Here is a 56884-nt window from a genome sequence, read left to right as displayed (position 1 = left end):
CGAGTGAATTCGGCAGACCCTACGAACAAGGGGTTCCGGCCCGCCTGACCGAAAATACTCTTGCATCCTGCCTACGAACACGCGTCGGGCGCTACACGTTTACCACCCGGTAGCATTCACCACCGACGAATCCCCCGCCATCCCCCGTCAATACACATCGCTGAAAAAAGAAAGAGATGACATGAAGCGCGATGTTCGTTCCACCGCCCTGGCTCTCCTGGCCACGGGCCTGCTGGCCATCGGTTCGACCGCATGTTCCAGCGAGGCCATCGGCTCGGTGGCGGAGAACGTATCGGCGGACACCGAAGCCACGGACGCGGGCAACACTTCCGAGGGAGATTCCGCAGAGTCGCGGACTCTGACCGGTGAGCTGGAGTACCTGGCTCCGGGTGAGTACATCATCGACGGCCAGGCGTTCTACGTCGCCGAGAGCACCCGGATCCTCGGCGGCATCCACACCTGCCCGGCCGAGGACGGCGCCGACGAGAACGGCTCCGGCACCGTCGAGTGCAGCTTCGACGAGTTCGACACCGCACTCGAGAACGGCACCGTCGTCCTCGCCGAGGTCGAGATCGTCGACGGCATCGCCGAGAGCATCACCGAGTACGAGGCTTGATGCGCTGACCGGCAGGAGACGTCGAGGGGCCGTCGCCCGAGCACGGGTGGCGGCCCCTACAGCTGTACGGGTTCCCGGTCCGGGTCGGAGACCAGCCGCGGATCGCGGTCACGCAGCACCGCGACGAGCGGCGACGACGTCCCGGCCTCCTGTACCTCCTGGCCCTCACCGGACATCAACCCGACGAGCTGGAAGAACAGCACGATCCCGTTGGGCGTGGTGATGTGCGCGATGTCCACGTCGGGGACGATGACCAGCGAGGTCATGTCGCCGTTGGCGGGTTCACCGCCGAGCGGGGAGGACGTCAGGATCCAGTGTCCGACGTCGAGGTCGGTCCCTGCGAGGAAGTGGTCGGCGACGGCATGCAGCACACGCAGGACCCACGCGGGCACGGCCGTCTCCTCGGGTCCGCGCGGGATCCGGCAGGTGAACTCGAATCCGGCCCCGGAGACCCGGGGCTCCTCACTGGTCTTCTCACCGAGTTCGGTGAGACCGAAGGTCACGAGCAACCAGTGCCCGTCGAGCGGGTAGGCGAGCACCCCGTCGAGGCCGCCCTTCTTCCCGCCGTCCTCGGTGTCCTCACCGTCGCGGGCCGGGAACTGGATGGTGAGGGGCTGCACGTCGGGGTACTTCTCGGCCCACTCCTCGTAGATCCGGGTGAGCCCCGGCATCAGCTCCAGCATCGTGTCTTCGCCCCTCCGCTCGATCTCGTCCGTCCTGTCCGAGGATAGGAGTGACCGGTGAGCACCGCGTCCCTGTTGTTTCGCGCGGGTCCACAGCGGCGAAAGCTCCCCGGGAGATTCCGAACCTGTTGAGGAGGCTGTGTCATGAGAGGTCTGCGTCTGCCGTCGGGCGCCGAGTTGCCGGTGCTGGGCCAGGGCACCTGGGGCATGGGCGAGGACGCGTCGGAACGGGCGTCGGAGGTCGCGGCGCTGCGGCACGGGCTCGACCTGGGCCTGGGCCTGATCGACACCGCGGAGATGTACGCCGACGCCGAGGAGGTCGTGGGCGAGGCGATCCGGGGCCGCCGTGACGAGGTGTTCCTGGTGAGCAAGGTCCTGCCGAGCAACTCCTCGTACGCGGGCACGATCGACGCGTGTGAACGGAGCCTGCGCCGCACGCGCACCGACCATCTCGATCTGTTCCTGCTGCACTGGCGGGGCGGGGTCCCGCTGTCGGAGACGGTGTCGGCGCTGATCGAACTCCGCGAGGCCGGCAAGATCGGCGACTTCGGGGTGAGCAACCTCGACACCGGCGACATGGACGAACTCTGGGGGGTCGAGGGGGCCCGCGACTGCGCCACGGACCAGATCCTGTTCAATCTGACCCGGCGCGGACCGGAGCACGACCTGATCCCGTGGTGCCGCGAGCACGGGCTGCCGGTGATGGCCTACTCCCCGATCGAGCAGGGACGTCTGCTCGGGGATCCGGTGTTGGCCGAGGTCGCCGAGCGCCACGGCGCCACCCCTGCCCGGATCGCCCTCGCGTGGGTGCTCGCGGGTGAGGGTCTGTGCGCCATCCCGAAGGCGAGTCGGCCCGAGCACGTGGAGCAGAACCGTGCAGCGCTCGACATCACACTCAGCGACGCGGATCTGGCGGCACTGGACGAACGTTTCCCCGCACCGGACCGCGCCACACCGCTCGAAGTGCTCTGACGGCCAGTACCCGAGGGTCGGGGGCCGGTTTCGGTGTCGGTACCGGGTCCTGACCTTCGGGTGAGAGCTTTGCTATGGGCGCGAGACCGTCCTTGTCCGCACATGGCAGCACTTGTAGCTTTCCTCCAACTTCGCCCACCCGGGTGAAAGTTCCTGTCCCGAGATCCCCGCTCGGTTTCGTAGGAGAGGCAGTACCCCCATGTCCAGACACACCACCGGCCTGCCACGGCGCCTGGCCTCCGTGCTCGCCGCAGCCGCGCTGGCCGTCACGCTTCCCCAGACCGCACACGCAGCCGAGACGTCCGCCGACGGCCCGAACACCACCCCGACCGCGCCCGCCCCGGCCGACCGCGCCGCCGAGGACCGGCTCGCCGCCGAGGCGGAGCTGGAACACGCGGCCGTCCCACCCGGTCCCCTGACCTTCGGCGCCGAGGCCCTCTCGTCCGTGGAGAGCGCCGCGGCCGACGCCGCGGCCGGGGCCTCCTGCGGCATCTCCGCCAAGGAGGCCACCGCGATGGCGCTGGCCCCGGTCTGGCCCGAGATCGTCACAGGCACCCAGGCCACGCCCTCACCGATGACCCTGTCCCGGTTCGACAACCAGGCGGGCCTGTACGACCCCGCCGGCCGCGACGGCCTGTTCTTCAACCCGGGCGTGGGCCTGTGGCAGATGGACTCGGCCGGCCTCGGCACCGACAACACCGCCGGCGAGGCCATCGACAGTGCTTGGGTGTCGGGCCTGGTCACGCCCTACATCGTCGACAAGTACTGCAGCGCCCTCAACGGCGGTTCCAGCGCGCCGGACGCCCGCGCCACGGCCTGGAACGACTGGAACGCCTGCTCCGGCGGCGAGTGCGACACCGTGTACTGGCGCGCATTCAACGACGGGGTGACCGCCGACGGGAACGTGGACCGTTACGGGGGCGCAGAGCCGCGCACCTGTGAGTACCAGGGCAGCACCTACGGCTGCCTGTTCGTGGACATCGCCGACGCGCAGGGCGCGGACTGGTGGGCCGCCCCGGATGCGGGCCGTTCGCCGCTGCCGCACCCGTTCTACGTGCTGCGCGACGACTCCGGCGGCTCCACGGAGGAGGTCCGGGTGTTCCTGGGCGAGGACTCCGGCCACGGCACGGACGTCACGGCGACCCGTCCGTTCGGCGGGGATGCCCGTGACTCGCTCACGTGGACCGACGGCCGGGGCCTGTGCGACACGACCGAGGGCCGCGGCGCCTGCTGAGGCCCCTCCCCTGTTCCCTGGAGGAACACCCGGCCCCGGGGGCGACGGTGGGCCGCACCCGGCTCGCCGTCGCCCGGTTCTGGTGTGTGAAGCTGCCTGTGATCCCTGTCCCGCGCGCCAGACTCCTCTTGCCCCTACTGGCGTTCTGCACTACTCGGCAGTAACATTGGCTTGTTACTAGTCGGTAGATCCGCGTGTACGACACCGCGGCCAGGGACACAGCGGAGCTGTCCATGACGCATTACAAGAGCAACCTGCGCGACATCGAGTTCAACCTCTTCGAGGTGTTCCGCCGCCAGGACGTGCTGGGCAAGGGCCCCTTCGAAGACCTCGACGAGGAGACCGCCCGCACCATTCTCGACGAGGTCAACCGCCTCGCCACCGGCGTCGTCGCCGAGTCCTTCGAGGACGGCGACCGCAACCCTCCGGTCTTCGACCCCAAGACCAACACGGTGCAGATGCCCGAGAGCATCAAGAAGTCCTACCAGGCCTACATGGACGCCGGCTGGTACAACCTCGACCTCCCCAAGGAACTCGACGGGCTCGGCGCGCCCCGCTCCCTCGTCTGGTCGGCCTCCGAGCTGATCCTGGGCGCCAACCCCGCCGTGCACATGTACTCGGCCGGCCCCGGCTTCTCAGGCATCCTCCACGCCGAGGGCAACGAGAAGCAGAAGGAGTTCGCCAAGCTCGCCATCGAGCGCGGCTGGGGCGCCACCATGGTGCTGACCGAACCGGACGCGGGCTCCGACGTCGGCGCGGGCCGCACCAAGGCCACCGACCAGGGTGACGGCACCTGGCACATCGAGGGTGTCAAGCGCTTCATCACCTCGGCCGAGCACGACATGTCCGAGAACATCTTCCACCTGGTGCTCGCGCGCCCCGAGGGCGCGGGCCCCGGCACCAAGGGCCTGTCGCTGTACCTGGTGCCCAAGTTCCTGGTGAACGACGACGGTTCCCTCGGCGAGCGCAACGGCGCCTACGTCACCAACGTCGAGGACAAGATGGGCCTGAAGGCCTCCACCACGTGTGAGCTGACCTTCGGCGAGAACCACCCCGCCATCGGTTACCTGGTCGGTGACAAGCACGACGGCATCCGCCAGATGTTCCTCATCATCGAGTACGCCCGCATGATGGTCGGGACGAAGGCGATCGCCACCCTGTCGACCGGTTACCTCAACGCCCTGGAGTACGCCAAGGAGCGCAAGCAGGGCAACGACCTGGCCGGTTCCAAGAAGGACCCGAAGGTCACGATCACGCACCACCCCGACGTGCGCCGCAGCCTCATGACGCAGAAGTCCTACGTCGAGGCCATGCGCGCCCTGGTGCTCTACACCGCCACGCAGCAGGACGAGATCCAGATCGCCGAGGCGGCGGGTGAGGACGTCACCGCCCTGGAGGCGATGAACGACCTGCTCCTGCCGATCGTCAAGGGTGTGGGCTCGGAGCGCTCCTACGCTCTGCTGTCCGAGTCCCTGCAGACCCTGGGCGGCTCCGGGTTCCTGCAGGAGTACCCGATCGAGCAGTACATCCGCGACGCCAAGATCGACACCCTGTACGAGGGCACCACGGCGATCCAGGCGCAGGACTTCTTCTTCCGCAAGATCGTCAAGAACGGTGGCGCGGCCATCGGTCAGCTCTCCGCCGAGATCAAGGAGTTCGCGAGCTCCGAGGCCGGCAACGGCCGGCTCAAGGAGGAGCGCAAGCTGCTCCAGGAGGGCGTCGAGCACGTCGAGAAGATCGTCGAGCTCATGGTGGGCCACACCATGGGCGCCGCCGAGGACCAGCGCGAGCTGTACAAGGTCGGCCAGAACGCCACCCGCCTGCTCATGGCCTTCGGTGACGTGGTGCTGTCCTGGCTGCTGCTGCGCCAGGCCGAGGTGGCCCTGAACAGCATCGACGGCGCAGAGGGCGCGGACAAGGACTTCTACACCGGCAAGATCGCCGCCGCGCGGTTCTTCACCGAGCAGTTCCTGCCGCGCATCGCCTCCGAGCGCAAGATCGCAGAGGGTGTCACCAACGACCTCATGGACGTGCCCGAGGCCGCGTTCTAAGGGGTGTGCCGAGCGCCTTCCCGGCGCCCCCTCACCGCACAGGGGCGGGGCGGTCCAGCTGGACCGCCCCGCCCTTTCGTCGTTCGCGGGGGACACGAACGCGGGCCGGCCGGCTCAGAGCTCGAGCTGGCCCAGTTCGAGCACGTCCAGCAGACGCCGGGACAGTTCCCATTCCTGCCCGATGGGGAGAACCGGTTCGACGGTCGGGCCGTTCTCCCCGCGGAAGGTCTCCCAGACCATGCACCAACGCATCCCGGCCCCCTCACCACGAAGGACCACGGCTTGCGTGGCGTGGTTGAGTTTCGCGGTGATCATCAGGCGGGAGACGTCGAGCTCGAAGCGCATCCCGCGGGTCTTGAAACAGACCAGGAGGTCACGGGCGGCTTCCTTACGGGTGAGCGGTCGGGGGTCTCCTCCGTCCTCGGGCCGGGGGTCGGCCTCCTCTGTGAGCCCGTGGCTTCGGGAACAGGTTCCGGGCGTCTTCTTCGGGGGAAACTCCATGCACCGAATATGGAGCCACAGGTATTGGCGTGGCCATAGACACAGCTCAAGTGGAGAACGACGAAAGGAAATCACGGAAGCTGTGGTGGGGCCGACCCTCCCGTGGTTTCCTATGGCCATGGCCAAGAAGGTTCCCGCTGCAGAGAATCAGACGTTGAGGCAGTTCGGCACCGAGCTGGCTCGGTTGCGCAGCCTGTCGGAGACCTCGCAGCGAACCGTGGCCGGGCATACACAGATATCACCCCAGCTCGTCGGCGCCATCGAGCGCGGGGAACGTTATCCGAGCCTGGAGTTCTCCCAGAAGGCGGACGAGCTTCTCAACGGCGGTGACCTGCTCGGATCGCTCTGGCGCAAGATGCAGAACGACGCCTACCCGCACTTCATCGGGGAGCTCGTCGACGTGGAGCCGTTGACGCGGATGTTCCGCGTGTACGAGCCCCAACTGGTTCCCGGCCTCCTCCAGACCGAGGGCTTCGCCCGTGCTGCCCTCACCGGGGGCAACCCGCGTGAATCACGCCATGCTGTGGAACGACTCGTCACCGGACGTATCGAGCGCCAGAGGATCTGGGACGGCCCAGCGCCCCCGCACATGGTGGCCGTCCTCGACGAAGTGGTGCTCACCCGACCGACCGGAGGCGCCTCCGTCATGTCGGCACAGATCTCACGGATGCTCACGATGATGGAGAAACGCCTGCTCAAAGTGTTGGTTGTCCCAACCGAACGCGATGGACACCCCGGCCTCACCGGTCCCTTCACTCTTCTGTCTCTCGAGGACGGCAGGGAAATCTCCTACGTGGAGGAAGCCCTTGCTGGCAGGATGGTCCATGATCGCGAGGGCATCCGCACTCTGTCATTGCAGTTCGGAGACCTGCAGGAGGTCGCGCTGTCCCCGGCCGAGTCTCAGCGGCTCATGATGAAGTTGAAGGAAGGCTTCGATGGAACTCACCTGGCATAAGTCCAGCTACAGCGGCAACCACGGGGGAAACTGCGTGGAGGTGGCGGAGACGCCCGAAGCCGTGCACGTGCGCGACACCCAGCACCCTCATCTCGGCAGACTCGACTTCAGTCCCGAGACGTTCGCGGCCTTCGTCTCCGACCTGAAGGCCGGCCGCGCCTCCCCCTCCTAGAACCTCCGCCCCGCCTCGCCCCTCATCCGGCCCCGGCCTACCGCAGTGCCGTCCACGGACCCACGCGCGGGTCGGCTCCCGTGGACTTCTCCGACACCTTGCTTGCGGCCTCCCCCGGGGCCGCGGGCTTCAGGCGTTCTTGCGGCCGCGCAGGATCAGGTAGAAGAGCACGATCGTGGCGGCGGTGGTGGTCGCGGCCATGGGTGCGAACGCCGGCTGGAAGGCTCCGGGGTCGTCGGGCAGGCTCTCCAACACGGCACCGGCGGCGACGGTACAGAGCACGGCGGTGGTGAAGCCGCTCATGTTGACCAGCCCGGATGCGACACCGGTGCGGCCGGCCGGGATGCCGTCGCGGGCGAAGTCGAAGGAGACCGTGGGGGCGAGGGTCTGTCCGACGGCACTGGCCCCCATGGCGGTCAGACCGAGCCAGGTGGGCACCTCACCGGTGGGCCACAGGACCATGAGGAGCCATCCCAGCGAGAGGGTGCTGCCCAGGGTCAGGGCCACACCGGTACGGATCCTGGTGTTGCGGCCGATCGCCATGCCGGCGATCGGGGCCATCCACAGGGGCGCGGCCGCCACCGCGGTGAGGGTCCCGGCGGCGGTGCTCGCGTCGAGGCCGAGCCCGTCCACGAGGAAGGGGTAGCCCCACAGCACCATCAACATCGTGAAGGGCGCCATGATCGCGGCGTGGTGGGCCATACCGATGCGGGGGCCGCGGGCTGCCAGGGCCTCCTTGAGCGCGGCCCACACCGGGATCGGTTCGACGACCGTGGACCGCCCCGCGGCGCCCTCGGGGCGGTCGCGCACGACGAGGAGCACGAGCAGGGCCATGACGGCGGTCAGCGCGGTCACGCTCATGAAGGCGACGGTCCAGCCGAACCCGTCCAGGGCCCAGGCCAGGGGCGCGGCGCTGGCCACCTGTCCGGTGCCACCGACCACGGCGGTGAGCCCGCTGACGAGGGAGTAGCGGGCGCGCGGGAACCACAGGGCGGCGAGCCTGATGACGTTGAGGAAGACGAGGGCGTCACCGAGGCCGATGAGGAAGCGTCCGGTGACGGCGAGTTCGATGTTGGGCGCCGAGGCGAAGAACCCGGAGCCGATCACCATCGCGCCGACACCGAGGACGAGCGTGTAGCGCGGGCCCATGCGGTCGGCGAGCAGTCCTGCAGGGATCTGGAAGAGGACGTAGATGAGGAGCTGCAGCATCGGCAGCATCGACAACAGGGCCGGGCCCACGTCGAAGCGTGCCTGTGCTTCCAGGGCCGCCACGCCGAGGCCGTTGCGGTGGAGCATGGCGAGGAAGTAGCCGCCGACAGCGACCCCCCAGACGATCCAGGCACGTGCACCGCCAGTGGGTTCGGTGGTCCCCGTTTCCGCCCCTCGGGAAGTCCTGTCGTCGGATCTTTCTGTCTGTGTCACGTGGCCGCTTCTCTCCTCGGGTCGTTCTGGAGGCAGTCTCCTCCACGCGCGCGTGCGCGAGGGACAGCGGGGGTGAGGCAGTGGCCATCGGCCTCGGAAAAGCCCGCACGGAGGCGTGTTCCGGGAAGGGCAATGAGGCGTCCGGAGTCGGTCAAGCGTTCCCCACCAGCACAAAGTCACGGTATGCGACAGAACTGGGACACCGTGTGCGATACCTGGGTGAGACTCGCGACAGAGGGGGCCGGATGAGGGTGTTTTCAACCCGCGCCCACTTTTCGTACACCCGTACCACACGCCGACTTCCAGCTGCCCAAACAAGGTGCAGTACAGATGAGACCCGATCGTTGGGTGTGATATTGGCCACAGAAAGAAGTCTCGACTACCGCCGGTCAGTTACTGCTAGCATCCGGAGCGCAAAGAATAACTGCGAGGTAACGGCACCGTACGTACCTCACCAAGCTTCTTTGTGGAGCGGGCCCGTCGGCCGACGAGTACGGCGGGGGCGCTCGAACCGCGGCGACGTGGCCGCACACAGAACGGAGCCCCGCGGGGCACCGGCCACACAACAGGTCCCCGCCGCGGTACCCGAGAAACCCTGGAGTCCATCTTGAGTCACTGGCGTCTGAACAACCCCCGGTCCACCCGGGCGAAGTCGGCACTCGCCAGCCGGGTCAAGCACAAACCCCGCCACGCCTTCTGCGCAGAGCGGGCCATCACGGCCCTCCTGGGGGAGCTCGCCCCCACCGCCACCCGCCGGCTCAACTGGTCCGGCAGCTCCGAGATGACGGTCATGACCGTGCGCGAGGACATCAACGTCTGGTGCCGCGACGGACAGTTCTTCTGGAACGATCTCGGGCGCACCTTCTGCCATCCCGCCAGCGACCCCTCGGGGGCCGCCGCGCTGCTGGACCCCTTCTCCGGGACACCCCAGCCCTCGACGTACCACTTCCCCCACACGGTCGCCACGCCTCGGCGCCCCATGGTCGCCGCCTGACGCGCACCACACACGCCCGTGCACCCCGCTGGGCGTGTGATCATCACCGCGCCGCCCGGGCCGCCCGCGGCGGCGCCCTCTCCTCTCCTCCTCTGCGAGACTGAGTCCGGGGAACACCCGTGCCCGCAAACCCGTGCACGTACATGCCGTGCACCGCGACCAGTGAGGAGACTGGGGACCATGATCCTGATCGTCGTGAAGTACCGGGTCAAGCCCGAGGCCAAGGACACCTTCCTGGACGCCGTCGCCGGCTTCACCGCCGCCACCCGTGCCGAGCCCGGCAACCTGTGGTTCGAGTGGTCCCGCAGCGTCGAACGCGACGACGAGTTCGTCCTCGTCGAGGCCTTCCAGGACGGGGCCGGCGAGGCCCACGTCAACAGCGACCACTTCCGCGCCGGGCTGGAGTCCATCAAGCCGCTCCTGGCCGAGACCCCGCTCATCGTCAGCCGCCAGGTCGAGGGCGAGGGCTGGGACCGCATGGGCGAGCTCCAGATCGACTAGCGTTCCTGGTGCTTGCCGGGGGCGGTCCCGCTCCCGGACACCGGAGCGAGGAGAGTGCGAGGCGATGGACCCCTACGTGGCCCGGCAGGACCGTTACGAAACCACCGAGTACCGTCGCAGCGGCAGGAGCGGACTGCTCCTGCCCCGCATCTCCCTGGGGCTGTGGCAGAACTTCGGCGGGGACCGTCCCCTGGAGGGCCAGCGCGCGATCCTGCGGCGCGCCTTCGACCTCGGGGTGTTCCACTTCGACCTCGCCAACAACTACGGTCCGCCCCCGGGCAGCGCTGAGGAGAACTTCGGCCGTGTGCTGGCCGAGGACTTCGCGCGCCACCGCGAGGAAATGGTCATCACGACCAAGGCCGGCTACGTCATGGGCCCGGGCCCGCACCTGAACGGCGGGTCCCGCAAGTACCTCCTCTCCTCCCTCGACAACTCCCTGCGGCGCATGGGCCTGGACTACGTCGACGTCTTCTACAGCCACCGTCCGGACCCGGACACCCCGCTGGAGGAGACCATGACCGCGCTGCACCACGCGGTGACCTCCGGCCGGGCCCTGTACGCGGGGATCTCCTCCTACAGCCCGGCCGCCACCCGCGAGGCCGCGCAGATCATGCGGGAACTGGGTACACCCCTGATCGTGCACCAGCCCTCCTACTCGATGCTCAACCGCTGGGTGGAGGAAGGCCTGCTGGCGACCGCCGCCGACGAAGGCATGGGTGTGGTCGCCTTCTCCCCGCTCGCGCAAGGGCTGCTGACCTCCCGGTACCTGGGCGGGGACGTACCGTCCGACTCCCGTGCCGGTGTGGGCCGGCCGAGCTGGCGGCAGAACATGCTCGGCCCCGAGGTGCTGGAGCGGGCCCGCGCGCTCAACGGGATCGCCGAGGAGCGGGGCCAGACCCTGGCGCAGATGGCGATCTCGTGGGTCCTGCGCGAACAGGGCGACCACACCGTCACGACCGCGCTCGTGGGCGCCTCCGGCGTGCAGCAGCTGGAACAGAACCTCGCCGCGCTGGACGCGCCCGGCTTCACCGAGGAGGAGCTGCGCCGCATCGACGAGTACGCCGTCGACTCCGACGTCAACATCTGGGCCTGGGCGACCCGGACCCGGCCCTGACCTTCCGGCTCACCTGTCCCGCTCTGGCCGTGGGCGGCACCGCGTTCGACGAGCCCCCTCGAGTCCCTCCGCGTCCCGGCCGAGAGACGGAGACGGGCGAACAGTAAGCTGCACACGCGACCCCCCGTGCCAGAAACCGAGAACCCCCATGCACTCCCTCGCTGACGACGACCCGACCCGGATCGGCCCCTACCAGATCACCGCCCTCCTGGGCAGTGGCGGTATGGGCCGCGTGTACCTGGGTTTCGACCGCGACGGCCATCCGGCCGCGGTGAAGGTGGTCAGGGCCGAGTACGCCTACGACCCCGACTTCCGTGAACGCTTCGCCCATGAGCTCTCCCTCGCCCAGAGGGTGCACGGCCATGGCGTTCCGCGGGTGTACGCCGCCGACACCTCGGGGGAACGTCCGTGGTTGGCCACCGCCTACGTCAAGGGGCCTTCCCTGCAGCATCTGGTGGAACGCACCGGACCGCTGCCCGAACCCTCCGCCGTCCTCCTGGCTCGCGCCATCGCCCAGGCCCTGGCCGGGGTGCACGCCCGAGGACTCGCCCACCGCGACCTCAAACCCGCCAACGTCATGGTCGCTGCCGAAGGGCCGCAGGTCATCGACTTCGGTATCGCACGCGCCACCGAGGACGGCCGCCGGACCGACGACGACACGATCGCCGGCACGCCCGGGTACATGGCACCGGAGGCTTCCCGCGGCGAACAGGCCGGCCCGCCCGCCGACGTGTTCGCGCTCGGCGGGGTGCTCGTGTGGGCCCTGACCGGCGTGGGCCCCTTCGGCGACGGCCACCCTTCCTCCGTCGTCTACCGGACCGAGAACCTCGACCCCGAACTCGACCGGATCCCCCCGGCCCTGCGCCCGCTCCTGGCCGCGTGCCTGGACAAGGACCCCGCGCGCCGTCCCACCGCCGCTCAGGTCCTGCAGACACTCGGCGGTCCCGTCGCCCCCGCCTCCGACGCCGCCCAGTGGTTGCCCCCGCGGTCCGCGGCCGCCGTGAACGAGGCCACCGCCGAGTACGACCGGGTTCGCGCCCTGTCCGGGAGCGGTTCGAAGGCGCGCGGGCTGCTCGTCGCCGGCGCCGCCGCCATGGCGCTGTGCCTCGTCGGCGGGTTCGGGTTCTGGGCCGCCTCCGATCCCTTCGCGCCACCGGAGGAGAACCAGGCCGCCGGAGAGGGGGAGGGAGAGGTCCCCGAGCGGGAGCGGTGCGACCCGACCCAGCACCTGGCCGAGGAGTTCACCGAGGCCGCCTCGGAGACCCCGACCATCCCCTCCAACACCGACCGCGTCTTCAGCCGGTTCTCCAACGACGGGTCGGTCCTGGCCGTGTCCGGCAACCGCGGGGTGGTGCTGTGGGACTGGCAGGCGGGCACCGAACTCGCGCGCATCGAGGCGAACCTGCCGCACAGCGCCAGTGTCCCCCGCTTCAGCCCGAACGACTGCCTGCTCGCCTGGGGCACCGAGGAGGGTGCCCAGGTCTACTCCCTGGAGAGCGGCGAACTCACCGTGCACGCCGAGGGCCGCGAGATCCGCGAACTCGCGTTCTCCCCCGACGGCGACGTCCTGACCGTGGGTGACGCCGGTTTCGACAGCGCAGGCGGAACCTACGACATCGATCTGGAGAGCGGCGACACCGTTCAGGTGCACCGCGACGGCGAAGCGATGGTGAGCCTGGTGTACGGCCCCGAGGGCGAACACCTCGCCGGCATCGACAACATCGACCAACTGCGCGTGTGGGACGCCGCGACCGGCGAGGTCGTCTACTCACACGACAGCCTCGCGATGCTCGACATCGGCACCGGTCTGACCCTGCTCGGTGACGGGGAGCTCATCATCGCCACCGCCGAGGGTCCCGTCCACTACGACTTCCTGACCGACGATGGTGAGGGCTTCGTCTTCCACCCCGACGAGGACGACGACGAGGACGCCTACAACGCCGATCTCCTCGAGTTCGCTTACGCCCCGCACGCGAACCGCATCTACACCGTGCGCGCCGAGACGGCCGACGAGGACGACAACGGGAACGGCGAACAGGACGTCTACCTGCACATCTGGGACTGGGACCACACGCAGGACGTGGAAGAGGAAGAGATCGAACCGGAGAGCGAGGCCCTCGGCCTGGGCATGTCGGTCCACCCGGAGGGCGAAGTCGTCTCCGGGACCGATCTCGAAGCGGGACAGATCATCATCATGTCCCCCGACACCCTCGCCGAGATCGACCGCCTCGGCTGAACCGGACGACGACTTCCCGACGAAGGCTGACCATGCACCCTCTCCACCCGCACGACCCGCCCCGGGTCGGTCCCTACCGGCTCCGCGCCCGACTCGGCGAGGACACCTGCTCACGCGTGTACCTGGCGACCGCGCCGGAACACCCTCCGGTGGCGCTCAAGGTGGCGCGTTCGGGCCTGGTCCCGGAACCGTCGTTCCGTCCCGCCTTCACCGATCTGGTGGCGGCGACCCGGCCCCTGCGCAGCCCGTACGTGGCGGGTGTGCTCGACGCCGACACGGAGGGCCCGGCCCCTTGGGTCGCTGTCACCCGCCCCTTCGGCCCCACCCTCGCCGAGTGCGTGCACGCCCACGGCCCCCTGCCCGCAGCGGCGCTGGCCCCGCTCGCCCTGGCCATGGCGCAGGGGTTGGCCGACCTGCACGCCGTCGGGCACGCCCACGGGTCCCTGTGGCCCGGCGGTGTGCTGCTCACCGAACACGGCGCTGTCCTGGCCGATCCCGGCTTCGAACGTGTCGTCGCCGATCTGCACGGCCGCGCACCGCACCCAGCCTTCGCCGCGCCCGAGGGCGGTGCTGCCGCGGCCACCGACGTGTTCTCCTGGGCCCGCACACTGTGCTTCGCCGCCTCCGGGGTCGAGGGCCCTGCAGGGTCGGACCGTGTGCCCATGCAACTTCGGGGCGTGGTCGACGCCTGTGTCGAGGAAAACCCCGACCTGCGTCCCACCGCTGCCGACCTCGTCCGGATCCTCGGCGGCCCCACAGCACCCGGTCCCTGGCCCGAGGGTCTGGCCGAGGTGGTGCGGCGTTCGGCCGGAACCGGGCGACAGGTCCTCACCGCGGGCGAGGAGACCGGCAAGAAGCGCGGACGCGGCAAGACCGTCGGGCTGACCGCTGCGGGTCTGGCCGTGGCGGTGCTGGCCGGTACCGGCGCGGTCTGGGTCCTCAACGGCGGCCAGGAGGACGCCGGCGGAGAAGGCAGCGACGGTGGGCGAGCAACCACGGAGGACACCGGACTCATCAGCGACGTCAGTTGCCTGGACGCCGACCTCGAGGCGCCCGAATCACCCGTGGAGGACCTGGACGCCATCGACGTGTCCTTCTCCCCCGACGGCGACGCCCTGCTCATCAGCAGCTTCCGACACGGACTCACCGTCTGGGACTGGCGCGAGGGCACCGAGATCGCCCGTCCCGGGGGCGGGTTCACCGACACCGACAGCGGAGAATTCGCCCCGGTCGGCTGCATGGTCGCCGCCCAGCAGCCCACACCGTTCGACACCGACGACTACGACCGTCCCGTCCTACACACCCACGACCTGCCCTCCGGCGACACCCGCCAACAGCTGGGCCCGCAGTCCCAGCGTGTACTCGACGAGCTCGAACCGCCCAGACGCGCCGAGGATTTCGCCTTCTCCCCGTCCGGCGAGCAGATGGCCCTCGCCGTCGCCCACGACACGACCTTGGGCGACGGTGAACAACTGCCTCCGGTCGGCGTCGTCGACATGGCCGCCGGCGAACTCGAGCACGAGTGGTCCGACGACGACTCCCTCGTCTCCGGTCTGGAGTTCCTCGACGAGGACCGTGTCGTCGTCTCCACCGCCGGGCCCCTGGAACTCCGCGACGCCGAGACCGGGGAGGTACTCGAAACCCTGCGTGACCACACCAGCTACGAGTTCACGACCGTGCCCGGCACCACCCGGGTGCTCTACCGCAGCAACGAGCACCTGGTGCTGTGGGACTTCGAGGAGGACGCCGAGATCGACCGGTTCCCTGTGCCCGACTACCACGAGGTCTACAACGACGAGTTCGGCTACCCGACCGGTATGAGCGTCGACACCGAACTCGGTCTGGCCCACTTCAGTTGGGGCGAGGCCGACTCGGCCTTGATCGAGAGTTCCGGCCGGGAATACGAGCACCACGGGCACCTGTGGGACCTGGAGACCGGAGAGGACCTCGCCGAGGAGGAGAGCGGCCTGATGCCGCGTCCCGTCGACTTCCACCCCGGCCAGGAGGTCATCGCCTCCGTCAACGCCGAGGGCGACGTCGACCTGCTCGACCCGGAGACCTTCGAGATCACCGCCACGCTCTCCTAGGAAGCCGACCATGAAACCCCTGACCCCCTCCGACCCCTCCCACATCGGCCCGCACCGGGTACTCGCACGTCTCGGCGCCGGCGGCATGGGCGCGGTCTACCTCGCGCGCACACCCGACGGGCACATGACAGCGGTCAAGGTCGTCCACGAGGAGCTCGCCCAGGACCAGGGTTTCCTCGCCCGGTTCGCCCGCGAGACCCGCACCGCCCAGCGCGTACGCGGACCTTTCACCCCCGCCGTGCTCTCGGTCTCTCCCGGGGGCGAGCCCCCGTGGATGGCCACCGAGTACGTTCCCGGCCCCACCCTGAGCGAGGCCGTGAAGGGGCGCGGTCCTCTCCCCGAGGGCTCCCTGCGGGTGCTCGCGCTCGGCCTGGCCCGTGCTCTGCAAGCGGTACACGCCTCCGGGATCATGCACCGCGACCTCAAGCCCGGAAACGTCCTGCTCTCCCCACGCGGCCCTCAGGTCATCGACTTCGGTATCGCACGCGCCGTCGAAGGCACCGTGCTGACCAAGACCGGCGAGGCCTTCGGCACCCCCACCTACACCTGCCCCGAGACGGTGCTCGGCCGGGAACAGTCCCCGGCCGGCGACGTGTTCGCGCTCGCCGGCATCGTCGTGTTCGCCGCGTCCGGCCGGCCGCCCTTCGGGAGCAAGCCCGCCGCGCAGGTGCTACGGCGCATCGTCGATACCGAACCCGACCTCGAGGGGGTCCCCGAGGGCGCCCTGCGCGACCTCGTGGCCCGCTGTCTGGCCAAGGACCCCGCCGCACGCCCTTCCGCCGACGAGATCGTCCACGTGCTCTCGTCCGAGCCCCTGCCGGACGCCGAGCACGGGTGGCTGCCCGCACCCGTCAACGCCGAGATCAGTGAACGCGAACGCGAGCTCCACCGGGTCGTGCACGAGGCACCCACCGCTCCGGGTGTCGCCGATGCGGGCCGTGAGCGCCGCGGGTGGCTGGTGGTCGGCGCCGCCGTCACCGCTGTGGTCCTCATGGCCGCCGTCGGGGCCGTGGTGCTGCGTCCGTGGGAGAGCACGGACGAGGGCAGCACGGACGGCTCCGTTGCCGAGGAAGGCAGCGCTCCGGAGGACAGCGCTCCGGTCGAGTCGGCCTTCCCCGGATCCGTTTACGACCTGTCGTTCACCCCCGACGGGGACCGGCTGTACGTGCACACAGAGGACGAAGTCAGCCTCTGGGACTGGAGGGATGGCGAACTCCTCGCCACGCCCTTCGAGAGCACGGACGAGTCCGTCCTCTACAACTTCGCCCTCGCCGACACCGGTCACATGGCGACCGTCGGGGAGGAAGGCGTACGTGTGTGGGACGAGGACCACAACGAGCTCGCCTCGTTCATCGCGGACGACCACGACGAGGTGGACTTCTACGACGGGTTGTCCTTCTCGGCTGACGGCTCCCTGATCGCCTTTCGGTCGGTGCGCCCCGAGGGCGACATGACAGCGATGATCTGGGACTGGGAGGAGGACGCCCTCGTCTGGGAGGAGGACGGGTCGACGCTCAGCACCGAGATCAGTCCCGACGGGAACTACATCTTCATGGAGGATCCCAGGGACGTACCGCGGATGTGGGTGGTGGAGGTCGGGTCCGGGGAGCGGATCGCCGAGTTCCCCGAGGACGAGTCCGTGCACGACGGCGAGGGGATACCTCCCGGGCACGAGGGGTTGTTCTCCCCCGTGGAGCCCTACCTGGCCGTCTCCGACGGCTATGCGGAGACGACCTTCGTCTACGACCTCGAGGAGAAGGAGACCGTCCAGGAGATGGAGTCTCCGGGTGTGAGCGGCGGAATGGACTTCACCCCCGACGGTTCCACGCTCATCGCGGGGAGATCGGACGGCATCGATGTATCAGGGGGGTTCATGTGGGACGTGAACAGTGGAGAAAACCTGGCACCAGGGGACACCCTTCTCTACACCAGGCCGGAGGTCCACCCGCAGGAGGAGACCATCGCGGTCGTGGAGTCCGGTCAGGGGATCGACGACAGCATCATCCTCTTCATCGACCCTGAGACACTCCGGGACAACCACGAAATCTCCTGACGGGTCGCGGAGCGGTCTGTCAGTGCGCTGAGTCCGACGAAGCGGTGCGGGAAAAAGACGGCTTCCCTGGGGGTCGATGATGGAAGCACGAATGACCAGGTGGAATCTTTCACGGCGCCCCGGCGGAGCACAGACAAACCGTGTTTCACATGAGGATCCCCGTCTCTACCCCCGAATAATGGGCATCCTCGCTCGCTTTTTGTCCACCGAACCCACTGCCTCCACTCCAACCCAGGGTGGTGGCCGCACCCGACGGAGAAGCCTTGTGAACGTCGGTTGCTGCTGGGCTCGGTGCACCACACCCGGGCCGTCCGGGGGTGGAAGATCGCCGAACGCATCAAAGCCGTGGAGCTGCTCGGCCTGGGCCCAAGGGGTAAGCAGGGCTCTCGGGGGTGGCGTGAGGAGGATGAGGACGACACCTCGGGTTCCGGGGCGGGAGAATCCGGTTCCAGCGGTTCCGATGGCGAGGGTCTGACAGCGGAGCTCCTGCTTCCTCCTCCAGTAGCGGCGACTGACCGGTAACGGACACACCGGACGAAGCGCCGACTCAGGGCCGGGTTGCGGCTATAGCGTGACACCGGTTCACCGTGCTCCGGAAAGGAACGCCCATGTCCGACCAGACCACGCCCGCGTTGTCCGTACTCGGCCGCCTCATCGACGGTCTTCGCGAGAACACGCGAGCCACGACGGTCTTCGGCCCACCTGTGACCTCCGGAGGGACCACGGTCGTCCCCGTGGCCCGGGTGGGGTTCTTCGGCGCCATGGGCGGCGGGGTGAGTCGCGCGACCATGCTCGGCGGCGAGGGCTCGGGCGGGATCGGCCTCACCAGGGCCCGGCCGTCGGGGTTCATCGTGCTCGACGGTGAGGGCGCGGGCTTCCGTCCGATCCGTCAGCCGGCGACGAAGCTGGCCCTGCCGCTGGCGGCGATCACCGCGGTGGCCGTCACGCGCGTCGTGACGGTGTCGGTGCGCGAGGCCCGACGGCGCAAGAAGCTCGAGGCCCGGCGGTGCGAGGAGGACGCCGAGGCCTGAGCGTTCCGTCCCCCCGGGTACAGGCCGGTGCCGCACGGCACCGGCTTTTCTGTTGCCCGCCCCAGGACGTACTGGTGTGACCCGGACCGTCTCGGCTCAGGGCCGGTCGGATAGCGTGCTCCACGCTGTTGGGCACGTGCGGACGACGGGGGCTTTTCTTGTCCGGGGTCATTACAGGGTTCGGGGTCATCGCGAGCATCGTGGTGGTGGGTTACCTGCTCGGCCGGTGGCCGGTCCTGGGTCCCAGCGGGCGCGAGGTGCTGCACAAGCTCTCGTTCTACGTGGCGAGCCCGGCGCTGCTGTTCACGTTGCTGGCCGAGACGGACCTGACGCTGTTGGTCTCGGGTCCGGTCCTGGTGAGCCTGCTGAGTGTGTTCACGGTCGCGTCGGTGTTCATCGTCGCGGGTCTGGTGCGGCGCTGGGGTGTGGGCCCTACGACGGTGGGGACGTTGTCGTCGAGTTACGTCAACGCCGGGAACCTGGGACTGCCGGTGGCGGCGTACGTGTTGGGTGACGCGACTCTCGTGGCGCCGATCCTGTTGTTGCAATTGCTGTTCATGGCACCGGTGGGGCTGACGTTGCTGGACCTGAACCGGGGCCAAGTGCGTGGTCTGGGCCCGATGGTACGGCGGTCGTTGGGGACGCCCGTACGCAACCCGATCCTCATCGGTTCGTTGGCGGGTGTGGCGGTGTCGGCCTCGGGGTGGACCCCGCCGGGGCCACTGATGGAACCGTTCGATCTGGTCGGGGCGATGGCGGTCCCGGCGATGCTGTTGGCGTTCGGGATGTCGCTCAACGGGAGCCGGATGCCGGGGCGCGGCCCGGAGAAGGGACCGATGTTCCTGGCGGTGGTGCTGAAGTCGGTGGTGCAGCCTGTGGTGGCCTGCGTTCTGGGTGCGTGGGTGTTCGGCCTGGGCTCGGCGGACCTGTTCTCTGTGGTGGTGTTGGCGGCATTGCCGACGGCACAGAACGTGTTCAATTACGCCTCGCTGTACCGCACGTCCGAGATGATGGTGCGGGAAGTGGTGTTGGTGACGACGATCCTGACGGTGCCGGTGCTGCTCGTGGTGACGCTGCTCCTGGGTTGAGCGCCGCGGACCCGCACACGCCGCGGGCCCGCCCCGAGGGGACGGGCCCGCGCTTCGCTGCACTCTCTGATCACCACCGCGTCAGCTAGTTGCTGAAGGGCACGTTCTCGATCTCGCCGAACGGACCGGCCCGCAGGGTCATCTCGTCGGCCTCGGCGGGCGGTGCGGAGAACACGGCGATGAGCTGGTAGCTGTTTCCGGGCTGCATCTCGTGCACCTCGTCGGCGAACGGCCCCGTGTTGTCCTCGCCGAACTGGAAGCAGGTGATGTAGCGGGCCAGGTCGGAGTCGGGTTCCAGGAGCTGGAAGCCGCCCAGGGTTCCGTCGGTGAAGTCGGCGGGTGCGCCGGGGAGCACACCGTCGTCGCCGGTCAGGTCGGGGGTGAGTGGGTCGTCACTGGTGTTGGTCAGCGACACGGTGCTGATGACGTAGGCGCCGTCGCGCACCAGGGGGTGCACGTCGAGCTGGACGTCCTCGTAGGTCTCGGTGGCCACGACCTCGGCGTCGGCCTCCTCGACGAAGTCGGCGGGCGGGAAGACGTTGCGGTCGCTGGAACCCAGCACGTCCTCGTCGCGTTCGGCGGACTGGCCGTCGGTGTCGGCGGGATCGACGGGGTACTCGAACTCGACGCGGCGGTTGCGGGCACGGGCCTCCTCGTCGTCGGAACCGCCCTCCTCGGCGACGGGCTCCTCGGCACCGCGGCCTTCCAGCCCGAAGGTGTGCTCGTCACCGAGCTCCTCCTCCAGGACGTCGCGCACGGTCTCGGCGCGCTCCTCGGAGAGGCTCTCGTTGTAGTCGTCGGTGCCCTTGCCGTCGGTGTGTCCGATGACGGTGATCTCACGCCGGTCGGGGTCGATGTTGTTGCTGACGGAGGCGGCGGCCTCCCGCACGACCCCCTCGGCCTCCTCGGTGAGCTCGGCCTCGTCGAACTCGAACATCACGTCGGCCTTGAGGGCGACGGTCTCGGTGTCGCCGTCACGGGTGGTGGAGGTGGTCTCGGAGTCGACGAAGCTCTCCAGGCCGCCGATGAACTCCACCTGGTCGCCGTCGGGGCGGCGGTTCTCGAACTCGACGATGTCGCCGGCCTGCGGGGAGGGGTCCCCCGCCTCGTCGCCCATGTCGGCGCCGTTGGGGTTCTCGGGGTCGGGGCGTTCCTCGTCGACGTCCTGGATCGGGAGGCCGGTCATGGCACCCAGGCCGCTGCCGACGTAGGTCAGTTCGGTGACGTCGTCGGGGAAGCGGGGGAAGTAGAGGCGGTGCACGTTGGTGGCGTCGGTCTCGACGGGGAAGAGGTCGTCGCTGCGCGGGGGCACCGAACCGTAAGGGACGTCGTCACCGTCCTGCAGGGGGCCGGCGGTCACACCGCTGACGGGGTCGATGAGGATCGGCGGCAGGCCGAGGATGGTGTTGTTGCCCCTCAGAGACGCTCGGATCGTCGACTCGTAGTGCAGCACCATGTAATCGTCGGTGCGTTCCAGGCCGGTGATGGAGAAGGTGGTCTCCACGTCCTGGCCGGTGTCGAGGAAGATCGGGCCCTCGCGGGTGTAGGGGAAGTCTGCGTCGACCTCCTCGTCGCGGGGTTCGTCGACGGTCTCGGTGACGTTCTCGGTCTCGGGGGCCTCACGCTCCCCCCGGAGATCACGGACCACGCCGCAACTGGTCAGGGCCGTGGTGGCCGCGAGGACGGCGGCGGTCACCGCCAGACCGCGTACGGCTCGGGGGTTGGTGGTGGGGGACATGCGGGGCCTTCCTCACGATCGTCCTGATGGCCGTCCGGGGTCGGCCTCCGGTTGCTGGGCTCCAACATCCCCTACGACGCGAGCAACACCTTGTTGGTTCTGTCCGCCTCTGCGCCCCTCGCCCGCACCACTGTCCGGGGCCGCCGCACGGCCAGGCGCCGGAGCGCCGGGGGCCGCGCGGGCGGGTCGCTCCAGGTGTCGTCGACCCGTCGGAGGGCATATCTGTCACGAGGGCCTGTCCCTCTCCCCCTTTGAGGGACAGGCCCGTCACACGGGAAGGGCTCGGACGCGACCGCGTGGTCGTGTCCGAGCCCTCACTCGTGCCGGGTCTCCCCGCCGATCAGCCCCAGGCCAGAGCGGTCAGCTCCGGGTCCTCCAGGGCGGTGCCGATGTCGCGCAGCACCTTCGACCCGAGCTCGCCGTCGACGAGCCGGTGGTCGAAGGAGAGCGCCAGGGTGGTCACCTTGCGCACGGCCAGTTCGCCCTCGTGCACCCACGGCATGTCGCGGATCTGCCCGAACGCGAGGATGGCCGCCTCACCGGGGTTGATGATCGGGGTACCGGCGTCGACACCGAACACACCGACGTTGGTGATGGTGATGGTGCCGCCGGACATGTCGGCCGGGCTGGTCCTTCCTTCCCGCGCGGTGTCGGTGAGCCCCTTGAGGGAGGCCGCCAGCTCGGGTAGGGCCTGGGCGTGTGCGTCCTTGATGTTGGGCACCACCAGGCCGCGGTCGGTGGCGGCCGCGATCCCCAGGTTCACGTAGTCCTTGAGCACGATCTCCTGGTTCTCCTCGTCCCAGGAGGAGTTGACCTCGGGGTGGCGGCGCACCGCCATGAGCAGTGCCTTCGCGACCAGCAGCAGCGGCGAGACCTTGACGTCGGCGAAGTCGGGGCGCTCACGCAGCCGCTTGACCGCGTTCATGGTCCCGGTGATGTCGATCTGCAGGAACTCGGTGACGTGCGGCGCGGTGAAGGCGCTGTTGACCATGGCGGCGGCGGTGTGCTTGCGCACGCCCTTGACCGGGACACGGCGTTCCCGGGCGCTCTGGTCCCCTACCGCCGGCGCCGGCTGGGCGGCTGCGGCGGTCTCGGGCGCTGCGGTGGCGGGTTCGGCCGCCGACCGCACGTCGGAGCGGGTGATGATGCCGTCGGCCCCCGTGGGGGTGACCGATGCCAGCTCCACACCGAGGTCCTTGGCGAGCTTACGCACGGGGGGTTTGGCCAACGGCCGTCCCTGCGCGGCCGCTCCGTTCGGCGAGGCCGGTTCGGCCGGCGCCGGTCGGGCGGGTTCGGGTGCCGGGGTCGGCTGAGCCGCACCCGAGGGGGTGGGCCGTCGACGGGCGCGGCGCTGGGTCGGTGCCGCCTTCTCCCCGTAGCCGACCAGGGGCTTCTCCTTCTCCTCACCGTCGTCGGCAGGGGTCTCGGGCTCGGCGGCCGTGGCCGTTCCGCCGTCCGACGCGCCACCTCCGGAGCCGGTGCCGTCGTCGATGGTGATGATGACCGTGCCGACCTCGACGGTCTCGCCCTCCTGGGCCTTGAGCTCCTTGACGGTGCCCGCGTGGGGGCTGGGCAGCTCCACGGCCGCCTTGGCCGTCTCGATCTCGCAGATCATCTGGTTGACGGTGACTTCGTCGCCCGGTGCCACGTACCAGGTGAGCAGTTCCGCCTCGACCAGGCCCTCGCCGACATCGGGCAGTTTGAACGCGTGCACGCCGTCGACCGCGGGGTCGCTCTTCTGAATCGCCATGTCCTCTGTCTTCCCCTGTCTGCCTCGCCGTCTAGTACGCGAACGCGCGGTCCACACCGTCCAGAACGCGGTCAAGATCCGGAAGGTAGTGCTCCTCCAGACGCGACTGCGGGTACGGGGTGTCGAACGCGGTGACGCGGATGACGGGCGACTCCAGGTGGTAGAAGCACTCTTCGGTGACACGTGCGGCGATCTCCGCTCCGGGGCCGCCGGTGAGGGTGGCCTCGTGGGTGACGACCAAGCGGCCGGTGCGCTTCACCGACTCCACGATGGTGGGGTAGTCGACCGGTGCGAGCGAGCGCAGGTCGATCACCTCCAACGAGTGGTCGGTGTCGGCCTCGGCGGCCTGCAGTGCGGTCTTGACCATGGGCCCGTAAGCGAGCAGGGTCGCGTCGGTGCCCGGGCGTGCGATGCGGGCCGAACCCATGGAAAGGGCGTCGTCGAAGGCGGCTTCGGTGTCGAACTCGGCCTTCTCGTAGTAGCGGCGCTTGGGTTCGAGGAAGATGACCGGGTCCTCGCTGCGGATCGCCTGTTGGATGCCCCAGTAGGCGTCCTCGGGGTTGGCGATCGTCATGACGCGCAGGCCCGGGGTGTGGGTGAAGTAGGCCTCCGGGGACTCGCTGTGGTGCTCCACGGCACCGATGCCGCCGCCGTAGGGGATGCGCATGACCAGTGGCACGCTGAGTTTGCCGGCGGAGCGGCGGCGCATCTTCGCGAGCTGGGTGAAGGTCTGGTTGGTCGCCGGGAAGAAGAACCCGTCGAACTGGATCTCCACGACCGGCCGGTAGCCGCGCAGGGCCATGCCGATCGCGGTACCGACGATGCCGGACTCGGCCAGGGGGGTGTCGATGACCCGGTCGGCGCCGAAGTCCTTGTGCAGGCCGTCGGTGACGCGGAAGACCCCGCCGAGGCGTCCGACGTCCTCACCCATGACCAGGACCTTGGGGTCGTGTTCCATGGCGGCGCGCAGGCCGGCGTTGATCGCCTTGCCGATGGTGAGTTTGCTCGTCATGGCCTATCGGCCCCCTTCCGCCCCGGCGCCTTCGAAGGAGGCCAGGTACTCCGCGAACTCGGACCGCTGCTTGTCGATGTGGACGTTGGGCTCGGCGTAGACCTCGTCGAAGATCTCGAGCGGTTCGGGGTCGGGCAGGGCGCGGCACTCGGTGCGCACCTGCTCGCCGATCCGGTCGGCTTCCTCGTCCACGGAGGTGAAGAACGTGTCGTCGGCCAGGCCGTGGTTCTCCAAGTAGCGCCGGAGCCGCAGGATGGGGTCCTTGGCCTTCCAGTCGTCGAGCTCGGCGGAGGCGCGGTAGCGGCTGGGGTCGTCGTTGGTGGTGTGGGCTCCCATGCGGTAGGTGTAGGCCTCCACCAGGGTGGGACCGTTTCCCTCGCGGGCGTTGGCGAGCGCGGCGCGGGTCACGGCCAGGCAGGCCAGGACGTCGTTGCCGTCCACGCGCATGCCGGGGAATCCGTAGCCGGCGGCGCGGCGGTAGATGGGGGCGCGGGACTGCCGGTCCAGGGGCTCGGAGATCGCCCACTGGTTGTTCTGGCAGAAGAAGACGACGGGGGCATTGTTGACGGCGGCGAAGTTGAACGCCTCGTTGGTGTCGCCCTGGCTGGTGGCGCCGTCACCGAAGTAGGTGATCACGGCGCTGCCGTCCTCGCCGACGGCGCCGTCGCGTTGGACACCCATCGCGTAGCCGGTCGCGTGCAGGGCCTGGCTGCCGATGACGATGGTGTACAGGTGGAGCCCGTGTTCGTAGGGGTCCCAGCCTCCGTTGGTGACACCGCGGAACATGCCGAGCAGTTCCTTGGGTTCGATACCGCGGCACCAGGCGACGCCGTGCTCGCGGTAGGAGGGGAAGGCCATGTCGCGGTCGGTGAGGGCACGTGCGGAGCCGATCTGAGCGGCTTCCTGGCCGAGCAGGGAGGCCCAGAGCCCCAGCTCGCCCTGGCGTTGCAGGGAGACCGCCTCGCTGTCGACGCGGCGGACCAGGACCAGGTCCCGGTACAGGGCGCGGACTTCGTCCGCGCTGATCTCCAGGGGGTAATCAGGGTGGCCTGTGAGCTCACCTTCAGGTGTCAGGAGCTGGATGAGCTCCGGTTCCTCGTGCGCGGTGGTGTCCGACACGTTGCTCCTCGGGTTCTCGGGGCCGAATTCGCGCGGGTGGCGCCGGTCGGCCGGATCAAGGTCCGCATCGCACCCGGGGTGTGGGCACAGCGGACAGCCCTCCCCATATCGTGACAGAACTCACCGTGGAGAGCGCAAGACCCGGACGCCACCTTTTCCGTCCGGTCACCATGATCCAAGAAGCATCGAGGGCCTCGATTAGCAGGGCTTCCTAGCAAGTACAAGGTCTTCCGACAACTTTGTGGCCGCTTCTCGGGGACACGGCGGCAACGGCGCCGGAACCGTCGCGGACACCGCGGCACAGAGCGGCCCGGCCGTCGGGCAAGGCCGGGCTGATCGTACTGGGGGCGCAGGAAAGCAGCGACGGGAGCCCGGAGCGCTCCCATCCCGCTCGGGGGAACCTCAGCCGGGGACGCGCATCCCGCGTTCGCGTCCGTAGTCGGCGAGCATCTCGCGCAGTTGGCGGCGGGCGCGGTGCAGTCGCGACATCACGGTGCCCAGCGGCGTGTCCATGCGCTCGGCGACCTCCTTGTAGGCATAACCCTCGATGTCGACGAGGTAGATGACCAGCTGGAAGTCCTCCGGCAGCCGGGCCAGAGCCTGTTTGATGTCGCTGTCGGGCAGGTGGTCCAGCACCTCGGTCTCGGCGGAGCGCATCCCCGACGATGTGTGGCCCGCGGCGGCGGCGAGCTGCCAGTCCTTGATCTCGTCGGTGGTCTCCTGACGCGGCTCGCGCTGCTTCTTGCGGTAGCCGTTGATGAAGGTGTTGGTCAGGATCCGGTACAGCCAGGCACGCAGGTTCGTGCCGGCGCGGAACTGGTGGAAATTGGCGAAGGCCTTGGTGAACGTCTCCTGAACGAGGTCTTCTGCGTCGGCCGGGTTACGGGTCATCCGCAGGGCCGTGGGATAGAGCTGGTCGGCGAACGGCGTGACCGCGCTGGCGAAGTCGAGAGTCTGTTCCGTCCGGTGCTCGGCGCGCTCCTCGCGTGCCTCACCGGTCGTGGGAGTCCGGTCCATTTCGATAGTCGTCAAGATTCCCCCTCAGGACGACCGCGGACGATCTCTTCCACTCTGTTAGACGCCGTTTGATGCTTCCAATGATGACACCAATGGCGGTGAGACGGGTCACTGACCTCAGAAGGACGGTTCCAGCACCTCTGAAACCCCGGCATGTGGGCTGGTCAACCGCTGCTCAGCACCCCTCACGAGTACTCGGGGCCGAGGCCCCGTGCCGTACTCTGGCGTCGCCCCCTTTCGAGAGGGGTCTTGGAGGCCCCATTCCCGGTGGTCCTCCAGGCCATGCCCTGGCCACGCCCGTCGACTTCTTATTTGGAGGACCCAATGGCCCGCGTCGTTGTGGACGTCATGCTCAAGCCGGAGATCCTGGACCCCCAGGGCCAGGCGATCGCCGCGGCCGGTTCCCGGCTGGGGTTCGAGGGCGTTGAGCAGGTCCGCCAGGGCAAACGCTTCGAGGTCGAGATCGAGGGTGAACTCGACGAGGCCGCCTACGCCGAGGTGCGCCGGATGGCCGAGACCCTGCTCGCCAACACCGTCATCGAGGAGTTCGAGGTCCGCCCCGCTTCCTGAACCACGCCCGGCACGGTGTGCAACGGCTCTGCGGCCCCTCCCCCGGCCACCGGCCCGAAACACGCACGAACAGGGGACGAAGCGTCACAAGTGCCGGATGTGTCCCATCACCGGACGGCTGTGCCCTGCGGGGCACGGCTTTCCGTTTTACTCACCAGGGGTCGGGAACGTCTCCATACGTGTCGAGCACCTGACCGACCAGGAGCACGAGAGGTGGACACATGGACGCCGGTTTCTCGATCACGCTCCCCCGACAGGCGTACACGGTGGCTGTGGTACGCGACATCCTCGACACCCATCTCCACCGCGGGGGCCTGTGCCGCGAGTGCGTCGACGACATCCTGCTGGCGGCCTCCGAAGCCGGCTCCAACGCCGTCGAACACGGAGCACCCGACCCCGATTACACCGTGGAGACCGAGCTGGGCCCCCGGTGGTGCGAGGTCCGGGTCTCCCACACCGGACGAGCACCGGACGACGCCCATCTGGCCGAGCTCTTCGCCCAGGAAACCGTGCCCCTACCGGCCCCGGAAACGGAATCGGGCAGGGGCATCGTTCTGATGCGCTACCTCATGGACGAGGTCGCCTTCCAGGACGAACCGCGCACGATGGTGGTACTGCGCAAGCGCCGCACCGCTTGCGACCGTCCGTTGGAGTCGCCCCCGAGCGAGCGCAGCACCCGTTACGCCCTCCTCTGACCCGACCGGAACGGAGAAGTGGCGCACACCATAGAGAGCGTCGCGCACCTGTCGGGAACCACACCACTGCGCCCCTTCCACCCCGCACGAGCGGGAGGATCACACAGAACGGAGCATCCCCGGAGCGGACTTCGTCGTACCCGAGCACAGGCGAACGGGTACGCTTCGGTCGAAGGCACCGTCCGCCGTGTGACGGGGGCGGGGAGGCCCCACCGGGAGCCTCCCGAGCCGGACCGACTCCTCGCCGAACGACTTTTCCGGAGTGTGCACATGACAGCCCGCGTGGGCGTCGTCACCTTCCCAGGCTCCCTCGACGACAAGGACGCGGCGCGTGCCGTCGCGTTGGCGGGGGCCGACCCCGTCCCGCTGTGGCACGACGACGCCGACCTCAAGGGCGTGGACGCGGTCGTCCTGCCCGGCGGCTTCTCCTACGGCGACTACCTGCGCTGCGGCGCGATCGCCCGCTTCGCGCCGCTCATGGGTGAGATCGTGCCCGCCGCACGCTCCGGTGCGCTGCCGGTACTGGGAATCTGCAACGGGTTCCAGATCCTGGCCGAGAGCCACCTGCTGCCCGGAGCGCTGACCCGTAACGCCTCGCTGCGCTTCGTCAACCGTGACCAGGTCCTGCGGGTGGAGAACGCCCGTACCGCCTGGACCGGCGGTTACTCCGAGAGGCAGGAGATCCTCGTGGTCCTCAAGAGCGGCGAGGGGTGCTACGTCGCCGACGAGCAGACCCTCGACCACCTGGAGGCCGAGGAACGGGTCCTGGCCCGCTACGTGGGCGAGAACCCGAACGGTTCCTACCGCGGTATCGCCGGGGTGACCAACGAGCACGGCAACATCGTCGGACTCATGCCCCACCCCGAGCACGCCGTCGAGGCACTGACCGGTCCCTCCACCGACGGTCTGGGGTTCTTCGCCTCGATCCTGACCCACCTGGGCGCCCGCACGCCCGAACCGGCCTAGAGCCGCACACGAACGACCTGGGGGACGATCCTGTCGATGATGGCGCTGCTGCGCTCCAGAAGAACGATGTTCATCCTGGCCGGGGTGGTCATTGTCGGGCTCGTGGTCTCCGGGGGGGTCGGGCTCGTGCGGTCGCTGTCCACCGTCGCGCAGACCGGCCCGGTCCCCGGGCAGGAAGAGCCGGGCGGCGGCCGGCAGGGCGAGGGGGCCGACCCCCTGGAGGCGCCGGAGGCCGGCGCGCTCGGCCAACCCCCGAACGGGCTGGAGTACTCCTCCCAGGAGGACGACATCGAATGCAACCCGGCCGAGTGTGTCCGGCTCGTGTCGGTCATGAGCACCGACGAGGACACTGACGTCTCCTCCGACGAGGCCGTCGAGTCGGTCTACGCGCAGCTGCTGGAGCAGGACTGGGGCCAGCTCCTGCCCGAGGGTGCCGAGGAACCGTCCGACGTTCCTCGGAGCGAGACCATCATGACCGACGGCGATGTCATGGTCGCCGACGCCACCGAACACGACTCCGACGGTGCCGTCGCCGTCCTCATGCTCGGCAACGCCAACCCGCCCGCCAACTGACCCGCTTCCCCTCACCGGCCGGGAACACCCTCCGCCCGGGCCGGACGAGGGGCACGGCCCGGTTCACAACCGCACACTCCGAACGGAACGACGTATGTCTGAAGTACCCGGTCTCGACACCGTCTCCGCGGCGCTCGGCCACCCGGACACGCCGCAGCCCTACGCCGAGCTCGGCATGGCCGACGACGAGTACGCGCGGGTCCGCGAGATCCTGGGCCGACGCCCCACCGCAGCCGAACTGGCCATCTACTCGGTGATGTGGAGCGAGCACTGCTCCTACAAGTCCTCCAAGGTGCATCTGCGCCAGTTCGGGGAGAAGGCACCCGAGAGCGATGCCCTGCTCGTGGGCATGGGGCAGAACGCGGGTGTGGTCGACGTCGGGGACGGTCGTGCCGTGACGTTCAAGATCGAGTCGCACAACCACCCCTCCTACGTGGAGCCGCACCAGGGCGCGGCCACGGGCGTGGGCGGCATCGTCCGCGACATCCTGACGATGGGCGCACGCCCGGTCGCGGTCATGGACGCGCTGCGCTTCGGTCCGGCCGATGCCGACGACACCGCACGGGTCCTGCCCGGGGTCGTCTCGGGCATCTCCTTCTACGGCAATTGCCTCGGACTGCCCAACATCGGCGGTGAGCTCGGATTCGACGCCGGCTACCTCGACAATCCACTGGTCAACGCCCTCTGCGTGGGGGTCATGCGGCACGAGGACATCAAGCTGGCCGAGGCCCCCGGGCCCGGAAACAAGGTCGTGCTGTTCGGTGCCACGACCGGGCCGGACGGGATCGGCGGCGCTTCGGTACTGGCCAGCGCCAACTTCGACGAGGAGTCGCACACCAAGCGACCCAGCGTGCAGGTCGGCGACCCGTTCATGGAGAAGCTGCTCATCGAGTGCAGCCTGGAACTGTACGGCAAGGACCTCGTCGTCGGGATCCAGGACCTCGGTGCGGCCGGGGTCTCGTGCGCGACCACCGAGCTGGCCGCGGGCGGTACCGGCGGTATGGAGATCCAGTTGGAGCGCGTGCCGCTGCGCGACCACCGGCTCACCCCCGAGGAGATCCTCATGAGTGAGTCGCAGGAGCGCATGATGGCGATCGTGGATCCGGGGAAGATGGAGTCCTTCCTCGCGGTCTGCGAGAAGTGGGGGATCCTCGCCGCGGAGATCGGCGAGGTCACCGATGTGTCCGAGGAGGAGGCCGAGCGCGGCGGCCGCCTGGTGATGACCTGGCACGGGCAGACGATCGTGGACATGCCTCCGCGTACCGCCTCCGACGAGGCTCCGGTCCACCAGCGTCCGTACGCGCGCCCCGAGTCGCAGGACACCCTGCAGGCCGACGACGCCGCGAAGCTCCCGCGCCCGGAGAACGACGGCGAGCTGCGCGAGCAGGTGCTGCGGGTGCTGGGTGCCCCGGGTGTGGGCGATCCGTCCTGGGTGACGCAACAGTACGACAGTTACGTGGGCGGTGACACGGTCGTGTCCGCTCCGCACGACTCCGGCATGATCCGGATCTCGGACGATTCCTACCGGGGTGTGGCACTGTCTACCGACGGCAACGGACGCCACACACGCCTGGACCCGTACACGGGCACGCAGCTCGCTTACGCGGAGGCCTTCCGGAACGTGGCCGCCACGGGCGCACGCCCGCTGGCGGTGACCAACTGCCTCAATTTCGGTTCCCCCGAGGACCCGGGCGTGATGTGGCAGTTCGCGGAGACCACCCGCGGGTTGGCCGACGCCTGCCGGACCCTGGGAACCCCGGTGACCGGTGGAAACGTCAGTTTCTACAACCAGACCGGCGAGAGCCCGATCAACCCGACCCCGGTCGTGGGGGTGCTCGGTGTGGTCGATGACGTACGCAAGCGCCTGCGGTCCGGGTTCGAGAGCGACAACGCCACGGTGATGCTGCTGGGGACGACCCGTCCGGAGTTCTCCGGTTCGGCGTGGGCCGACACCGTGCACGGCCATCTGGGCGGGCTGCCGCCGCAGGTGGACCTGGCCGCGGAGGCCGCGCTGGGTGAGGTCCTGGCCGAGGCCGCCGAGCAGGGACTGGCAGCCTCCGCGCACGACCTGTCCGACGGCGGGCTGGCGGTGGCGTTGGCCGAATCGGCGCTGCGCGGCGGCAAGGGCGTGCGTGTGAACCTGGACGGGGACGCGTTCACCGCGCTGTTCAGCGAGTCCGGTGCGCGTGCGCTGGTGGAGGTGGCCCCCGAGAACGCCGCGTCGGTGCGGCTCCTGGCCGAGCGGCACGGCGTCCCGGTCACGGATCTGGGCACGGTCGGCGGCGATGTCCTGGCGGTCGGGCACCCGGACGGGGCGGTCGAGGTCGCCCTCTCCGACCTGCGGGCCTCCTACGAGGCCGCGCTGCCCGCGCTCATGGGCGGCATGTAGCTGCCCGTCGCTTCACTTCACGCAGGGGCGTCCCGTGCCGGGCGTCCCTTCATCGTGTGGTGGGGGTGCTTCCGGTTGGGTATGGGGCGGACGAGGGCCCGTGGAAGGTGGGGCCGCGGACAGCAGCGGCGAGGGCAGCGGTAGAACAAGAGACGGCTGTCGTCGAGGAAGGAGCCGGCTCATGCGTGCAGGCAGACTCAGGGGCACTCTCGGAAGCGCTGACCGACCCGCCAGTGCTCTGGGGTTTCGCAGGGTACTCGCCGTCTTCGGTGCGCTCGTCCTGCTGGTCGGGGCGATCGCGGCGTTCGCGCTGACCGACCAGGTGTGGCTGGGGGTCCTGCTGGGCGCGGCGTTCGTGGCCGCGTGTGTGAACGTGTACTGGGTGAGTCGGCGGCTGCAGCACGAACGGCCGAACCGCTGATCCGTCCCCGGTCAGACCGTGATCAGAGGGACCCGGTAGTTCAAGGCGTTCCCGATGGCGGAGATGTCGCCGGGGTCGGACGTGACAACCGCGTAGCGCGTTCGCATAGACGCGTGGACCACGGTGGCATCAACAACGTCGCATGTCCCCGAGACCCCCAGCATGGCTCCAACTCTCTTCGCGTCGTCCTCCCCGAAGTCCAGGACCTCAGTCACCTTGACGACCCGTGCAAGTCCGGCTTGCCGGGAACCGCCCCGCCAGACCTGCGCCAGGACCGCAGCAGGTAGAAGCGGGCGGCGCCCGGCCTCGACCTCCTGGAGACAGTAGGTCCATACCTCACCGTTGGGCTTGTCCTCAGCTTGCAGGAGAGCCCCGGCATCCAGGATCAACCCTCGTGGACGCAACACCGTCATTCTTCATCCACCTCACTGATCCTGTCCAAATACGCCAGTGCCTCCTCAGCAGCCTCGGCGTCTTCCAACGGAACGGGCCGGCCGACACCCGTGGCTTCAAGAGCGGCCCTCGCCTCAGCTCTCGCCTCGCTTGACGGCTCGCCGTACTCCGCGAAGTGTTCTTCGAGAGCCGCGTGTGCCTCAGCGAGATCCACCGCTCTGCTCGCAGCATTGTTCAACCATCTGGACAACGGCATCCCGTCCCGCTCTGCGGCACGACGGACGCGCTCAAGGACTTCGGCCTCAAGGGATACGGAGAGCTTCTCAGCAGCCATGTTTCCAAGATAGCTACTGAATCGCACCGCAGGTAGCACTTTTGAGCTATCGGTGGCCGAGCACGCAAAAAAGGCGGGGGCCGACACGGCCCCCGCCCGATTCGCACAGCCGTCACTGGAGACGCTGTTCGTACCCTTCCGGGAGCCACTCCCGCCACACGTCGGGGTTCTCGTTCACCCAGACCTCAGCTGCCTCCGTGGGGTCCATCCCCTCGTCGGCGATCATGCCGGCGACCTCGTTCTGGTGGGAGTTGGTCCACTCCCAGTTGTCCAGGAACTGGTAGGCGTAGTCGTCCTCCTCGACGAAGCCCTTCCGGAAGATCTTGTTCAGGTCGTAGACGGGGTAGTCGCAGTCGACGTACTCCAGGTCCGCGTCGCACCCGTCGTAGTAGTCGGGGAAGTCGACCTTCACCAGATCCAACTGCTCATGGATCCAGTGCGGCTCGTTGGAGTAGAAGAGCACCGGCTCCTCGTTGGCGTACCGGCTCTGGACCTCGGTCATCTGGGCGGCCTCCGTGCCGGCGTAGACGATCTCCAGGTCCATGTCGAAGGCGTTGATCATGCCTTGGTCCTGGGAGACGAAGCCGGGAGCACCGGCCAGGAACTCGCCGCTGTCGCCGGTCTCGGCCGTCCGGAACAGGTCGGTGTTCTCCCGCAGGCCCTCGGGCTCCAGGAGCTCCGGGTTCTCCTCGGCCAGGTAGGCGGGCATGTACCACCCGATCACACCCTCGTTGCCGGTGGAACCGCCGTCCACGACGGTGTCGTTGCCCTCGGGACCGTACAGCTCGTACAGGTCCTCGTGGCCCCAGTTCTCCAGGATCACGTCGAGTGCGCCCTGGTCCAGGGCCTGCCACGAGGGCTGCTCGTCGACCCTCATCAGCTGGGTGTCGTAGCCCATCTCCTCCTCGAGGATGTAGGACAGCACCTCAGCGCTGGCCTCGTAGCCGACCCAACCGTTGACGGCGATCCTGACGAGGTCGGGGTCGCGGACCATCTGGTCGGTGCGCACCGCACAGGAGCTGACCATCAGCAGGGCCGCCCCTACGGCCAACAGCCGCAACAGCCCGTTCTTTCTCGGGAACCTAGGCATGGGATGCCCTCCTTCCTTGCGTGACCCGGTCCAGGAACAGTCCCAGGCCCACGATCGCCAGACCGGAGGCCAACCCCAGACCCAGCTGGTTCTGAGCCAGACCGAAGACCACGTCGAAGCCGAGCGAGCCGGCCCCGACCAGCGCGCCCATGACGACCATGGACAGGATGAGGATGATCCCCTGGTTCACGGCCAGCAGCAGCGAGCCGCGCGCCAGCGGCAGTTCGACCTTGGTGAGCATCTGCCACGGGGTGGAGCCCTGCGAGGCGGCGGCCTCCACCGTTCCCGCGGGTACCCCGCGGATGCCGTCGTTAACCAGGCGGATCACCGGCGGCAGAGCGAAGATGACGGCCGCCGCCAGCGCCGGAACACGTCCGATGCCGAACAGGGCCACCGCCGGGATCAGGTACACGAACGGCGGCAGGGTCTGCATGGCGTCCAGGATCGGCCGCAGGATCGTGGCGAACACGTCGTTGCGCGACATGAGCACGCCCAGGACCACACCGAGCACAAGGGTGAGCACGGTGGCCACGAGCACCTGCGACAGGGTGTCCATCGCGTTGTTCCACACACCCAGCAGGCCCACGGCCACGAACGACAGGGCGGAGATCACGGCCACGCGCACGCCGCCGAAGATCCACCCCAGGGCCGCGGCCACCAGGACCACCAGCCACCAAGGCGCACCGGTCAGTACTTCACTGAGCGGGCTGAGCACCCAGGTCAGCATCCACGTGCCCACCGCCGAGGTCGCCCCGCCGATGACGCCCTCGATGGCGTCGTTGACGGCGTTGACGGGAGCGGCGATGTCAACGGCCCAGTTCCGGGGCCACCCGCCCAGACCGAACAGGCGGCCGAACACGACGGTGGCGACGACGACGGCCAGGCCGCCGCCGAGGACCGGCATGCGCAGCCGCTCGGGGACGTCGGGGGTGTGGGCGCCGTTGCCGACCGCGCCGGTGACACGGTCCATCGCGATGGCCAGCATGACGATGGCCAGACCCGCCTGGAAGGCCTGGCCCACGTTGACCTTGGACAGGGCCTGGAAGATCGCGTCACCCAGACCGCCGGCACCGATGACCGAAGCGATCACGACCATGGAGACCGCGAGCATGATGGTCTGGTTCACGCCGAGCAGGATGGTGCGCTTGGCCAGCGGCAACTGCACCTTGGTCAGGATCTGCCAGGGGGTCGACCCCAGCGAGGTGGCCGCCTCGATCGACCCCTCAGGCACCTCACGGAGGGCCAGCGCCGTGATACGCACCACCGGAGGCAGGGCATAGACGGCCGTGACCACCGACGCGGCCGGGTTGCCGATACCGAACAGCAGCACGAACGGCAGCAGATAGGCGAAGGCCGGCATGATCTGCATGAAGTCCAGCACCGGCCGCAACCAGCGGTAGAAGCGCTCGCTGCGCCCGGCCAGGACCCCCAGCGGCAGGCCGAACAGCAAGGCGATGAAGACCGAGGTGATGATCAGCGCCAGGGTCGTCATCGAGGCGTTCCACAGCCCGCTCAGGGCGAAGACCCCGAAGGTGACCAGGACCAGCAGCGCCACGCGCCACCCGGCCGCACGCCAGGCGGCGAGCACGCCCAGGACGGTCACGCCGACCCAGGTGAGCGCGTCCAGGGCCTGGTTGATCAGTACGACCGCTGATCCCAGTCCCACTGAGACGTAGTTGAAGAAGTAGAGGAAGAGCGGGCTGTCGTTACGGTTCTCCACGATCCAGGCGTAGATCCCGTCGAGCCAGGACATGAAGCCGTCGCCGAGCCCGGTGGGGAACCCCCCGGCCCAGGACGGATGGCCGAGCGTGCGGCTCACCCAGTACCCGGCGACCAGCACGGCCAACACGATCAGGGCCTGGAACCAGCTACGGCGCCATACACCCCCGCCGTCGCCCGTCGCGGCCCCGCTCGAGGTCGTCACGGGCTGTGTCATCGCGGTCATCTCACCCACCGTTCCCGCTCGGAGTGGTGCCGCCGTGGCCGTCCTCGGCCGCGGTGGCGGGGAGATCCTCGGCGTTGTCCTCGACGATCGCTTCGAAGGCCCCCTCGTCCTCGAGTTGGTCCTCGGCGATGGCGCGCAACACGTCATCGCGCCCCACGAAGCCCAGGAGCTCACCGTTCTCCTCGACCCGCACCGGAGCGACACTGGCCGACAACAACGGCAGCACCTGCGAGAGCACGGTGCCCGGCTCCACGCTGGGGCCGTCGGTGTCCTCCTCCGGGAAGGCTTCACGCATGAGCCACCGCGCGGTCAGCACGCTCGTACGGGCCACATCAGAGGTGAAGTCGGCCACGTAGGCGTTGGCCGGTCGCCCCACCACTTCCTCCGGGGTGCCGACCTGGACCAGCTCACCGTCGCGCATGATCGCGATCCGGTCACCCAGCTTCAACGCCTCCTGCAGGTCGTGGGTGATGAAGACCGCGGTCTTGTCCAACTCCTTCTGCAGACGCACGACCTCGTTCTGCATGTCACGGCGGATCAACGGGTCCAGAGCGCTGAAGGGCTCGTCGAACAGCAGCACCTGCGGATCCACCGCCAGGGCCCGGGCAAGGCCCACACGCTGCTGCATACCACCGGACAACTGCCCCGGACGGGAGTTCTCGTGCCCGCTCAGACCCACCATCCCGATCATCTCGCGGGCGCGCTCGTAGCGCTCGGCGCGCGGCACCCCGCGGATCTCCAGCCCGTAGGCGACGTTGTCGATGATCCTGCGGTTGGGCAGGAGCCCGAAGTGCTGGAAGACCATCGCGACCTTGCGGCGGCGCAGCTCACGCAGGCGCTGTTCACTGGCCTGTTCGACGTCCTCGCCGTCGAGCAGGATCTGACCCGAGGTGGGCTCGATCAGCCGGGTCAGGCAGCGGATCAGCGTGGACTTACCGGACCCGGACAGGCCCATGACCACGAAGATCTCCCCGGGGCGCACGTCGAAGGACACATCACGCACCGCCACCGTGGCGCCGGTCTGTGCCTTGATGGCCCCGCTGTCGGCCTTCTCCAGGTCCGTGCCCACGACCTTGTCGGCGTTCTTGCCGAAGATCTTCCACAGGTTGCGGACGGAGAAGGTCACGTCGGAGAGGTTGCCCTCCGGTTCTGTTCTCTGGGTGCTCATCGGGCCTCCTCGTTCTCGGCCAGGCGGTCCTCGCGGATCAGGTCCGCGGCGCGCTCGCCCAGGGTCAGGACCATGACCATCGGGTTGGGTGTGGGAAGGGTGGGAAAGACCGACGCGTCGGCCACACGCAACCCCTCGAGTCCGCGCACACGCAGGCGCGGGTCGACGACGGCGCCGTCGTCGTCCGCGGCGCCCATGCGGCAGGTGCCGGCCGGGTGGTAGACGGTGTGGGCGGCACGGCGGCCGTACTCGGACAGTTCCTCGTCGGTCTGCACCTTCGGACCGGGTGCGACCTCACGCTTGAGCCAGGACTTGAACGGCTCGGTGGCGGCGACCTCGCGGGCGACCTTGAGCCCGTCGACGACGGTCTGCTCGTCGTAGCCGTCGGGGTCGGTGAAGTAGCGGAAGTCCAGCGCCGGGTGGACCTTCGGGTCGGAGCTGGTCAGGGACAGCTTCCCGCGCGAACGGGACCGCGGGATGTTGGGGGTCATGCAGACCGCGTAGCCCTCCTCCGGCGACTCATAGCCGAGACGCGCCGTATTGTCGTCGAAGGGGATCTGGTAGATGTGGAACATCAGGTCCGGGCGCGGGTCACTCTCGTCGCGGCGCACGAAAAGGGCCGCGTCGGAGTCCATGACGGTCTCCTCGGGCACCCGGCGCCCGGTCTCCCACATGATGATCGACTCGGGGTGGTCCTGCAGGTTCTCCCCCACACCCTTGAGGTCGTGGCGGGGCTCGATGCCCACGGCCGACAGCTCCTCGGCGTTGCCGATGCCGTTGAGCATCAGCAGGCGGGGGCTGTCGACGGCGCCCGCGGCCAGAACGACCTCGTGGCGGGCGTGGACGGTGACGCGCTCGCCGTCCTTGGTGGTGGCGCTGACTCCCGTGGCCCGGTCACCGTCGAACTCGAGCCGGTCGGCCCAGGTTTCCAGCATCACGGTGAGGTTGTCGCGCACACCCATGATCGGGTGCAGGTAAGCGACCGACGAGGAGGACCGGTACCCGGTGTAGGGGTCGTAGGCGATCGACAGGAAACCGGCGCCGTCCGCGAAGCCGCCGCCGTGGGAGGTCTTGGCGTTGAAGTCCTCCACGACTGGCACGCCCGCCGCCTCCGAGGCCGAGGACACCCAGTCCTTGACCATGTCGTTGCGGTCCTTCTCGGCGATCGGAACGATGTTGTTCTTGAGCCGGTCGGCGTAGGACTGCACGGTCGCGTTGTCCCAGCCCTCGGCGCCCGCGGCGACCCACTCGTCGAGGTCCTCGGCGAAGGGCCGGAAGCTGATGAGGGTGTTGTGGGAGGAGCAACCTCCCAGGACACGGGCGCGCGAGTGCAGGATGTGGGAGTTGCCCCGCGGCTGCTCCGTGGTGGTGTACTTCATGTCGAGGTCGCTGTCGAGAACGCTGAGCCACTCCTTGAGGCGCAGCACGTTCTCGTGGTCGCGGTCGTCAGGACCGGCCTCGATGACACACACGGTGGTGTTCGGGTCCTCGGTCAGGCGGTTGGCGATGACCGGGCCCGCCGTTCCACCGCCGACGATGACGTAGTCGTACGTGTTCTCTTGTATCGACACGGTCTGATTCCTCTCGTTTTCCATGCCTGGGGGGTATGCGGGGAAACCGACCTCTGGTGTCGTCAGGTTCGACGTGTTCTTCTCTTGTGGCCGGTTCTTCCGTTACGGCCCCGGGTCCCCGCGGGACCGGAGGGATGCCCGGCGACGTGTCGGACGGTCATGTCGCCGGGCAGTCGTCCGCCCCGGCGCGGCGGCGCCGCACCGGGGCGGGGGGTCGGTCCGGGACGCCCAGGCGTCCCGCTCACGTCTGCTTCAGCCGAACCAGCGCTGCGGTTCGGGGGCGAGGTTGCGGTAGATGTGCTTGGCCTCGCGGTACTCGTCCAGGCCGGCGAGGCCGAGCTCGCGGCCGACGCCGCTCCGCCCGAATCCGCCCCACTCGGCTCCCGGGAAGTAGGGACCGTAGTCGTTGATCCACACGGTGCCGTGGCGCAGGCCGGCGGCCACGCGCTCACCGCGGCCGGCGTCGTCGGTCCACACACCGCCGGAGAGGCCGTAGTCGGTGTCGTTGCCGAGCTCGATCGCCTCTTCCTCGGTGCGGAAACGCTCGACGGTCACGACCGGGCCGAAGACCTCGGCCTGGACGATGTCCATGGAGCGGTCGCAGTCGACGAAAACGGTCGGACGGTAGAAGTAACCGTCCTGGAGCTCGGTCTCGTCGGGGCGCTTTCCGCCGACGAGGACACGGGCGCCCTCCTCGACGCCGCGCGCCACGGCCTTCTCGACCTTGCCCCGGTGCTCGGCCGAGACCAGCGGACCGCAGCGCACACCCTCGACCTGACCGCGGCCGATACGGATGGCGTCCGCACGGCGGGCCAGTTCGGCGGTGAACTCGTCGTGGATGTCCTCGTGCACGATCAGGCGCGCGCCGGCCGAGCAGACCTGGCCCGAGTGGAAGAACGCGGCGTTGAGCGCGTAGTCCACGGCGGTGTCCAGGTCGACGTCCGGGAAGATGATGTTCGGGTTCTTGCCGCCGAGCTCGAGCGCGATCTTCTTGACCGTGTCGGAGGCGGCCGCCATGATCCGACGTCCGGTGACCAGGCCGCCGGTGAAGGAGACCAGGTCGACGTCGGGGTGCTCGGACAGGGGCGCGCCTGCCTCGGGACCGGTGCCCAGGACCATGTTGACCACACCGGCCGGAGCGCCGGCCTCGGTGGTCAGCTCCACGAGCTTGGCGGTGGTGACCGGGGTGATCTCGCTGGGCTTGATCACCATGGTGTTGCCCGCTGCGAGGGCCGGGGCCATCTTCCAGACGAGCTGGAGCAGCGGGTAGTTCCACGGCGTGATCATGCCGCAGACACCCACGGGTTCGTACACGACCTTGCTCTGGATGCCCTCGGGCGTGGCAACGATGCGTCCGGCGTCCTTGTCGGCCAGACCGGCGTAGTAGCGGAAGACGTCGGTGACGTCGTCGACGTCGATCCCGCCTTCCTCGATGGTCTTGCCGGTGTCGAAGGACTCCATGACGGCGATCTCGTGCCGGTCGCGCTGGAGCAGGTCGGCGATGCGGTCCAGGATGCGCCCGCGCTCGGCGGCAGGGGTTCGGCGCCAGTCACCGGCGTCGAATGCGCGCCGGGCGGCGGCGATGGCGTCTTCTGCGTCGGCGCGTGTGCCCTCGCTGACAACGGTCAGCACGGATGCGTCGGCGGGGTCGAGGATCCCTCGTACTCCGCCGTCGCGTGCTGCCCGCCACTGGCCGTCGATGTAGAGGCTGGTGGCGGTGGTCGAACCAGGCTGGGACAGATACGTCGCCGACGGAAGGGTTATGTCGGGTTCGTTCACGGGGGCGGTGTGCCCGGGGTCGGTGGTCACAAACAGCCTCGTCTCATAGAACTCTTACGCCCCAATATTCACATAACCCCACATGAGCTGCAAAAATGACCAAATAAACACAGGCGCCCGTGGCGGGAATCACGCCGCGTGTGGTCGGCGCACGGCCGGAGGAGGACCGGCGTGAGACTCGCGCCCGGGAAAGCCGTACATGGATGGCGGCCTCTGGACGCGGCTACGAGGGGTGCTCTAGGGTGAACTATAGTTAGGCTGCCCTAATAAGGTTCTGCTCGGCGCCGGCCGGACAGCACCCACCGGGCCGGCCCGAGGGTGGAGGAACCACTCGCCCGTCCGCGACCTTGCCGAGGAACGCATGCTGCTCGAACCAGAACGCCGCGACGTCTGCTTGACCGCGCGCTCGGTCGCCGCGAGCGCCGGCGCCGCACCCGGCGAGACGGGCACCGTGAGCGTCCGACGGGGCGACCTCGTCGTCCTCACCCCCTCCGGCGTCGCCCTCGACCAACTCCAGCCCGCGGACTGCCCCGTGATGTCACTGGACGACCGGGTGCTCGAGGGCCGCCGCGAACCCGCGGCCGAAGCCACCCTGCACATGGCCGTGCACCGCCAGGCCGCCGACCACGACCGCGACGCCACCGCCGTCATCGGTGCCGCCACCGTCGACACGGTCGCCGTGTCCAGCGTCCTGGACGAGCTCCCGCCGGTGCACCATCGCGCCGCGTCCCTGGGCGGTGCCATCGCGGTGACCCCCTACACGACCTACGGCACCGGGGACATCGCCGACCACGCGGTCAAGGCGCTCAAGGGCCGCGATGCCGCGCTGCTGGCCGACCACGGCGGTGTGGCGCTGGGCCGCGACCTCGCGCACGCGCTGGAGAACCTGCGCCTGCTCGACTGGCTGTGCGCCACCTACCTGCGCGCGGCCCAGATCGGCAGGCCCCGTGTCCTGACCGAGGACGAGCTCGCCGAGATCCGGCACCGCGACACCTACGGTTGGGCCGGCCCCGACCTGTTCTGACCGGGAAAGTCGTCCCCGCCCTCGTCCTCCTCGTCGGCGGGCTCGTCAGGCTGGGTCCAGGCCAGGTAACAGGCGGGCAGGGAGATGTGGACCATGGCCAGGACCCACAACAGGGGCAACGCCAGTGCCGACGGGAACTCCACGTCCAGCGGTTCATTGATCGTGAGCACCGCGACCGCGACGAGGACCGTGAGCAACAGGACGCCCATGGTCTGTTGGGAGAACCGGTGGGCGGCATCGCGCTCGGCCCGCTGGCGCTCGTCGAGCAGCCGGTGGGGCAGCGACATCCGGGTGGCCCGGTTGAGCTGGGTCACCAGCAGCCCCAATACGACAAAGCCCGCGACGAAGCCCGCGAGCACGGGGACCGCCACCGCCCGGACCAGGTCCGACCAGATGAGCATCACGGCGCCGACCAGGACCAGCGCCAGGTACAGGAGTGTGTACAGGCGGCGCCGGGTACGCGTACCCCACGCACGGCGGAGCCGGGGTGATTCGGTGTTCCTCAGTTTGGCACGGTCCGAGGGGGACTGCGGTTCCATCTCTTCTCTCCTTCGCGAGTCGCGGGATCACTGTCCGATACGGGGGAAGGGCTCGGTGGAGAAGACGACCTCCACCGGCACCTCGAAGAACCCGGCGATACGCAGCGCCAGATGAAGACTGGGGCTGTACTCCCCGCGTTCCAGGTAGCCGACGGTCTGGTAATGGACCCCCAGCGCCCCGGCCAACTGCCGTCGCGACACACCGCGCTCGGCGCGCAGCATCGCGATGCGGTTGTGCACGGTCTCGCCCTTGCCTTCAGTAGGCACGTTGCATCGCCCTCTCCCTGGCCTCACTGACCCGTGATCCGGATTCGCGCCGGGCCATCCTGCGCAACACCCAGGGGGCGACTAGGAAGCCGACCACGATCCACACCATGAGTACACCCGCGGCCTGGGGCAACTCCCACGAACCCGTGGCCTCCAAGGCCACCTGTGCCTCCGGCAGCAGGGCTGCACGCAGGCCCACTCCGATCCAGTACAGCGGGAAGACCGTCCCGACCACGCCCGCCCAGGCAGGGAGGATGTCCACGGGAAAGAAGACGCCGGAAACGAGGGAGAGGCTCAGGAGGGCGATCATGGCCACCGCGACCGCCATGCGCGGGTTGGTGGTGAGCGAGCCCAGGATCGCACCGTAGGGAGCCAGCGCCAGGATGCCCAGGGCACAGAAGCCCGACAGGAGGAGCGCCCCCGACCAGCCCTGGACGCTGAACCCGCCGACCAGCACCAGCGCACCCACGAGGGTCAGGACCAACGAGACCGCGCTGGTGAACATCAGTTGGAGGCTCTTGCCGACGGTGTAGCCGAGCATGCCGTGCGGGAGGGCCTTGGCCCGCAACAATGTGCCGTCCTCGCGCTCGGTACCGATGGTCTGGGCGACGAGCAGGAGGGTGTTGGCCAGGAGGAAGGCCACACCTCCGGTCATGAGGTAGGCCGAGCCGTCGGTGCCGGTCCCGTCGTGTTCGATGGTCGTACTGGCTGCGATCCCGAGGAACACAGCGGGGTAGAAGACGTAGCCGAAGAGCTCGCCGGGGGTCGTGGACAGGCGGAGGAAGTCGATCCATCCCCGGGCCAGGCCCAGGCGCACGGCGTTCGTGGCGGGTTTCATCGGACCGTCCTCTCGAACTCGGCAGCGGCGTTCTCGATATCGCCGGACTCGTGTCGGCGGACCAGGTCCATGTAGACGTCCTCGAGGGTGGGCCGGGTGACCCGCAGGTCCGTCACGGAGTCACCGTGGTCTGCGTACAGTCCGGCGACGAACTCCACGGGCGCACGTGTGCTGTGCACGCTGCGCCGGCCGTCGACGGTCCAGGCGACCTCGCTGTCCCCTCCGAGGCCGGTGGCCAGTTGTTCCGCGCTGCCGTCCGCCACGATCCGGCCGCCGGTGAGGACGAGGATGCGGTCGGCGAGCCGCTCGGCCTCGTCGAGGTCGTGCGTGGTGAGCAGGACGGCGGTGTCGTTCTCGTCGACGACGTCGTGCACCAGATCGTGGAAGTTCCGACGGGCCTGCGGATCGAAACCCGCCGTGGGTTCGTCGAGGAAGAGCAGCCGGGGCCGTCCGACGAGCCCGATCGCGACGTCGAGGCGGCGCCGCTGCCCGCCTGAGAGCGACTTGACCTGTCGGCGGGCGTGGCCGGCCAGACCCACGCGGTCCAGGAGCACATCGGTGTCGAAGGGCCGCACGCGCTCGGGCGTCGAATAGGCGGCGTAGTAGCGGCCGAAATGGTGCAGGAGTTCGCGCACCCGCCACACGCCGTGGTCGCGCCAGGACTGCAGCACCACCCCGAGGTCGGCGCGCCAGGCCTCCCCTGCGCGGGCGGGATCCTGCCCGAGGACCTCCACGCGGCCGGCCGACCGGCGTCGGAAACCCTCCAGGATCTCGATCGTGGTGGTCTTGCCTGCACCGTTGGGCCCGAGCAGGGCCACGACCTCGCCGGCGCGCACGGTGAGGCCGAGACCGTCCAGAACCCGGGTGGACCCGTAGTCCATGCGCAGCCCCTCGACCCCGACGACCGTCTCGATGGGTGCTCCGGTGGCGGGGTCGGCGGCCCGGCCCGGTGGATACTCAGCCATGGTGGCCATATCCCTCCCTCTTCTCATCCTACTCCTTAGCTCGTATGTAGTATTCCTACTACATATCAGCCGAAGAGCGCTACGGCGTGTCGGACAAAAAAGTCACCCCGGAACACAAAAACCGCAGGTCAAAACCGCACGAACCTGACCGCATCCGGCCAAGGGAAGACAGGGGGCCACGACGGGACGGGCCAACAACGGCCCGAAGGGGGACAATGGGCGCGACGGTCGTCGTCCCGCCCTGTAGGAGGCCCGCTATGCGATGCAGCTACATCCGACTCCTGGTCAACGACTACGAAGCCTGCTTCCACTTCTACGCCGACCTGCTCAAGCTTCCGGTCCTGTGGGGCGACGAGAGCAGCCGCTACGCCGAGTTCGACGTGGGGTCACCGACCAGGCTGGCGATCAGCCAGCGCGAGGTCATGGCCGAGGCCCTGGAGACCGACACCGCCGACCCCGAGCTGCCCCACCAGGACCGCCTTGCCGTGGTCTTCGAGGTCGAGGACGTCGACGCGACCACGGAACAACTGATCGCCACCGGCGCACGCCAGGCCATGGAGCCGCGGGACTGGACGGCGTGGGGGGTGCGCGCGGCACATTTCCGCGACCCCGACGGATACCTGCTCGAGATCAACCATCCGCTGATCCCCGCCCAGGACTGAGCGGGGCCCGGCCACCTGCCGCACCCGGGGCTCAGGAAGCGATGTGCTCCAGCAGGAGCTCGTTGACCCGGTCGGGCCGTTCCACCCCGAGCAGGTGCGCGGCGCCGGGGACGATCTCGAACCGCACGTCGGCGATGCCGTCGGCCAGACGCCGCCCGTGCCCCGGGGGCAGCAGCGGGTCGTGGGCGGCGGAAACCACCAGCGTGGGGGCCTTGACCTCCGGGAACAGGTCGCGCTGGTCCATGTCGACGAGCGCCTCGCACACGGACGCGAACCCCTCGGGGGCGAGGCCGGCGACGTCGTCGGCCAGAGCGGTGGCCACCTCGGCGCTCTGTTCGTACATGTCCGGGGTGAACCACGGCAGGACGATGTCGGCAGTGACGGCCTCCATGCCGGCTGTGCGCACCCGCTCGGCGATCCGGTCCCACCCGTGGATCCGGGGGGTCCGCGGCGCGGGAGCCAACAACACGAGCCGGTCGATGGTGCGGGGCGAGTTCACGGCGATCCACACCAAGAGGGACGAGCTCAGACCCGCGCCGACGGCCGAGACGCGGGTGATGCCTTCGGCGTCCAGGACGGAGAGCAGATCCAGGGCAAGGTCCTCGATCCGGTAGGGCCCGGGCGGGGAGGCCGACCCGCCGTGGCCCCGGTGGTCGATCCGCAGGACCCTGTGCCCCCGGGTGAGCTCGGGCATCTGCGGTTCCCACACCGACATGCGTGCCCCGAACGGCGGGACGAGGAGCACGACGGGTGCGTGGTTGGGCCCGTCGAGCCGGTACTGGAGCGGGTTCACGGACATCGCACCTCCGGGTCGACTCGACCGCCAGGCTATCCGGTGCATTCCAGGCATCCGAGGACGGCGCACCATCGTTCGTACACGCATCCCCACTCAACACGAAGGGTTGTGCACGCAGCACTCTGCGCATGCGCGAACATGGGTGTCGTGGTGATCCGCCCTGGCACCGAGGAGGAGAACGTGACCCCGACCTGGGACGACATCGACACCGACGCCCTGCGCGAGACCATGAGGTTCTCGGGGGCCCTGTCGGAGGTGGAGGCCGTCAACCTGGCACTGCGCGTGTACGCGGCGCGGCACCGCAGCAGGGCGGAGGCCGAGCGGGAACGCGAACGCCGCAGCGCGCAGCGCCATGCGTGTTGAGCCCGGGCAGGGCCCGCACGAAAAGCAGCGAGGGTCGCTTCCGCATCCCCCCTCAAAGTACGGAAGCGACCCTCGCCTCGGGAAGCGGCCGACGACTCCTCCCCCCTGGAGTCGCGGCCTTGAAGGCCTCTCCGCGGAAGCGACCCTGTCGTTCCGCGTTGATAGAAACACTACCCACCCCAACCACGAATAACAACCCTCAGTCACGTAGAACTACTTAAAGTAATCGTCATTGCCCCACAGAGAATCGCCAAGCCTGTGTGGCCATCGTCAACCGGGGGTCACGGTCACCCACTCACGGCGCACCCCTAGCCTGGAACGGTGAGATCACCGCTCCTGACCCCGCGCTGGCTGGGCATCCATCTGGCGGCCCTGATCGTCCTGGCCGTGTGTGTCGCAGGAACCGCCTGGCAAGTCGTCCGCTCGTTCGAACCCGACCGGGAAACCATCACCAACCCGATCGAGGACCTGGCCGAGGCACGCCCGCTCGGGAGGGACTTCGAACCGGGCGAGTACATGCACCCGGACCGGATCGCCAACAACGCGGTACAGACCCAGGGACAGTACGAGGCCCAGGACCAGCTCCTCGTGCCGCGGGTCATGGACGGGACCGAGGGCTACGACGTCGTACTGCCCCTGATCGCCGACGACGGTGCGGCCATCGCGATCAACCGCGGATGGACCGAGGATCCCGGCACCGTCCCCGAGCCGCCCGGCGGCCGGATCTCCGTGACCGGATGGCTACTGCCGGCCCAAACCGCCGAGGACGGCATCCGCCCCATGGAGATGCCCGAGGGCCAGGTGGAACGCATCGCCCCGGCCGTGCTCCTGCAGGAGTGGGAGTACGAGGCGATGTACGAGGGCTACATCGTCGTTCCCGGGAGCGACCCGGCCAACGAAGGCCTCGAACCGGTGCCGCCGCCCGAGCCGCCGACGGGCGTGACGGTCAACTGGCGCAGCCTCAGCTATTCGGTGCAGTGGGGGATGTTCGGCGTCTCCGCGCTAGTCTTCTGGATCATCCTCATGCGCCGCGAACTGACGGAGGCCCGCACCCCGGAGGAGGAACGGGCCTCGGAGGAGGACGGCAGCGACGGTCAGCCGGTGCGTGCTGGTTCCTGAGAGCCGCCCTCCGCGGCGGCTTCCTCCTTCGCCTGCTCCTGCTTCACGATGCGGCGCTCGATGACGAACCCCAGGACCGGGATGGTGCCCGAGAGCGCGACGCCCAAAGTGCGGCCGGCACCCCAGCGGCGGTCGAGGGCCACCCAGATGACCACGAGCACGTAGGCCATGTACACGTAGCCGTGCGGCAGTGTGATGTACATGACCAGGGGTGTGTCCGGGCCGAACCAGTGCTCCCATCCCTGGGGAGCGCCGAAGAGAGCGAACATCGAGCTCTCCCCCACCAGGTACCTGGCGGGCATGGCCACGAACACCAGCCCGATCAGGAACACACCCGTGACGTAGGCGAGCACTCTGTACAGAGCGAACGACACGCGCCTCTTGTCCACCGTTACCTCACCCGTTTCGCGACGTTCCCCGGCCCCGCGGGGTCGCCGCAAGGCCTCTCCCCACGAGGCTAAACGCCGCCCGTGACCGCCCCGATCCGGGTCCGAGTCAGGAACTCCACATCACGGGGCCGCGCGGGTCACGTCCGCTCGACGCGCACGGGGCTGGCCCAGCGGCCGTCGGAGCGGGCCGTCCATGCCTTGGGGATCGTGCGTAGGGCGAGGAATGCGTCGATGATGCGGATCGGGAAGAAGAAGAGTCCGTAGACCAGGTAGGACGGGCGCCGCCGCACCATCGCCATCAGGCAGGTGAGCATGTAGTCGGGCACGAAGAGACCGACGAGTACCGCCGTGAGCGGCAGGAACGCGGTGACGGCGGTGAACCCCTCCTCGAAGAAGGACAGCGCCAGGACGGCCTCGCCCCCGAACGTCCCCAGGGCCACGAACGCCCCCACCAGCACGGTCGCCAACAGCACGAGTGAGACGAGCACGACCTCGAGGACGTAGAGGAGCAGTGCGGCGCAGAAGCTGCTGGGCCAGAGCTTGTGGCGCCGGATGGTCTGCCAGAGTCCGAGGGTCCAGCGGCTGACCTGACGGTAGTAGTCACGCAGGGTGAAGGGGTCCTGGCTGTAGGCCTTGGTGCCGGGTTCCATCGAGATCCGGCCGAGGCGCTTGTGGTGCACCTCGAAGGTCATGTTGAAGTCCTCGATGACCAGGCCCTCGGGGTTGATGTCGATCTCGCGCAGGGCGCTGGTGCGGTAGACGCTGGCGAACCCCGGGACGATGAAGGACACGTTCGCGTGGCGCCAGGTCTGCCCGAACCGCATGAGGTACTGGAGCATGAAGTACAGGCGGTCGCGGTAGGCGGAGATGAGGCGTCCCACGAAGCTGCGCTCGTCGGGTTTCCACTCCGAGACCACAAAACCGGCGACGGCGGCCACGTCGGGGTCGGCGAGTTGGCGCCTGGCCCCCTCGACGTAGCTCGGGTGCAGTTCGGTGTCGGCGTCGAGGATGAGCACACCGTCGTGGTTGTCGGTGAGGGCGAACTCCTCGATGACGGCCTCGATGGCCCCGGCCTTGCCGCGGTTGTTCAGCAGTTCCAGGACGTTGACACCGGTGCGTGCGGCGACCTCGGCGGTGGCGTCGGAGGAGGCGTCGGAGACCACGTAGACGTCCCACCGGTCGAAGAGGCGCAGAGCCGAACCGATCGCCGCCTCGATGACCGGTTCCTCGTTGTGCGCCGGGATGACCACCGCGATGGACAGGTCGGCGGGACCGGGGGCACCCTCGTCCGCGCCGGCGTTTCCGGCGGTGTCCTGGGGCTGTTCCGGACGGTCCTCTCCGGTGTCCGGAAGCGGCCCCGAACCGCCGGCCCCGACGAGCACCCGATCCGGTTCACGCTCGACCGCTGTCCGTTCGGGTGCACCGATACGCCGCCGGGCGGTCAGGGAGCGCACCGAGTCCTCCCCCAGGCGCAGCAGCCCCACGACCGTCCAGAGCAGCAGGTTCGCGCCGAAGGCCAGCCACAGGAAGACGTAACCGAGAGCGCCCAGGCCGGACGCCTCCGCGACACCCGTCGCGTAGTCGAACCAGTAGACGAACAGAGCTGTTGCCAGAGCCAGGGCGACCAACCCGACCAGCACACCAGCGGTGAAACGCACGCTTCGCACAGTCCTGGAACCTCTCGAGAGTTCTGGGTTTCGGACCGACATTAACCCGAAAAGTCGGCGTTGGGTTGACGCCTCGCGGAACTGTTGGGTTCACACGTCTTCGTGGCCTATGGAGGCCACGCGAATCTTCTACAGGGGCTTGCATCTGCTGGCACCCATTAGAAGATATGTGCGGTGGGCTTCCAACGGTTACCGCTGTCTCCGGTTTATCCTGGTCGCCCGGAAGCGGCGGTACCGCCGACTTGTCCAGTACGACGGAGGAGAATCATCGGCGTGGCAGGTCCATTTTTGCCCGAATCGCCCTGTACTTCCCTTACGTCACGCGATCAACACACCGTGACGGACGAGATGATCGCCGAACCACCAGGCCAGCGCATCGCATGTGTCCACCAGCCGCACTATTTGCCCTGGTTGGGGCTCATCGACAAGATCGACCGTTCTGACGTCTATGTCGCACTCGACACGGTCCAGTTCGAACGCCGGGGCTGGCAGAACCGAAACTACATCGCCGGGGAGAGCGGCAGACAACTGCTCACGGTCCCGGTCATCCAGACCGCCCGGGACGAACGGATCCTGGACAAGCAGATCGACAACACACAGAAATGGAGGACCAAACACCTCCGGGCGCTCCTGAATCACAGCTACCGAAGCGCACCGCACCTGGACGAATACCGGGAAGAGATATCCCGTCTCTACGAGCAGAGATGGGAGCACATGGTAGAACTGTCCATCTCCACGACACTCCTGATCCTCGGAGCCTTCGGGATCGACACACCAGTCGTGCGCGCCAGCCGGCTCGGCGAGTTCACCGGACGCAAGAGCGAACTCATCGCCCAGGTCTGCAACGCCGCCGACGCCGACACACTGTTGTCGGGGGACGGAGCGCGCGACTACCTCGACGTCGACCTGCTGAAGCAGCACGGGATCGAGGTCGAGTGGCAGGGCTTCGAGCACCCCGTCTACCCGCAACGGAACGGCGGATCCGACGGGTTCACCTCACACCTGGCCGCGATCGACCTGCTGTTCAACGCGGGCCCGGCCTCACTCGAGCTGCTCCGGAGCGCCCGGCGACCGCTCTGAGGCACCCGCCGACCCGTACGGCAACACGATCCGACACGGCCCGGACCGCATCGGGACCGACCCGCTGCGTGAAATCCCCCCCAGTCGCCTCCTCCAGAGATCAAAGGACGGAAACTGGAAATGACGACGGACTGGTCCCGAGAGCGCATCCTCATCTTCGCGCCCCATCCCGACGACGAGACACTCGGCTGCGGCGGCCTCATGAGCAAGGCCAAGGACGCGGGTGCCGAGGTGTTCGTACAGTTCTTCACGGTGGGTGACACCGCCGATCAGTCACCCAAGGGGTTCTCGACCGCTCAGGAACGACACACCGAGATCAAGAAGGTCGCGGACCACTTCCGCTGGGACGACTGGCACATGGCCCTCCCCGGCGACCAGTACCACCTGCGGCTGGACACCGTGGCCCGAGTCGACATCAACAAGCTCGTCGAGCAGGACAGCCCCCTGTCGATCACACGTCTTCGGCCCACAGTCGTGATCGCGCCGCACCGTACGAGCTACAACCAGGACCATCAGGTCGTGGCCGAAGCGGTGCACACGTCGCTGCGGCCCTCCGACCACCGGCTGCGCCACCACCCGAAGCTGGTCCTGGCCTACGAGGAGGCCGCCGACCAGTGGCGCACCGACGCGGTCGTACCACCCAACCTGATCGTCGGCCTCCGGGAGCGGGACGTCGAGGCCAAGCTCGTCGGCATGCAGATGTACGGGTCCCAGAGCCACGATCACCCGCACACCCGATCGGAGCTGACCCTGCGCAGCCTCGCCGCTCTGCGCGGCATGCAGGCCGGGGTCGCCCACGGCGAGGGGTACCACGTCCTCCGCCACCTGTTGTGAACCGGCCGACCGGTCGTCGACCGCATTCCCCGCGAGGGACCAGACCTTCCGAGCGAAATGACAGAACACCACACCACCTGCAGTGGAGGGGACCAATGAAGGCCGTAGTCACCGGTGGAGCCGGTTTCATCGGTTCGCACTTGTGCGACCACCTCATCGCCCAGGGGCACCAGGTCACCGTCATCGACGATCTTTCGACCGGGTCCATGGCCAATCTGGCCCAACTCGGCGAGGAGCCCGGATTCTCCTTCGTCCAGGGCGACATCCTGGACCACGAGCTCATCGACCGACTCGTGTCGGAGGCGGACACGGTTTACCACCTGGCCGCCGCCGTGGGTGTCTACAACATCGTGGACAACCCGCTGCGTTCACTGCGCATCAACCTGCACGGAACCGAGAACATCGTCGAAGCAGCCGTCCGCCACCGTGTGCCCTACATGGTGGCCTCCACCAGCGAGGTCTACGGCAAGAACGACGCCGACGGCCTCAAGGAGGACGACGACCGCATCTACGGTTCGCCCACCAAGAGCCGCTGGTCCTACGCCGCCGCCAAGGGCCTGGACGAACTGGTCGCCTACGTGCACGGTGCCGAGTCCGGGGTGCCGTGTGTCATCACACGGTTCTTCAACGTCGTGGGCCCGCGCCAGACCGGCCGCTACGGCATGGTGGTGCCGCGCTTCGTCGACCAGGCCCTGGCCGGCGAACCCATCACCGTGTACGGCACGGGCGCACAGCGGCGCTGCTTCGGCTCGGTCTTCGACGTGGTCCCGGCGATGACACGACTGATGGACACCCCGCAGGCCTTCAACCGGGCCGTCAATCTCGGCGGGCGCGAGGAGATCTCGATCAAGGGGCTGGCCGACCGGGTCGTGGAACTCATCGGCTCCGACAGCCCGATCACCTACACGGACTACGAGCAGGCCTACGGAACGGGGTACGAGGACATGCAGCGCCGCTACCCCGACACCTCGCTGGCCGGGCGGCTCATCGGTTACGAGCCCACCCGCGGCCTCGACGCCATCATCGGCTCGATCGTCGACCACCGGCGTACGGGGTTCGAGGTGACGGCCGGGCCGGTGAAGACCACGGCGACCACGGCCCCTGTGTAGACGGTGTGAACGGCTGCGGGGTCCGGCCACTCGGAGAGGCCGCGACCCCCTCGGTCCCGTCGGGGCACCCGCGACTGCCCCGACGGGACCGCCCCGCTCCCCACCAGATCCGGTTCAGCGCAGGAGCGTGGTGACGAACAGGAGCACGCTCAGGGACAGCGTCACCGCACACAGCAGGAGTACGGCCCAGGGGCGGCCGACGTTTCTCGGCATCCCGCCCGTCGCGGGATCGTGGGAGCCCATAGCGGTCCGGCGCCAACGCAGCCACACGTGGGTCGCGACGGCAGCGAAGACGATCAGCAGGGCCACCATGACGGCCACCCGCACCTGGGGCGGCAACTCGGGGACGGCCGCCTGCCCCGGTACCAGTGAGCCCCGCATGTACAGCAGTCCGACCACCAGGACGAGGGCAAGGGTGCGTTGCCACGACATCAGGGTGCGTTCGGGCTGCAGGCCGGGGTCGGAGCGCGGACCGGGGGTACTCACAGCAGGTTCCCCAGGAACACCAGCAGCGACACCAGAGCCACCACGAACGTGGTGATGAGCGGCAACATGCTCAGTTTGAGCGGCGCGCCCCGGCCCATGGCCCGCTGTACCCGCAGCCACCGCAGGGGGGCGTAGACGGTGATGACCCCGGCCAGCAGCGTCAGCAACAGCCCGACGGCGGTGCGGGTCGCCTCGCTCCATTCCAGGGGCAACAGGTGCAGGACCGCCACGGCGCCCGCGAGCAGGGCCAGAGCGGTACGGACCCAGGCCAGGAACGTGCGTTCGTTGGCGAGGGTGAACCGGTAGTCGACGGTTTCGGTACCGTCCTCCCCGGCCGCTCCTCCCTGTTCCGGCCTCCCGGTCTCCATCAGGGTCCTCCCCCGGTCTCGGCGTTGGTCTCGTCCTCGCCCCAGTCAACCCTCTCCTTCCCGTCCGAACTGGTAGGAACGGTGCAATCGGCCGGCGGGCCGTGGTGGAAACGTTCCGGACTTCCGTTGGAATGCGTCCTGCGGGTGGCCGTGTTGTCGCAAGAACCTGACCAACCACGACCGGTCGCGTGCCACCGGAGCTGATGCCCACGGGGGCTCACGCCTGGTAGTAAGACCGGGTAGGCGACGCCCAACACTCAAGGAGACCACGTGGCCACCGTCGAGCTCACGAAGGACAATTTCGCGGACACGTTGCAGGAAAACGACTTCGTCCTCATCGACTTCTGGGCGGACTGGTGCGGTCCCTGCCGCCAGTTCGCGCCCGTCTTCGAACAGTCCTCGGAGACGCACACCGACATCGTGCACGCCAAGGTCGACACCGAGGCCCAGCGCGAGTTGGCCTTCGAGTTCAAGATCCAGTCCATCCCGACGCTGATGATCGTGCGTGACCGCACCGTCATCTACAACGAGCCGGGCGCCCTGCCCTCCGAGGCTCTGGAGAGCCTGATCACCCAGGCCAAGGAGCTGGACATGGACGAGGTCCGGCAGAAGATCGCCGAGCAGGACGGCCAGGAAGGCGAGCAGCAGAGCGATCAGCAGGGCTGAACCGCCGCCGACCGACGCCACGGGACCGGCCCCGCCAGACTCGCGGGTCCGGTCCTTTCGTCGTTCGGAGCGCGGGGAACGGCACGACGTACACACGGAGCGATGACGTCCGGCCACACCTCCGGTGACCTGGTACCTCCAGTCCACCTCCCGCGTTCACCTCTGCCACGTAGCTCGTTCACCGGGGCTTCACGCCGAGCCGTTTGCATGGGTACGACAGCGCAGTTTCCCGCTGCGCCCCGAATGCAGCCCGACCCCGGAAGTGGCTCCATGTCTGCCAGCAACACCACCGTGAACCCTCGTGGCGCCGAGCCGGGCGCCGCCCCCGAGACCGCCGCACACGAACGCAGGAGGCCCGAGTCGGGAGACCCCGTCTTCGAGGTCTCCGACCTGTCCATCGTCTACGGGACCAACAGAGCCGTACGCGACGTGGACCTCAAGGTCGACCCTCAGCGGATCACCGCGATGATCGGCCCGTCCGGCTGCGGCAAGAGCACGGTCCTGCGCACCCTCAACCGGATGAACGACCTCATCCCCGGTGCCCGGGTCGAGGGTCGGGTGACCTACCACGGTGAGGACCTCTACGCTCCCGAGGTCGACCCCATCGAGGTGCGCCGCCGCATCGGAATGGTCTTCCAGAAGCCCAACCCGTTCCCCAAGTCGATCTACGACAACGTCGCCTACGGTCCCCGCATCAACGGCATGCGCGGCAACATGGACGAGATCGTCGAGGAGAGCCTGACCAAGGCCGCCCTGTGGGACGAGGTCAAGGACAAGCTCAAGGACAACGCGTTCGCGCTGTCCGGCGGCCAGCAGCAGCGCCTGTGCATCGCCCGGACGATCGCGGTCAACCCCGAGGTCATCCTCATGGACGAGCCGTGTTCGGCTCTGGACCCGATCGCCACACTCAAGATCGAGGACCTCATGTACGAGCTCGCGAGCGAGTACACGATCGTCATCGTCACCCACAACATGCAGCAGGCGGCGCGGGTCTCGGACCGCACCGCCTTCTTCACCGCCTCCGTCGACGAGGCCGGGGACCGCTTCGGCAACCTCGTGGAGTACGACGAGACCGCCACGATCTTCAGCAAGCCCGCCGACCAGCGCACCGAGGACTACATCGCCGGGCGCTTCGGCTGATCCGCCTCCCGTTCCGGGACCCGCACGCCCCCTCGACGAAGTGGACCCCCATGCCCGCTGTCACGCCATCGATCCCCGGACCCGCGGAGGCACTGGAGGTGTCGGGAGCGGCCGGGACCCCACTCCGGATACTGCTGGTGGAGCCTGAGTCGGAGCAGTCGCACCAGCTCGTGCTGTCGCTGAGCGGACACGACGTGGACATCACCGTGTGTGTGGACGGCGCGGAGGCCCTGCTCCGGGTGGGGATGGCCCGTCCCGACACCGTGCTCACCAGCGCGGACCCCTCGGAGGTGGAGCTGGAGACCTTGGTGCGGGTGATGCGTCGCGTCACCGACATCCCGATCCTCATCGGGGTGGGGACCGGCGACTCGCAGCGGGCTGTGCGGGCCCTGGCTGCGGGGGCGACGGCCTGTGTGAGCCGCCCGTACAGGATCCCGGAGCTGGCCGCGCTGCTGCGCGGTGCCCTGCCTCCCGGCGAGCACGGGGAGGGGGGCGGCGCGGGCACGGCGATGGTGCGTGCAGGGGCGTTGGAGTTGGACACCCTCGGACACCGGCTGTTCGTGGACGGCGTCCCGGTGGACCTGGCCCTGCGCGAGTTCGGGATCATGGATTTCCTGCTGCGCAACGACGGCCGGGTGGTGGGCCGCGAGGAGCTGTGGACCGAGGTCTGGCACAAACCCCTGCCTCCGGTGAACAACACGATCGCGGTGCACATCCGCCGGCTACGGCACAAGCTGGGTGATTCCGAGGCACGGCCCCGGTTCATACACACGGTGCGCGGGATCGGTTACCGGCTCGACTCGAACCCAGGGGGATGACCCTCGCCGAAAAACCTCGACCCGTGCCCGGTAACGTGTTTTACCACTACCGCGGTCATCCCGTTCATTTCCCCGGCACCCTCCGCGATGAAATGAACGCACACGTGAACTGAATCGATCGCGGAAAACATACGAGAACGACACCGACGCCGGTGAACAACGCCGGTGCTCCAGTCGTTTCCGCAGGTAGGCAGAGCACCTCTACCGCGAACCAGGGCTGCCGAGAAAAACGGCCACACATGGCCCGTTATCTAATGGTTACCGCGATTAACCACCCATTCACCGGTTTTCCACCATCCCGTCTCGATCACGATGTCCAGTCGTCTTTATCCGCTCCTAATGTCGTTCCTGTCAGCCCCGACAGTGGTGATTCGACGAGGAGAAACAGGACATGCGCAACGGGCGTTCCAAGCTCGCCGCTCTGGCGGCCATCCCCTTGCTCGCGGCCGCGTGCAGCAGCGGGGGCGAGGACACCGAAAACGCCGGCACCGACGGAGAGGCCCTCACCGGCTCTCTGACCGGTGCGGGTGCCAGCTTCCCGGACCCGCTCTTCCAGGACTGGATCTACACGTACACCAACGACGTCCAGCCCGGGACCAGCATCAACTACCAGAGCGTGGGTTCCGGGGCCGGGATCGAGCAGTTCATGGAGGAGACCGTCGACTTCGGTTCCTCCGAGGAGTACCTCGACGACGAGGCCCTCCAGGAAGCCGCCGACAACCGCGGCTGTGAGCCCCTCCAGTTCCCCGTCACCTTCGGTTCCGTGGTCATCGCCATGAACAACCCCGAGCTGGACGGACTGGTCCTGGACCCGGAGACCATCGCCGGCATCTACTCCCGCGACATCACCACCTTCGACGACCCGGCGATCGCCGAGCTCAACCCGGAGATGGACCTGCCCGGCGACGAGATCGTCCCGGTCCACCGCTCCGACAGCTCCGGTACCACCGCCGTGTTCAGCCACTACCTCGCCCACGAGGTCGAGTCCTGGGACGAGGAGTACGGCGAGGGCAAGGAGATCGACTGGCCCTCCGGCCTGGTCGGCGGGCAGCAGAACGACGGTGTCGCGCAGGGCATCACCCAGAACCCGGGCGGCCTGGGCTACGTGAACCAGTCCTTCGCCCAGGAGTCGGAGATGTCGGTCGCCCACGTCGTCAACGCCGACGGTGAGCCCATCGAGCCGACCACCGAGTCGACGATCGCCGCCTCCGAGGAGGCCGATGTTCCCGAGAACTTCCAGTTCAGCATCGACGACATCGGGGGTTCGGGTTACCCGATCGCCGGCACCAACTGGATCTTCACCTACACCTGCGGCTACGACCAGGAGACCGCCGACACGCTCGTCGACTTCTGGACCTGGGCCCTGACCGACGAGTCCGCTCAGGAGGTCTCCGGCGAGCTGGGCTACGCGCCCCTCGGCGACGAGCTCACCGAGCGGGTCATCGCCGAGCTGGAGCGCACCAACTCCGAGAACGGTGACGGCTCCGAGGGCGGCGAGGACGAGTCCGGGGAGG

Annotated in this window: 55 protein-coding genes; 31 read left to right on the top strand and 24 right to left on the bottom strand. The window is 68.6% G+C overall.

Translation table 11 applies throughout. The features are described 5' to 3' along the window. The first annotated feature begins 181 nt into the window (after nucleotides 1-181). Nucleotides 182-616, top strand: a complete 435-nt coding sequence (locus D456_RS0117845) for a hypothetical protein (protein ID WP_017577547.1) — start codon at nucleotides 182-184, stop codon at nucleotides 614-616. A gap of 56 nt (nucleotides 617-672) precedes the next feature. On the opposite strand, the gene D456_RS0117840 is transcribed toward D456_RS0117845, so the two are convergent. Continuing rightward, on the bottom strand, nucleotides 673-1299 hold the full coding sequence (locus D456_RS0117840) for a suppressor of fused domain protein (protein ID WP_017577546.1): 627 nt from the start codon (nucleotides 1297-1299) through the stop codon (nucleotides 673-675). Between the two features lie 144 nt (nucleotides 1300-1443). On the opposite strand from D456_RS0117840, the gene D456_RS0117835 reads away from it, so the two are divergent. The 3 genes from D456_RS0117835 (at nucleotide 1444) to D456_RS0117825 (ending at nucleotide 5556) form a co-directional block, all read left to right on the top strand. After that, the gene (locus tag D456_RS0117835; protein WP_017577545.1) at nucleotides 1444-2271 is read left to right on the top strand and encodes an aldo/keto reductase; all 828 of its coding nucleotides are present in this window, start codon (nucleotides 1444-1446) and stop codon (nucleotides 2269-2271) included. A gap of 199 nt (nucleotides 2272-2470) precedes the next feature. Further along, on the top strand, nucleotides 2471-3505 hold the full coding sequence (locus tag D456_RS0117830; RefSeq protein ID WP_017577544.1) for a hypothetical protein: 1035 nt from the start codon (nucleotides 2471-2473) through the stop codon (nucleotides 3503-3505). 233 nt (nucleotides 3506-3738) lie between these two features. Next, the gene (locus D456_RS0117825; protein ID WP_026115981.1) at nucleotides 3739-5556 is read left to right on the top strand and encodes an acyl-CoA dehydrogenase; all 1818 of its coding nucleotides are present in this window, start codon (nucleotides 3739-3741) and stop codon (nucleotides 5554-5556) included. A gap of 114 nt (nucleotides 5557-5670) precedes the next feature. Here the strand turns inward: D456_RS0117825 and D456_RS0117820 are convergent, their stop codons facing one another. Then, a complete protein-coding gene (locus D456_RS0117820; protein ID WP_017577542.1) occupies nucleotides 5671-6057 on the bottom strand; it encodes a hypothetical protein in 387 nt (128 codons plus the stop codon). 154 nt (nucleotides 6058-6211) lie between these two features. On the opposite strand from D456_RS0117820, the gene D456_RS0117815 reads away from it, so the two are divergent. Next, nucleotides 6212-7012, top strand: a complete 801-nt coding sequence (locus D456_RS0117815; protein WP_230479994.1) for a helix-turn-helix domain-containing protein — start codon at nucleotides 6212-6214, stop codon at nucleotides 7010-7012. Next, on the top strand, nucleotides 6993-7184 hold the full coding sequence (locus D456_RS0117810) for a DUF397 domain-containing protein (RefSeq protein WP_017577540.1): 192 nt from the start codon (nucleotides 6993-6995) through the stop codon (nucleotides 7182-7184). Before D456_RS0117815 ends, D456_RS0117810 begins: the two co-directional genes overlap by 20 nt. A 129-nt stretch (nucleotides 7185-7313) precedes the next feature. On the opposite strand, the gene D456_RS0117805 is transcribed toward D456_RS0117810, so the two are convergent. Then, nucleotides 7314-8606: an MFS transporter gene (locus tag D456_RS0117805; protein WP_017577539.1), complete on the bottom strand. Its 1293-nt coding sequence runs from the start codon at nucleotides 8604-8606 to the stop codon at nucleotides 7314-7316. A gap of 607 nt (nucleotides 8607-9213) precedes the next feature. Here D456_RS0117805 and D456_RS0117800 point away from each other — a divergent pair. The 8 genes from D456_RS0117800 to D456_RS0117765 all read left to right on the top strand — a co-directional run bounded on the left by D456_RS0117800 (nucleotide 9214) and on the right by D456_RS0117765 (nucleotide 19710). Continuing rightward, nucleotides 9214-9600 (top strand): hypothetical protein, encoded by a 387-nt coding sequence (locus tag D456_RS0117800; protein ID WP_017577538.1) that lies wholly within the window; start codon nucleotides 9214-9216, stop codon nucleotides 9598-9600. A 180-nt stretch (nucleotides 9601-9780) separates the two neighbouring features. Next, nucleotides 9781-10101, top strand: a complete 321-nt coding sequence (locus tag D456_RS0117795) for a putative quinol monooxygenase (protein WP_017577537.1) — start codon at nucleotides 9781-9783, stop codon at nucleotides 10099-10101. Between the two features lie 64 nt (nucleotides 10102-10165). After that, on the top strand, nucleotides 10166-11215 hold the full coding sequence (locus tag D456_RS0117790; RefSeq protein WP_017577536.1) for an aldo/keto reductase: 1050 nt from the start codon (nucleotides 10166-10168) through the stop codon (nucleotides 11213-11215). Nucleotides 11216-11363: 148 nt separating this feature from the next. Further along, nucleotides 11364-13451 (top strand): WD40 repeat domain-containing serine/threonine protein kinase, encoded by a 2088-nt coding sequence (locus D456_RS24440; RefSeq protein ID WP_051049489.1) that lies wholly within the window; start codon nucleotides 11364-11366, stop codon nucleotides 13449-13451. A 32-nt stretch (nucleotides 13452-13483) separates the two neighbouring features. After that, nucleotides 13484-15538, top strand: coding sequence for a protein kinase family protein (locus D456_RS0117780; protein WP_026115980.1), 2055 nt, complete (start codon nucleotides 13484-13486; stop codon nucleotides 15536-15538). Between the two features lie 10 nt (nucleotides 15539-15548). Continuing rightward, the gene (locus D456_RS0117775) at nucleotides 15549-17591 is read left to right on the top strand and encodes a WD40 repeat domain-containing serine/threonine protein kinase (protein WP_026115979.1); all 2043 of its coding nucleotides are present in this window, start codon (nucleotides 15549-15551) and stop codon (nucleotides 17589-17591) included. Between the two features lie 608 nt (nucleotides 17592-18199). Next, entirely contained in the window at nucleotides 18200-18622 is a 423-nt protein-coding gene (locus D456_RS0117770) for a GerW family sporulation protein (RefSeq protein ID WP_017577535.1), read from the top strand. 158 nt (nucleotides 18623-18780) lie between these two features. Next, nucleotides 18781-19710, top strand: a complete 930-nt coding sequence (locus D456_RS0117765) for an AEC family transporter (RefSeq protein WP_017577534.1) — start codon at nucleotides 18781-18783, stop codon at nucleotides 19708-19710. Between the two features lie 85 nt (nucleotides 19711-19795). On the opposite strand, the gene D456_RS0117760 is transcribed toward D456_RS0117765, so the two are convergent. From D456_RS0117760 to D456_RS0117740, 5 genes are all read right to left on the bottom strand, one after another. Beyond that, nucleotides 19796-21448, bottom strand: coding sequence for an OmpA family protein (locus D456_RS0117760; protein WP_017577533.1), 1653 nt, complete (start codon nucleotides 21446-21448; stop codon nucleotides 19796-19798). A gap of 340 nt (nucleotides 21449-21788) precedes the next feature. Then, on the bottom strand, nucleotides 21789-23198 hold the full coding sequence (locus D456_RS0117755) for a dihydrolipoamide acetyltransferase family protein (RefSeq protein WP_017577532.1): 1410 nt from the start codon (nucleotides 23196-23198) through the stop codon (nucleotides 21789-21791). Nucleotides 23199-23229: 31 nt separating this feature from the next. After that, nucleotides 23230-24210 carry an alpha-ketoacid dehydrogenase subunit beta gene (locus D456_RS0117750; protein WP_017577531.1) on the bottom strand — a complete coding sequence of 327 codons (981 nt, stop codon included), beginning with the start codon at nucleotides 24208-24210 and terminating at the stop codon, nucleotides 23230-23232. A gap of 3 nt (nucleotides 24211-24213) precedes the next feature. Further along, entirely contained in the window at nucleotides 24214-25329 is a 1116-nt protein-coding gene (pdhA, locus tag D456_RS0117745; RefSeq protein ID WP_017577530.1) for a pyruvate dehydrogenase (acetyl-transferring) E1 component subunit alpha, read from the bottom strand. Between the two features lie 402 nt (nucleotides 25330-25731). After that, a complete protein-coding gene (locus D456_RS0117740) occupies nucleotides 25732-26346 on the bottom strand; it encodes a sigma-70 family RNA polymerase sigma factor (protein WP_017577529.1) in 615 nt (204 codons plus the stop codon). Between the two features lie 324 nt (nucleotides 26347-26670). Between D456_RS0117740 and purS the strand changes: the two genes are divergently transcribed. From purS to D456_RS0117710, 6 genes are all read left to right on the top strand, one after another. Beyond that, nucleotides 26671-26916 (top strand): phosphoribosylformylglycinamidine synthase subunit PurS, encoded by a 246-nt coding sequence (purS, locus tag D456_RS0117735; protein ID WP_017577528.1) that lies wholly within the window; start codon nucleotides 26671-26673, stop codon nucleotides 26914-26916. A 221-nt stretch (nucleotides 26917-27137) separates the two neighbouring features. Next, nucleotides 27138-27611: an ATP-binding protein gene (locus D456_RS0117730; RefSeq protein ID WP_017577527.1), complete on the top strand. Its 474-nt coding sequence runs from the start codon at nucleotides 27138-27140 to the stop codon at nucleotides 27609-27611. Between the two features lie 270 nt (nucleotides 27612-27881). Next, nucleotides 27882-28577 carry a phosphoribosylformylglycinamidine synthase subunit PurQ gene (gene purQ / locus D456_RS0117725; RefSeq protein ID WP_017577526.1) on the top strand — a complete coding sequence of 232 codons (696 nt, stop codon included), beginning with the start codon at nucleotides 27882-27884 and terminating at the stop codon, nucleotides 28575-28577. A gap of 36 nt (nucleotides 28578-28613) precedes the next feature. Then, a complete protein-coding gene (locus D456_RS0117720; protein WP_017577525.1) occupies nucleotides 28614-29150 on the top strand; it encodes a hypothetical protein in 537 nt (178 codons plus the stop codon). 94 nt (nucleotides 29151-29244) lie between these two features. After that, the gene (purL, locus tag D456_RS24435; RefSeq protein WP_017577524.1) at nucleotides 29245-31539 is read left to right on the top strand and encodes a phosphoribosylformylglycinamidine synthase subunit PurL; all 2295 of its coding nucleotides are present in this window, start codon (nucleotides 29245-29247) and stop codon (nucleotides 31537-31539) included. A 181-nt stretch (nucleotides 31540-31720) separates the two neighbouring features. Continuing rightward, entirely contained in the window at nucleotides 31721-31960 is a 240-nt protein-coding gene (locus D456_RS0117710) for a hypothetical protein (RefSeq protein WP_017577523.1), read from the top strand. 11 nt (nucleotides 31961-31971) lie between these two features. Here D456_RS0117710 and D456_RS27580 read toward each other — a convergent pair whose 3' ends face one another. The 7 genes from D456_RS27580 to D456_RS0117675 all read right to left on the bottom strand — a co-directional run bounded on the left by D456_RS27580 (nucleotide 31972) and on the right by D456_RS0117675 (nucleotide 40240). Continuing rightward, nucleotides 31972-32373 carry a hypothetical protein gene (locus D456_RS27580; protein ID WP_026115978.1) on the bottom strand — a complete coding sequence of 134 codons (402 nt, stop codon included), beginning with the start codon at nucleotides 32371-32373 and terminating at the stop codon, nucleotides 31972-31974. Beyond that, nucleotides 32370-32687 (bottom strand): hypothetical protein, encoded by a 318-nt coding sequence (locus D456_RS0117700; RefSeq protein ID WP_017577521.1) that lies wholly within the window; start codon nucleotides 32685-32687, stop codon nucleotides 32370-32372. The genes D456_RS27580 and D456_RS0117700 overlap by 4 nt, the downstream gene beginning before the upstream one ends. Nucleotides 32688-32799: 112 nt before the next feature. Next, entirely contained in the window at nucleotides 32800-33777 is a 978-nt protein-coding gene (locus tag D456_RS0117695) for a glycine betaine ABC transporter substrate-binding protein (protein ID WP_040699590.1), read from the bottom strand. Continuing rightward, a complete protein-coding gene (locus tag D456_RS0117690) occupies nucleotides 33770-35713 on the bottom strand; it encodes an ABC transporter permease (RefSeq protein WP_193373847.1) in 1944 nt (647 codons plus the stop codon). Before D456_RS0117690 ends, D456_RS0117695 begins: the two co-directional genes overlap by 8 nt. Nucleotides 35714-35723: 10 nt before the next feature. Next, nucleotides 35724-36890 carry a quaternary amine ABC transporter ATP-binding protein gene (locus D456_RS0117685; RefSeq protein ID WP_017577518.1) on the bottom strand — a complete coding sequence of 389 codons (1167 nt, stop codon included), beginning with the start codon at nucleotides 36888-36890 and terminating at the stop codon, nucleotides 35724-35726. Next, nucleotides 36887-38461, bottom strand: a complete 1575-nt coding sequence (locus D456_RS0117680) for a GMC family oxidoreductase (protein ID WP_017577517.1) — start codon at nucleotides 38459-38461, stop codon at nucleotides 36887-36889. Before D456_RS0117680 ends, D456_RS0117685 begins: the two co-directional genes overlap by 4 nt. A gap of 252 nt (nucleotides 38462-38713) precedes the next feature. After that, a complete protein-coding gene (locus D456_RS0117675) occupies nucleotides 38714-40240 on the bottom strand; it encodes an aldehyde dehydrogenase family protein (protein WP_026115977.1) in 1527 nt (508 codons plus the stop codon). A gap of 361 nt (nucleotides 40241-40601) precedes the next feature. On the opposite strand from D456_RS0117675, the gene D456_RS0117670 reads away from it, so the two are divergent. Beyond that, complete coding sequence (locus tag D456_RS0117670) at nucleotides 40602-41264, top strand: class II aldolase/adducin family protein (RefSeq protein ID WP_017577515.1); 663 nt, start codon at nucleotides 40602-40604, stop codon at nucleotides 41262-41264. On the opposite strand, the gene D456_RS0117665 is transcribed toward D456_RS0117670, so the two are convergent. The 4 genes from D456_RS0117665 to D456_RS0117650 are packed head-to-tail and all read right to left on the bottom strand — an operon-like array spanning nucleotide 41234 to nucleotide 43882. Beyond that, nucleotides 41234-41803 (bottom strand): hypothetical protein, encoded by a 570-nt coding sequence (locus D456_RS0117665; RefSeq protein ID WP_017577514.1) that lies wholly within the window; start codon nucleotides 41801-41803, stop codon nucleotides 41234-41236. The two genes, D456_RS0117670 and D456_RS0117665, sit on opposite strands and share 31 nt — an antisense overlap. A 27-nt stretch (nucleotides 41804-41830) precedes the next feature. After that, complete coding sequence (locus D456_RS0117660; RefSeq protein ID WP_017609127.1) at nucleotides 41831-42070, bottom strand: helix-turn-helix transcriptional regulator; 240 nt, start codon at nucleotides 42068-42070, stop codon at nucleotides 41831-41833. After that, on the bottom strand, nucleotides 42060-42908 hold the full coding sequence (locus D456_RS0117655; RefSeq protein WP_017577512.1) for an ABC transporter permease: 849 nt from the start codon (nucleotides 42906-42908) through the stop codon (nucleotides 42060-42062). Before D456_RS0117655 ends, D456_RS0117660 begins: the two co-directional genes overlap by 11 nt. Further along, nucleotides 42905-43882, bottom strand: a complete 978-nt coding sequence (locus D456_RS0117650; protein WP_017577511.1) for an ABC transporter ATP-binding protein — start codon at nucleotides 43880-43882, stop codon at nucleotides 42905-42907. Before D456_RS0117650 ends, D456_RS0117655 begins: the two co-directional genes overlap by 4 nt. A 248-nt stretch (nucleotides 43883-44130) precedes the next feature. Here D456_RS0117650 and D456_RS0117645 point away from each other — a divergent pair, with 248 nt between their 5' ends. Beyond that, entirely contained in the window at nucleotides 44131-44535 is a 405-nt protein-coding gene (locus tag D456_RS0117645; RefSeq protein WP_017577510.1) for a VOC family protein, read from the top strand. A gap of 31 nt (nucleotides 44536-44566) precedes the next feature. Here D456_RS0117645 and D456_RS0117640 read toward each other — a convergent pair whose 3' ends face one another. Then, nucleotides 44567-45334: an alpha/beta fold hydrolase gene (locus D456_RS0117640; protein ID WP_017577509.1), complete on the bottom strand. Its 768-nt coding sequence runs from the start codon at nucleotides 45332-45334 to the stop codon at nucleotides 44567-44569. A 135-nt stretch (nucleotides 45335-45469) separates the two neighbouring features. Between D456_RS0117640 and D456_RS0117635 the strand changes: the two genes are divergently transcribed. Then, nucleotides 45470-45694, top strand: coding sequence for a hypothetical protein (locus D456_RS0117635; RefSeq protein WP_017577508.1), 225 nt, complete (start codon nucleotides 45470-45472; stop codon nucleotides 45692-45694). 321 nt (nucleotides 45695-46015) lie between these two features. Then, nucleotides 46016-46813, top strand: coding sequence for an SURF1 family protein (locus D456_RS0117630; protein ID WP_017577507.1), 798 nt, complete (start codon nucleotides 46016-46018; stop codon nucleotides 46811-46813). Here D456_RS0117630 and D456_RS0117625 read toward each other — a convergent pair. Together D456_RS0117625 and D456_RS0117620 are read right to left on the bottom strand one after the other, a co-directional pair. Further along, nucleotides 46789-47202 (bottom strand): DUF3817 domain-containing protein, encoded by a 414-nt coding sequence (locus D456_RS0117625; RefSeq protein ID WP_193373845.1) that lies wholly within the window; start codon nucleotides 47200-47202, stop codon nucleotides 46789-46791. The two genes, D456_RS0117630 and D456_RS0117625, sit on opposite strands and share 25 nt — an antisense overlap. Nucleotides 47203-47339: 137 nt before the next feature. Beyond that, nucleotides 47340-48869: a glycosyltransferase family 2 protein gene (locus D456_RS0117620; protein WP_026115975.1), complete on the bottom strand. Its 1530-nt coding sequence runs from the start codon at nucleotides 48867-48869 to the stop codon at nucleotides 47340-47342. Between the two features lie 348 nt (nucleotides 48870-49217). On the opposite strand from D456_RS0117620, the gene D456_RS0117615 reads away from it, so the two are divergent. From D456_RS0117615 to D456_RS0117605, 3 genes are all read left to right on the top strand, one after another. Further along, nucleotides 49218-49949 (top strand): WbqC family protein, encoded by a 732-nt coding sequence (locus tag D456_RS0117615; protein WP_026115974.1) that lies wholly within the window; start codon nucleotides 49218-49220, stop codon nucleotides 49947-49949. 120 nt (nucleotides 49950-50069) lie between these two features. Further along, complete coding sequence (locus tag D456_RS0117610; protein ID WP_017577503.1) at nucleotides 50070-50783, top strand: PIG-L deacetylase family protein; 714 nt, start codon at nucleotides 50070-50072, stop codon at nucleotides 50781-50783. Between the two features lie 95 nt (nucleotides 50784-50878). After that, a complete protein-coding gene (locus D456_RS0117605; RefSeq protein ID WP_017577502.1) occupies nucleotides 50879-51892 on the top strand; it encodes an NAD-dependent epimerase/dehydratase family protein in 1014 nt (337 codons plus the stop codon). A 114-nt stretch (nucleotides 51893-52006) separates the two neighbouring features. Here D456_RS0117605 and D456_RS0117600 read toward each other — a convergent pair whose 3' ends face one another. Further along, complete coding sequence (locus D456_RS0117600; protein WP_017577501.1) at nucleotides 52007-52378, bottom strand: DUF202 domain-containing protein; 372 nt, start codon at nucleotides 52376-52378, stop codon at nucleotides 52007-52009. Beyond that, complete coding sequence (locus D456_RS0117595) at nucleotides 52375-52746, bottom strand: YidH family protein (RefSeq protein WP_017577500.1); 372 nt, start codon at nucleotides 52744-52746, stop codon at nucleotides 52375-52377. The genes D456_RS0117600 and D456_RS0117595 overlap by 4 nt, the downstream gene beginning before the upstream one ends. 270 nt (nucleotides 52747-53016) lie before the next feature. Here D456_RS0117595 and trxA point away from each other — a divergent pair, with 270 nt between their 5' ends. The 4 genes from trxA to pstS all read left to right on the top strand — a co-directional run. Then, entirely contained in the window at nucleotides 53017-53412 is a 396-nt protein-coding gene (gene trxA, locus D456_RS0117590; RefSeq protein WP_017577499.1) for a thioredoxin, read from the top strand. 270 nt (nucleotides 53413-53682) lie between these two features. Continuing rightward, nucleotides 53683-54552 (top strand): phosphate ABC transporter ATP-binding protein PstB, encoded by an 870-nt coding sequence (gene pstB, locus D456_RS0117585; RefSeq protein WP_017577498.1) that lies wholly within the window; start codon nucleotides 53683-53685, stop codon nucleotides 54550-54552. A 50-nt stretch (nucleotides 54553-54602) separates the two neighbouring features. Further along, on the top strand, nucleotides 54603-55370 hold the full coding sequence (locus D456_RS0117580) for a response regulator transcription factor (protein WP_017577497.1): 768 nt from the start codon (nucleotides 54603-54605) through the stop codon (nucleotides 55368-55370). 391 nt (nucleotides 55371-55761) lie between these two features. Continuing rightward, nucleotides 55762-56884: phosphate ABC transporter substrate-binding protein PstS (gene pstS / locus D456_RS0117575; RefSeq protein WP_017577496.1), on the top strand; the 1123-nt coding region annotated here is incomplete at its 3' end.

Source organism: Nocardiopsis kunsanensis DSM 44524 (genome assembly GCF_000340965.1).
Lineage (GTDB): Bacteria > Actinomycetota > Actinomycetes > Streptosporangiales > Streptosporangiaceae > Nocardiopsis > Nocardiopsis kunsanensis.
The sequence above is the reverse complement of the archived record's forward strand: the minus strand, read 5'-3'. Positions and strand labels throughout refer to the sequence as shown.

Coding starts and splice junctions, on each gene's coding strand:
- D456_RS0117685 (WP_017577518.1), bottom strand. CDS start 36,890: ATGAGCACCCAGAGAACAGAACCGGAGGGCAACCTCTCCGACGTGACC.
- D456_RS0117830 (WP_017577544.1), top strand. CDS start 2,471: ATGTCCAGACACACCACCGGCCTGCCACGGCGCCTGGCCTCCGTGCTC.
- D456_RS0117790 (WP_017577536.1), top strand. CDS start 10,166: ATGGACCCCTACGTGGCCCGGCAGGACCGTTACGAAACCACCGAGTAC.
- D456_RS0117610 (WP_017577503.1), top strand. CDS start 50,070: ATGACGACGGACTGGTCCCGAGAGCGCATCCTCATCTTCGCGCCCCAT.
- D456_RS0117845 (WP_017577547.1), top strand. CDS start 182: ATGAAGCGCGATGTTCGTTCCACCGCCCTGGCTCTCCTGGCCACGGGC.
- D456_RS0117840 (WP_017577546.1), bottom strand. CDS start 1,299: ATGCTGGAGCTGATGCCGGGGCTCACCCGGATCTACGAGGAGTGGGCC.
- D456_RS0117825 (WP_026115981.1), top strand. CDS start 3,739: ATGACGCATTACAAGAGCAACCTGCGCGACATCGAGTTCAACCTCTTC.
- D456_RS0117595 (WP_017577500.1), bottom strand. CDS start 52,746: ATGGAGACCGGGAGGCCGGAACAGGGAGGAGCGGCCGGGGAGGACGGT.
- D456_RS24440 (WP_051049489.1), top strand. CDS start 11,364: ATGCACTCCCTCGCTGACGACGACCCGACCCGGATCGGCCCCTACCAG.
- D456_RS0117780 (WP_026115980.1), top strand. CDS start 13,484: ATGCACCCTCTCCACCCGCACGACCCGCCCCGGGTCGGTCCCTACCGG.
- D456_RS0117580 (WP_017577497.1), top strand. CDS start 54,603: ATGCCCGCTGTCACGCCATCGATCCCCGGACCCGCGGAGGCACTGGAG.
- D456_RS0117695 (WP_040699590.1), bottom strand. CDS start 33,777: ATGCCTAGGTTCCCGAGAAAGAACGGGCTGTTGCGGCTGTTGGCCGTA.
- D456_RS0117770 (WP_017577535.1), top strand. CDS start 18,200: ATGTCCGACCAGACCACGCCCGCGTTGTCCGTACTCGGCCGCCTCATC.
- D456_RS0117645 (WP_017577510.1), top strand. CDS start 44,131: ATGCGATGCAGCTACATCCGACTCCTGGTCAACGACTACGAAGCCTGC.
- D456_RS0117820 (WP_017577542.1), bottom strand. CDS start 6,057: ATGGAGTTTCCCCCGAAGAAGACGCCCGGAACCTGTTCCCGAAGCCAC.
- purS (WP_017577528.1), top strand. CDS start 26,671: ATGGCCCGCGTCGTTGTGGACGTCATGCTCAAGCCGGAGATCCTGGAC.
- D456_RS0117810 (WP_017577540.1), top strand. CDS start 6,993: ATGGAACTCACCTGGCATAAGTCCAGCTACAGCGGCAACCACGGGGGA.
- pstB (WP_017577498.1), top strand. CDS start 53,683: ATGTCTGCCAGCAACACCACCGTGAACCCTCGTGGCGCCGAGCCGGGC.
- D456_RS0117720 (WP_017577525.1), top strand. CDS start 28,614: ATGATGGCGCTGCTGCGCTCCAGAAGAACGATGTTCATCCTGGCCGGG.
- D456_RS0117750 (WP_017577531.1), bottom strand. CDS start 24,210: ATGACGAGCAAACTCACCATCGGCAAGGCGATCAACGCCGGCCTGCGC.
- D456_RS0117730 (WP_017577527.1), top strand. CDS start 27,138: ATGGACGCCGGTTTCTCGATCACGCTCCCCCGACAGGCGTACACGGTG.
- D456_RS0117640 (WP_017577509.1), bottom strand. CDS start 45,334: ATGTCCGTGAACCCGCTCCAGTACCGGCTCGACGGGCCCAACCACGCA.
- D456_RS0117655 (WP_017577512.1), bottom strand. CDS start 42,908: ATGAAACCCGCCACGAACGCCGTGCGCCTGGGCCTGGCCCGGGGATGG.
- D456_RS0117775 (WP_026115979.1), top strand. CDS start 15,549: ATGAAACCCCTGACCCCCTCCGACCCCTCCCACATCGGCCCGCACCGG.
- D456_RS27580 (WP_026115978.1), bottom strand. CDS start 32,373: ATGACGGTGTTGCGTCCACGAGGGTTGATCCTGGATGCCGGGGCTCTC.
- D456_RS0117670 (WP_017577515.1), top strand. CDS start 40,602: ATGCTGCTCGAACCAGAACGCCGCGACGTCTGCTTGACCGCGCGCTCG.
- D456_RS0117795 (WP_017577537.1), top strand. CDS start 9,781: ATGATCCTGATCGTCGTGAAGTACCGGGTCAAGCCCGAGGCCAAGGAC.
- D456_RS0117755 (WP_017577532.1), bottom strand. CDS start 23,198: ATGGCGATTCAGAAGAGCGACCCCGCGGTCGACGGCGTGCACGCGTTC.
- D456_RS0117690 (WP_193373847.1), bottom strand. CDS start 35,713: ATGACACAGCCCGTGACGACCTCGAGCGGGGCCGCGACGGGCGACGGC.
- purQ (WP_017577526.1), top strand. CDS start 27,882: ATGACAGCCCGCGTGGGCGTCGTCACCTTCCCAGGCTCCCTCGACGAC.
- D456_RS0117635 (WP_017577508.1), top strand. CDS start 45,470: ATGGGTGTCGTGGTGATCCGCCCTGGCACCGAGGAGGAGAACGTGACC.
- D456_RS0117760 (WP_017577533.1), bottom strand. CDS start 21,448: ATGTCCCCCACCACCAACCCCCGAGCCGTACGCGGTCTGGCGGTGACC.
- D456_RS0117710 (WP_017577523.1), top strand. CDS start 31,721: ATGCGTGCAGGCAGACTCAGGGGCACTCTCGGAAGCGCTGACCGACCC.
- D456_RS0117700 (WP_017577521.1), bottom strand. CDS start 32,687: ATGGCTGCTGAGAAGCTCTCCGTATCCCTTGAGGCCGAAGTCCTTGAG.
- D456_RS0117740 (WP_017577529.1), bottom strand. CDS start 26,346: ATGGACCGGACTCCCACGACCGGTGAGGCACGCGAGGAGCGCGCCGAG.
- D456_RS0117665 (WP_017577514.1), bottom strand. CDS start 41,803: ATGGAACCGCAGTCCCCCTCGGACCGTGCCAAACTGAGGAACACCGAA.
- D456_RS0117615 (WP_026115974.1), top strand. CDS start 49,218: ATGATCGCCGAACCACCAGGCCAGCGCATCGCATGTGTCCACCAGCCG.
- purL (WP_017577524.1), top strand. CDS start 29,245: ATGTCTGAAGTACCCGGTCTCGACACCGTCTCCGCGGCGCTCGGCCAC.
- D456_RS0117835 (WP_017577545.1), top strand. CDS start 1,444: ATGAGAGGTCTGCGTCTGCCGTCGGGCGCCGAGTTGCCGGTGCTGGGC.
- D456_RS0117650 (WP_017577511.1), bottom strand. CDS start 43,882: ATGGCCACCATGGCTGAGTATCCACCGGGCCGGGCCGCCGACCCCGCC.
- D456_RS0117605 (WP_017577502.1), top strand. CDS start 50,879: ATGAAGGCCGTAGTCACCGGTGGAGCCGGTTTCATCGGTTCGCACTTG.